This is a genomic window from Chromohalobacter marismortui (assembly GCF_004364315.1).
Lineage (GTDB): Bacteria > Pseudomonadota > Gammaproteobacteria > Pseudomonadales > Halomonadaceae > Chromohalobacter > Chromohalobacter marismortui.
This window is the reverse complement of the sequence record NZ_SOBR01000001.1, coordinates 620,578-678,248: the sequence shown is the minus strand read 5'-3', so window position 1 is coordinate 678,248 and position 57,671 is coordinate 620,578. Positions and strand designations below refer to the sequence as shown.

Genomic DNA, 57,671 nt, shown 5'->3' with positions numbered 1-57,671 from the left:
GAAGCCGGGCACCTTGAGCGGCTCGGCGTACTCGAGCACATCGTTGAGGCTCGACGAGCCTCCTTTGGCCACCGCACCCAACGACTTTTCCAGAATCGTCGACAGCCCACCGGCCTTGTTGCCCGGCGACGGATTGTTGTTGAGCTCGGCGCCGTTGATCTCGGTGTAATGCTTCCACCAGGCGATGCGTGCCAACAGCTTGCGTGCCACCTCGACATCCACCGCACGGTCCAGCAGCAGGTGCTCGGCGCCGTAGATCTCCGGTGTTTCACTGAGGATCGCGCTACCTCCATGACGCACGATCAGATCGGCGGCATGCCCCAGCGCCGGATTGGCGGTGATCCCGGAGTAGCCATCCGACCCGCCGCATTGCAGCGCGACGCTCAAGTGATGAAGCGGCGCGGGACGCCGCTCATCGCGTTCATGGCGACGCGCCATTTCCAGCACCTTGTCGCAGGCCATCTGGATGCTCGCACGCGTACCGCCGACCTGCTGAATGTTGAAGTAAGCCAGGCGCGCGCCATCCTCCAGCCCCGATTTCTCGATGAGTTGCTTGACCTGGTTGGTTTCGCAGCCCAGCCCGATGATCACCACGTGCGCGAAGTTGGGATGCCGCGCATAGCCTGCGATGACCCGCTCGAGAAAGGCAAAACCTTCCGACTCGGTATTCATCGCACACCCCGAGCCATGCGTGATCGCCACCACGCCGTCGAATCCCGATGCCGCGATCTCACCCGCCGCATTGAGCCGTTCGGCGGCGACCTTGGCCACGGTCGCCGAGCAGTTCACGGTCGACAGAATGCCGATGTAGTTGCGCGTACCCACCTGCCCATTGGGGCGATGATAGCCCATGAAGGTACGCCCCGAGTCGCTCACCGGTGTGCGCGGGAAAGGCTCGAATCCCTCCAGCGCGGTATCGCGCTCGAGCATGGCGACATTATGGGTATGCACGTGTTCGCCGACGGCGATAGCGCGGCTCGCCCGGCCGATGACCTGACCATACTTGATGACATTGTCGCCTTCGGCAATCGGCACCAACGCCACCTTGTGCCCGGCATCGATATTGTGACGCGCCACGCCATCGTCGATACCGAGCGGCAAGCCTTCCGCCACGGCACGTGCGGCGACGCCCACGTTATCGGCCGCATGGAGTCTGATGACCGACGGTGTCGTATTGATGAGCTGCATGATGGACCTCGGTAACAAGGATACGCCACGAGGACGCATCGATTTCTGGACATGGGTGTTCAGGGGACTCTCAGGCGTCGCCCAGGGGACGTCGATTAGACCAACGTCCCAGTATTGAATATTGCGCACAATGTTCAATTATGAGTCTAGCGCGCCTGACGCCGCCCCGCGAGTGCTCCCACCAATTGATAACCACAAGAAATCAGCACAACAAAATTGCGATTGGCTTGTTATTGACGGTTGGCCTTAGCCTAGTCGTACTACATCAATGCGCGGTGCAGGCCGCACTCCCCCACAGGTCCAGGACGGTAGGCAATGACGACGATCACTCATCTTCAAGCTCGGGACATACGCTTCCCCACCTCACGCCAGCTCGATGGCTCGGACGCCATGAACGCGGCACCGGATTATTCGGCCACCTACGTCACGCTCACGACCGACGCCGATGATGGGCTTCAGGGGCACGGGCTGACCTTCACCATCGGGCGCGGCAACGATGTCTGCGTCATGGCCGTGGAAGCCCTGGCATCGCGCATCGTAGGACGCGATCTCGACGCCATCACCCACGACATGGGTATCTTCTGGCGCGACCTCACCAGCGGCGACAGCCAACTGCGCTGGCTGGGACCGGAAAAAGGCGTCATGCACCTGGCGGGGGCCGCCATCATCAATGCCGTGTGGGATCTGTGGGCCAAGCGCGAAGGCAAGCCAGTCTGGAAGCTGCTGGCGGACATGACCCCCGAGCAACTGGTTCGCTGCCTGGATTTCCGCTTCGTCAGCGACGCCCTGACCCCGCAGGAAGCCCTCGCCTTGCTCAAACGCAAGGAAGCCGGCAAAGATGAGCGCGAGGCTCACATGCGCGCCGAGGGCTATCCCGCTTACACCACCTCCGCCGGCTGGCTCGGCTACTCCGAGGACAAGATTCGCCGCCTGGCGCGCGAAGCACTGGCCGAAGGCTGGACGCACTTCAAGCAGAAGGTCGGTGGCGACCTCGAGGAGGATCGCCAGCGTGCCCGCATACTGCGCGACGAAATCGGCTGGGACCGCGCATTGATGATGGACGCCAACCAGATGTGGGATGTCGACGAAGCCGTCGCCAACATGCGCAACCTGGCGGAATTCGATCCGCTGTGGATCGAAGAACCCACCAGTCCCGACGACATTCTCGGCCATGCCGAGATTCGTCGCCGGCTCGCCCCCATGGGCGTCGCCACCGGCGAGCACTGCCATAACCGCGTGATGTTCAAGCAGCTATTGCAGGCCGACGCCATCGATTATTGCCAGCTCGACGCCGCGCGGCTGGGGGGGCTCAACGAAGTGATTCTGGTGCTGCTGATGGCCGCCAAGTACGACGTACCGGTCTGCCCGCACGGTGGCGGTGTGGGGCTATGCGAGTACACCCAGCACATTTCGCTGTTCGACTATATCGCTGTCTCCGGCTCGCTGGACGGCCGCATTCTCGAATACGTCGACCACCTTCACGAACATTTCATCGATCCGGTACGCATTCAGGAAGGCCGTTATCGGGTGCCCGACGCCCCCGGCTACAGCATCACCATGCATGAGGCCTCGCTCGAACGTCATCGCTTCCCCCAGGGAGAGGCCTGGCAAGAACACCCTGCCCAGGAAAATTAAGTGCCCATCTACGACTAACGAAGAAGTCTCAACGGGGGGTATCTCGGTGTATATTCAACATTCAGATATTCAAGAGCAGACACGCCCTCTACCGAGCATGTCTCGCCCCATCAGTCGCAGGCTAACTGGTGAAGGTCGGGATGATACCGGTGTCATTCGTGACACATACGCCAGCACCAACCATCCGTTCCAGGAGAACAAGATGACAACAACCACAACGACACGCTTTGTATCCGTCGTCGGCGGCGCGTTTCTAGGCTTGACCGCCTTGAGTGCCTCCGCGGCGACCGAAATGCCCCCACTGCCCGACGTCACAGGCGATACCGTCAAGGCCGACGGCGACTTCGAGATCAAGTTCAGCATCGGTACCACGGAGTCCGGTGCGCAATACCGTGGCCTCGAGTACTTCGAAAAAATCGTCGAACAGCGTAGCGACGGTCATATCCAAGTGGCGCTTTTCCCCGGCGCTCAGTTGGGCGATGACCGCCAGGCCACCAGCGCGCTACAGGCGGGCACGCTGGAAATGACCATGCCCTCGACGTCGCCCTTGGTGAACATGTTCCCGAAGTTCGCCGTCTTCGACTTGCCGTTCTTGTTTCCCAAGCCGGAAATGGCCGATGCCGTCCTCGATGGCGAGATCGGCCAGCAGATGCTCGACGATGCATCTTCTAAGGGGCTGGTCGCCATCGGCTGGGGCGAGAATGGCTATCGCCAGTTGACCAATAGCCAGCATCCCGTCGAAAAGCCGGCCGACCTCGAAGGCCTCAAGATCCGCACCATGGAAAACGAGCTCCACCTGGATATCTGGCGGACACTGGGCGCCAACCCCACTCCAATGTCTTTCGCGGAACTGTTCACGGCGCTTGAGCAAGGGGTCGTCGATGGCCAGGAAAACCCCTGGATCACCATCGAATCTTCCAAGTTCAACGAAGTGCAGGACTACGCCACCGAAACCAATCACGTCTACACGCCGTTCATCACCCTGGTCTCTGCACGCTTCTGGGACCGTCTGCCGGAAGAGTATCAGCAACTGCTGCGCGACGCGGCCACCAAGATGGGCGACTACCAGCGCCACGTGAGCCGTACCCTGAACGATCAAATCAAGCAGGACCTGAAAGATTCAGGCATGCAGATCACCGAGCTGACACCGGAGCAGGTCAAGCTCTTCCAGGACAAGCTCGAGCCGGTCTACCAAGATTGGCGTGATGAGATTGGCGGCGAGCTGATCGACGATATCCGCGCGCAGGTCCAGCAGGCACAAGCGCAGCAATAAGCACCACGCGCTTGCGTACCACACGTCCGCAGGGAAGGTCGGCCACGCCCTTCCCTGCTTTTGGCAACAACACGACCAGCACCCCTCTCTGAAGGCTTCATGAAGTCACGTTCGGGTAACGCCTACTTGAACAAGCTGATAAGCGGATTGGACGTCATCATCGGGCTCCTCGTCATTGGGGTGGTCGTTACCGTCTCGATGAACGTCTTCGGACGCTTCCTCTTCAGCTACTCCTTTGCTTGGGCAGCGGAAATCTCACGCCTGTTCTTCATTTGGATGGTGCTACTCGGCGCAGGCATCGCCAGCTTGACCAACGAGCATGTCGCCGTGACCTTATTCAAGGACAAGGCGTCTCCCGCAGTGCAAAAAATCTTCGCTTTGCTGGCGGCCGCGATCATCTACGCGGTCTGTATCAGCATCTTCATCGGTTTCGACGGCCTCGTGTCGGGCTATGTAGGGACGACCCCCTTCCTGGGCATTTCCAAGACCGTCCTCTACAGCGCGATGGTGGTCATGGCGGTCCTCACCGTCATCGGTAACACCCTCTTTCTCTACAAAGTCTTCAAGCGAGGTGCGGCATGATCCTATGGAGTATTCTCTTGGGGCTATTCGCCTGCATCGTGATCGGCATGCCGATCTCGTTTGGCCTGGCAGCGATCTGCCTGTTCATCTTTTACGTCGCCGATTACGGCCTGACCACGCTGGTCTCGCAAGCCGTCAACGGGCTTGATTCGTTTCCCTTGCTGGCCATTCCGCTGTTCATTCTCGTCGGCGAGGTCATGAGTTCCGGCGGCATTGCCAAGCGCCTGGTACGCCTGGCAAGCGCCATGGTGGGATTCGTCGCCGGCGGGCTGGGCCAGGTGACCGTCCTGACCTCGATGTTCTTCGGTGGCATCAGCGGCTCCGCCGTCGCGGACGCCTCCGCGGTAGGCAGCATGATGATCAATCCGATGAAGCAACACGGCTATTCGGGGCCACGCGCCACCGCCATCGTGGTGGCCGCATCGGTAGTCGGTATCATCATTCCGCCTTCGATCCCGATGATCCTGTTCGGGGTCGTGACCGGCACCTCGATTTCGCAACTGTTCATGGCCGGTATCGTACCGGGCGTTCTGATCACCCTGGGCCTGGCCATGGCGACGTATTTCCAGTCCAAGAAGACCGGCGCCGCGCAGCCCTTCGATTTTCAGGAACTGATCGCCGCCCTCAAGGACTCGGTACTCGCGTTGCTGCTGCCGGTCATCATCGTCGGCGGGATTCTCAGCGGTGTCTTCACCCCTACCGAAAGCGCGGCGATCGCTCTGCTCTACGCCGTGGTGGTCTCGATGTTCGTGTATCGCAGCCTCACCTTGAAGCGCTTCTTCGCCTTGTGCGTGTCCACCGGCCGCCTGACCGGTGTCGTGCTGCTGCTGCTGGCATTCGCCAGCGTCCTGGCGTGGCTCTTGACCGCCAACCTGATTCCTCAGCAGATCGTCGTCATGCTCTCGGAGCTGTCCCAGAACAAGTACGTCATCCTGGGCATCCTGACGCTGTTTCTGCTGGTCGTGGGCTTCTTCATGGACCTGACGCCGGCCATGGTCATTCTGGCGCCGTTGATGACGCCTGTGGTGGTCAAGCTCGGTATCGACCCGGTCTACTTCGGCGTTCTGATGTCGTTCGTACTCGGTATCGGCCTGATCACACCGCCAGTGGGCACCGTGCTCTATGTCGGCTGCGGGGTCGGCAAGGTCAAGCTCGAAGAACTGGTCAAGAGCCTGCTGCCCTACTACTTCACGCTGGTCGCGCTGCTCATCGCGTTCCTGGCCTTCCCTGGCCTGGTGCTCTGGTACAAGTGACATGCAAGGACAACGAGACGCTACGATGCCAATCGATACCGCCGCGCTACACCGCTTTCTGACCGAACTGCTGGGCACCGGCGGGGTCATCGATGACCCCGCGGCGTTTGCTCGCTATACCACCGACTGGGCCGGCGACAAAGGCGGCGATCCCTGGATGATCGCCCGTCCCGCCACCCCCGAACAGGTCGCCGACATCGTCGCGTTCTGTCATCGCCACCAGATCCCCATGGTGGCCCAGGGGGGCCATTCCGGCCTCGTCGGCGGCGCGCAACCCGACCCCGAACGCGGCGAGCTGATGATCAGCCTCGAGCGGCTGAACCGGATTCGGCATCTCGACCCCGTCAATTTCAGCATGAGCGTGGACAGCGGCTGCATCCTGCAGACCGTCAAGGAGGCCGCCGAAGAGGCGGATTGCTACTTCCCGCTCGCCCTCGGCGCACAGGGAAGCTGTCAGATAGGCGGCAACGTTTCCACCAACGCCGGCGGGCTCAACGTCTTGCGCTACGGCATGATGCGCCAGCTGGTGCTGGGGCTGGAAGTCGTATTGCCCGACGGCCGTCTGTGGAACGGCATGCATGCCCTGCACAAGGACAATCGCGGTTACGACCTCAAGCAGTTGTTCATCGGGGCCGAAGGCACGCTGGGGATCGTCACCGGCGCCGTGCTCAAACTCGCCCCGCGTCCGCAGACCAGCCGCACCGCGTTGATCGCCGTTCCCGACATTGCCGCCGCCTTGGCACTATACGGTCAGGCACGGCGTAGCTGCTGCGACTTGCTGTCGGCCTTCGAACTGATTCCCCGCGTATGCATGGAACTGGCATTCGAAGCGGCGCCGGATCTCCCCGATCCGTTCGACGACGCACACCCGGTCTATGTCTTGATGGAAGTCTCGGCCAGCGGCCCGGCGGATCTCGACACCATGATCGAGCACCTTTTCGAAACCGGCGCCGAGCAGGAACACGTGCTGGACGGGGTGCTCGCCAGCAGTGAAACCCAGGCCGCCCAGCTATGGCAGATCCGCGAGAGCATGCTGGAAGGTCAGCAAATGCGCGGCGAACATCTGCGCACCGACGTCTCGCTGCCCATCTCGGGGCTGACCGCGTTCTTCGAGGACGCTAGCCACGCCGTGACGCAGCGCTCCCCGGACACGCAGATCATCGCCTATGGCCACATCGGCGACGGCAACCTCCACTTCAATCTCCTGCCGCCTGCAAGGCTCGACCTCGAGGCCAAGAAGGCCCTGTTGCATGAGCTGGAAGACGCCCTGTTCGATATTGTCGATGCGCATCACGGCAGCATCAGCGCCGAGCACGGCATCGGACGCGTCAAGCAAGCGGCATTCCTGGCCGATTTGAGCGACACCGAATACACGCTCCTGAAAGGACTCAAGCAGCTCTTCGACCCGCAAGGACTGATGGCCGCCGGCCGCATCCTGCCGCGTTGATAGGCGGTTAGCCCGATGGCTACTCCGCGAAAAACACCCGCAGCACATGATCGAGATGCACTTCCATGGCCTGTCGCGCCGCCGCCGGGTCACGTGCCTCGATCGCCGCCACCAGGCGCTCGTGATCCTCCTGCGAGCGCTGCGGCATACCGGTCTCCATGAACAGCTCTTGCAGGCGCCGGAACATGACCCCGTACTGGTGGCCCAGCAGGTGCTTGATCAGCAGCGCATAGGCCGCGTTGCCCGAGGCTTCGGCGATGCGGATATGCAACAGCCGGTCGCCGGCCAGGTTGCCGCCGCCATGGTTGTTGTCGTAGATGTTGCGCTCCAGCGCCGCGCGTATGGCGCTGAGATCCTCGTCCGTGGCGTTCATCGCCGCCAGGGCCGCGTTCTCCGGCTCCAGGTAACGCCGCGCCTGCAGCAGCGAAAACGGCGGTATCTCCTCGTCGAGATTGAGTTCGATCTCGCTGGCGAACTCGGGGTCGAGCGCCCACGGCTCCTTGCGAGCCGCGGCCTGCATCACCGAGCCCGGCGGCATGGCGTCGACTTCCTTGACCAGCACCCCGTGTCCCACGCGCACCTCGACGATGCCCACGACTTCCAGGGCGATCAGCGCCTCGCGCACCGACGCGCGGCTGACGCCCAGTTGCTGCGCCAGATCCCGCTCGGGCGGCAACAAGGAGCCCGGGGGAAACTCGCCGTCGCGAATCAGTTGCTGCAACTGATCGGCGATCTGCCGGTACAGGCGCTGTGAGCGAATGGTTTGAATCGGCATCGCGTCGTCTCTCCGCACCGCGTTGCGACTAAAGTTGATGGCAATTGACTTGCCGCCGAGACCTAGCCCAGTAGATGATGGCTCGACCATTGGTCAGGCCTCTGGATCTTCGAATGGCTGGCCGCGCTATGTTCCCACGTTCAGCAGGGATTCGCCACACCATGAGACTTCAACACAAGACCGCACTGGTCACCGCCGCGGGACAGGGCATCGGCCGCGCCACGGTGGAGCGCTTTCTCGCCGAGGGCGCCAGCGTCATCGCCACCGACATCGACCCCGGCCTGCTCGACGACCTCGACGACCTCGACGACCTCGACGACGTCCGGGCACACCGGCTGGACGTCACCCGGCACGCCGACATCGAGACGCTGGCCGACGAGATCGGCGGTATCGATATCCTCTTCAACTGTGCCGGCATGGTGCCGGGCGGCACGATACTGGAATGCGACGATGCCGCCTGGGAGCGCAGCTTCGCCCTCAACGTGACCGCCATGTTCCACATGATCCAGGCGTTTCTCCCCGGCATGCTCGCGCGAGGCGGCGGCAGCATCGTCAACATGGCCTCGCTGGCATCGAGCATCAAGGGCGTGCCCAACCGCTTCGCCTACGGCACCACCAAGGCCGCCGTCATCGGCTTGACCAAGTCGGTGGCCGCCGATTACATGACCCAGGGCATTCGCTGCAACGCCATCTGCCCCGGCACCGTCGAGTCGCCCTCGCTGCATCAACGCATCGAGGACCAGGCTCGGCAACAGGGACGCGACAAGGCCGCGGTATTCCAGGAATTCATCGACCGCCAGCCGATGGGTCGCCTGGGGCGCCCCGAGGAAGTCGCCGCGCTGGCGACCTTCCTGGCTTCCGACGAGGCGGCGTTCATCACCGGTACCGCACAGCTGATCGACGGCGGCTGGTCGAATTAAGACGGAAGACGGAAGACGGAAGATCAAACCACCAGCGCGAGACAGAGCAACTTTTCTCGATCTGGTTTTTGCTCGAAGCTGGTGTTCATTCTTCCAGCTGTTTCCTTTCAGGCACGAAGTGCCTTTCTTCCTTCTTCTGGCTTCCAGGCGCGTAGCGCCGTACTTCAACTGATGACTTTCAACTCCGGGCGCAGCCCGGGCTGTCAACGAGGAGATTGCATGAAACTACTACGCTTCGGACCTCCGGGCCACGAAAAGCCCGGCCTGCTGGATGCCAACGGCAAGATTCGCGACCTCTCGTCGCTGATCCAGGATGTCGCCGGCGAGTCGCTCGACGACGCCGCCCTGGCGCGCATCGCCCAAGCCGATCACGAGAGCCTGCCGGAGGTGCCCGAGGGCACACGTCTGGGGCCCTGCGTGGGTCGGGTCGGCAAGTTCATCTGCATCGGTCTCAACTACTCCGACCATGCGGCGGAAACCGGCGCCGAGGTGCCGCCGGAACCGGTGGTCTTCAACAAGTGGACCAGCGCCATCTGCGGCCCCAACGATGACGTGGAGATCCCCCGCGACTCGCACAAGACCGACTGGGAAGTCGAGCTGGGGGTCGTCATCGGCAAGGGCGGACGCTACATCGACGAAGCCAATGCCATGCACCACGTCGCCGGCTACTGCGTGGTCAACGACGTCTCCGAGCGGGAATTCCAGCTCGAGCGCAGCGGCAGCTGGGACAAGGGCAAGGGCTGCGACACCTTCGGCCCGCTCGGCCCCTGGCTGGTCACGCGAGACGAGATCGCCGATCCCCAGTCGCTCGACATGTGGCTGGAAGTCGATGGCAAGCGCTATCAGGACGGCAACAGCCGCACCATGGTCTACCAGATCCCCTACCTGGTCGCCTACCTGAGCCGCTTCATGAGCCTGCAACCCGGCGATGTGATTTCCACCGGCACGCCGCCGGGCGTCGGTGCGGGCCAGAAACCGCAGGTCTTCCTCAAGCCCGGGCAGACCATGCGCCTGGGGATCGCAGGCCTCGGCGAGCAGTGCCAGCGCACCAAACAGGCGTGATCGCGCCGGAGACCGTCCTCGTGGCGGTCTCGCTTCTTCTTCCAGGGGAATGACCACGACTTATGTCTACCCCCCTCGACCGTTAAAAAGCTTGAAGTCGGGACCCTCGCTTGGGCATCTTGTTAGCCAATTGGCCTGACCTCTAGATCAAAAGACCGCTAGGTAACTGGCCTGACCATCTAACCTGGCGATGTGCGAAGGAACTTTTATGCAAACGCTTGTCTGTACCCAACCCCGACACATGGAACTGCGCGACGTGCCCGAACCGCAATGCGCGCCCGGCGAGGCCATGCTCAGGATTCGTCGCGTGGGTATTTGCGGTACCGACATCCATGCCTACGGCGGCAATCAGCCCTACTTCACCTATCCCCGCGTGCTGGGTCACGAGCTGTCCGGCGATATCGTCGGCGTCGGGGAAGGCGTTGACGAGGCGCTCGTCGGTCACAGCGCCTACGTGATCCCCTATCTGCATTGCGGTGAATGCCGCGCCTGCCGTCAGGGCAAGACCAATTGCTGCCAGCACATGCAGGTCATCGGCGTGCATCGCGATGGCGGCATGGCGGAATACCTCAGCGTGCCCGTGGATCACCTGGTCACCTCGAGCACCCTCGACGCCGAACAGCTGGCGCTGGTGGAGTGCCTTTCCATTGGCGCGCACGCCGTGCGCCGCAGCGGCATCGAAGCCGACGAGCTGGCCGTGGTGGTCGGCGCCGGACCGATCGGCATCGGCATCGTGCAGATCGCCCAGAGCCGTGGCGCACGGGTACTGGTAGTGGACACCAACCGCGAACGCCTGGCCTTCTGCCGCGACACCTTGGGCGTTGAAGACGTGCTGCATGCACTGGACGACGACGTGGAGGCCGCCATCGCACGCCATCACGACGGCGCCCTGGCCGACGTGGTGTTCGATGCCACCGGCAATCCTGCCGCCATGAATCGCGGTTTCGATTTCGCCGGCCATGGCGGGCGCTACGTGCTGGTAAGCGTGGTCAAGGCCGACATCACCTTCAACGACCCCGACTTCCACAAGCGCGAGCTCAGCCTGCTGGGCAGTCGCAATGCCACGCGGGAAGACTTCGAGACGGTGGCCCGCCTGATGGCGGAAGGCCGCCTGCAGTCGACGGCGATGATCACCCATCGCGGCCCGCACCACGAGCTGCCGACGCTGATGCCGCAGTGGTGCGACCCGGCCACCGGCGTCATCAAGGCAATGGTGACATTCGACGACGCCAGCGCCCAGGGAGGTCGTCCGGCATGACCCAGACCATCGCCTCCGATCAGCTTCAGCAACCCAGCCTGCGTGTCCATGCCCACGATAACGTGCGTGTTGCACTGCGCGACCTGCCCGAAGGCATGGAGATCGACGACAACGGCCACCGCCTGCGGCTCTCCGAAGCCGTACAGCACAAGCACAAGTTCACGCTGCACGCCATGCAACCCGGCGATCTCGTCGTGATGTACGGCGTGACCGTGGGACGCGTCGTGGCGCCCATCGCCGTGGGCGCCGCCATTACCACCGCCAACGTCGAACACGCCACCGCCGACGCCGAGCCCCAGGGTCGCCGCGCACAGTGGGACGCCCCGGACGTCAGCGCCTTCACCGGGCAGACCTTCAACGGCTACCACCGCCCCGACGGCCGCGTGGGCACCGCCAACCACTGGTTGGTCGTGCCCCTGGTGTTCTGCGAGAACCGCAACATCGAGGTACTGCGCCAGTGCGTCGAGGATGCCATCGGCGACGACCCCTACCGAGATTACAAGCACATGGCCCGCCGCATGCTTCACGGCGACGCGCAGGCGGCACCGGCCACGACGCCCGACGCATCCCCGTTTCCGAATGTCGACGGCGTGCGCTTTCTGACCCACACGCTGGGCTGCGGCGGCACCGACGACGACGCCCAGGCGCTGTGCCAGCTTCTGGCGGGCTACATCTGCCATCCCAACGTGGCCGGCGCCACGGTGCTCAGCCTGGGATGTCAGAAGGCCCAGATCGAGATGCTCAAGGCGGCGGTGGCCGAGCGCGATCCCGACGGCCTGCGCCCCGTTCACTACTTCGAGCAGCAGGCCACCGACACGGAGCCCGAGCTGATTCGCCAGGCACTGGGCAGCATCTTCGACGGCCTCAAGGTCGCCAACGCCGTCGAACGGCGTCCCGCCGCGTTGTCCGAGCTCACCATCGGCGTGGAATGCGGCGGCTCCGACGGCTTCTCCGGGCTTTCCGCCAACCCGCTGGTGGGTGCCGTCATCGACCGCCTGGCGGCGCTCGGCGGCAGCGGCATCCTGAGCGAGTTCCCCGAGTTGTGCGGTGTCGAGCACGAACTGGTGGCGCGCTGCCGCGATGACGCCACGGCCTCGCGCTTTCGGCAGCTCATGGAGGCCTACCAGCGTCACGCTGCCTCGGTGGGTGCGCATTTCTCGATGAACCCTTCGCCCGGCAACATTCGCGACGGCCTGATCACCGACGCCATGAAGTCCGCCGGCGCGGCCAAGAAAGGCGGCGACAGCCCCATCGTCGACGTGCTGGACTACACCGAGCCCCAGGTACGCAAGGGCCTCAACCTGCTCTGCTCGCCGGGCAACGATGTCGAGTCCACCACCGCCCTGGTCGGTTCCGGCGCCAACCTGGTGATGTTCACTACCGGCCTCGGCACGCCCACCGGCAACCCCATCGCGCCGGTCCTGAAGCTCGCCAGCAACAGCGAGCTGGCGCGGCGCATGCACGATGTCATCGACTTCGATGCCGGGCCCATCATTCGCGGCGAGGCGGACATCGCCGAGCTCGCCGACGAACTACTGCGCCTGTGCATCGACACCGCCTCGGGGCGTTACCGCACCAAGGCCATGCGCCTCTCGCAACTCGATTTCATTCCCTGGAAACGCGGAGTCTCCCTGTGACAGCGCCAACGCTCGCCGAGGCCGGCATCGTGCAGTTCGGCACCAGCCGCTTCCTGCTGGGCCACGTGGCCGCGTTCGTGCACGCCTCGCGAGAGGCCGGCCACACGCGCGACGGCATCCTCGTGGTCCAGACCTCGCCGCGCGAGGCCGGCAAGCAAAAGGCCCGCGACCTGAACACGCACCGGCAGTATCCGCTGGCGATTCGCGGGCGTCGCGACGGCCGCGACATCGACACCCGCGAGACCGTCACCAGCATCGCCGGCTGCTGGATCGCCGACGAGCAGTGGGACGCGCTGGAACGACACATCGTCGAGCACGCCCGTTTCATGGTGTCCAACACCGGCGACAGCGGCTACCGCGTCGATGACGACAGCGCCCTGGCAGCGGTGCCGACAAGCTTTCCTGGCAAGCTCACCAAGCTGCTGTACGCGCGCTACCGCGCGGGACGCGAGGGCCTCACCGTGCTGCCTTGCGAGCTGGTCAGCCGCAATGGCGAGCAGCTCCTGGCCCTGGTGCGGGAACTGGCGCAGCGCGACTACGCCGATGCCGACTTCGACACCTGGCTGACGACCCGCTGCCTATGGGCCAACACCCTCGTCGACCGCATCGTCTCGACGGCCCTGGAGCCGGTGGGTGCCGTCGCCGAGCCGTATGCGCTCTGGGCCATCGAGGACCAGCCCGGTCTCGAACTGCCCTGCCGGCATCCCGATGTGCAGCGCGTGACCTCCCTGGCCCCGTACGAGATGCGCAAGCTGCACATCCTCAATCTGGCGCACACCTATCTCGTCCATCTTTGGCAGCGCGAGCCGCAATCGCAGATCCGCTTCGTGCGCGAGGCCATGGACGACCCGGCATGGGCAACGGAACTGCGCCAGGTGCTCGACGACGAAGTACTGCCCAGCCTGGCGGAACACCTCGAGCGACCCTCGCTCGAGGCCTATCGCGACACCACGCTCGAGCGTTTCGCCAACCCTTACCTCGACCACGCCCTGCAGGACATCGCCCAGCACCACGCCACGAAGTGCCAGCGACGCCTGCAACCCGTGGTCGAATCGGCGCGCCGACGAGGCATCGCCACGCCGCGACTCGATGACGCCATATCGAGCGCACAATCCACGACGCATTCCCGGTAACCCGACCGCACGATCGACAACAACCAAGGAGCACGACAATGCGTTTCAAGAAACTCACGCTCATCGCCACCAGCCTCTCCATCGCCGGCCTCGGCAGCTTGAATCTCGCCCAGGCCGCCACCGAGATCCGTGTCGCCTACGGCAACCAGCCGGGCGAGCCGGTCGATGTCGCCGTCAAGGAATGGGCGAAAGACGTCGCAAAGGCCAGTGACGGCGAGTTGACGCTCAAGGCATTCCCCGCCAGTCAGCTAGGCGGCGAGACGGAGGTCATGGAGCAGGCACGCTTCGGATCACCGCTGATCACCATCACCGCCTACTCGAACTTCGTGAGTTCTGTGCCGGATCTCGCCGTACTCGATGCGCCCTACCTGGCCGACGATTTCGATAGCAAGCTCAAGGTGTTCGACTCCGACTGGTTTGCTGAACAGGAAAAGAAGGTCGAGGAAGCCGGTTACCACATCGTGATTCCCAATACCGTCTACGGCGTGCGTCACTTGCTTTCGCGGGAAGCGGTTTCGACACCCGCTGACTTGTCCGGGGTCAAGGTCCGGGTGCAGAACTCGCCCATGTACGTCGCCGCGATCAGGGCGATGGGCGCGGTGCCTACTCCGATGTCTCTCGGCGACGTCTACCCGGCGCTGGCCCAAGGACTGGTGGACGGCGTCGAGAACCCGCTGCCGGTACTGTATGGCGGCAAGTTCTACGAAGTCGTCAAGCATCTCAACCTGACGGCCCATATGCACACGGTCGCGCCGTTCATTACCGGCGAAGCCTTCTGGCAGCAGTTGAGCCCTGAGGAACAGCAGATCCTGACCGAAACGGGTCAGGAGATGGCCGACAACCTGCGAACCTTGGTCGAGAACGAGACCGAAAAATCACTACAGCAGTTGAAGGATGCCGGCGTCCAGGTTCACGAGGTCGACACTGCACCGTTCCGCGAGCGTGCCCAGGAGGAGATTCCGGCGGCATTCCCGCAGTGGAGCGATGGGCTGTACCAGCGGGTCAGCAAGATCATCAATGGCTGATCAAGCGCTTACTTTCGCATGACAGCGCCCCCGCTCCACGCCGAGCGGGGGCGCTATGGAGTTGACCATGCAAACAATTTTCAAGGCGTTCGACCGGCTGATGCGGCTCGATGAGGATATTGCCAGCCTGGCGCTATTCGGGCTATTCGTCGTCGCCATCGCCAATGTCTTCATGCGCTACCTATTTTCTTCGCCGCTCGCCTGGAGCGAGGAGATCCTGCAACTGCTGATGGTCTGGGCGACTTTCCTGGGCGCCAGCGCAATGGTGAGACGTAACGAGCACGTGCTCATCGGCCTGCTCAACGAGCGACTACCGGCCACCATCGCGCGTTGGAACACGCGTGTTTTCAACATCGGCATCATCATGCTCTGCGCGTTGGCCATGCTGTTCTGGGGACTGGAATTGTTGCCTTTCTCGCGTTTCCGCAGCACGCCGATGCTGAGAATTCCCTACTACTGGATTCACGTCGCCGTCCCCATCAGCGCAATCATGATGCTCTACCACAGCCTGGTACGCCTGATCACCGATGATCGCTCGGTGACAGATGATCGGGACGCAGCATCGTCGGACGCGACGCCCGACGTCGTTACCGCCAAGGAGTGATATCGATGGCCGTTGGAATCGCGCTCGCCGCGCTCTTCATCCTGTTCTGTCTGGGTACGCCAGTAGCCTTTGCGCTATTCGCGTCAAGCCTGGCTTATTTTCTGGTCGGCGCCGATCAACCGATGGTGACGCTCATCCAGCGTCTCGCTGGTGGTCTGGAATCGATCTCGCTATTGGCCATTCCGTTCTTCATCATGGCCGGGGTGTTCATGAACCACTCCGGCATCACCGAGCGTCTGCTAAAACTGGCCGAATTGATGACCCGGCGAATGCATGGCGGCTTGGCCCAGGCCAATGTGCTGTTGAGCACCTTCATGGGCGGGCTCTCCGGTTCCAACATCGCCGATGCGGCCATGAACGCCAAGCTGCTGGTCCCCAGCATGACGGCAAGTGGCTACCCCAAGCCGTTTTCCACCGCCGTCACCGCTGCTTCGTCCCTGGTAACGTCGACGATCCCGCCGGGGATCGCGTTGATCGTCTACGGCTACGTCAACAACGTGTCGATCGGCCGGCTGTTTCTCGCCGGCGTCGTGCCCGGTGTACTGATGGCGATATGCATGATGTTGCTGGTATCGCGCCAGTGCCGTCGGCTAGGCTACCAGCCGCCACGCAAGGACCGGGTCTCGCGGCATGAATGGATTAGCGTGACGCGCGCCGGCATCATCGCGCTACTGCTGCCGGTGGTGGTCATTGGTGGCATTCGCATCGGCGTTTTCACCCCCACCGAAGCCGGTGCCATGGCCGTACTCTATGCCTTGATCGTGGGCCTGTTCGTCTATCGACAGATGGGGCTGGGCAGCATCGCCTTGGCGACCCGCGAGTCATTGATGGCCTCGGTCAACGTGCTATTTATCATCGCCGTGGCTTCGGGGTTCGCACGCGTGCTGACCTGGGAGCAGATACCCCAGGACATCGCGCTGATGCTTTCTTCGGGAGTTGGAAGCGCGGTGGCTTTCCTGCTGATCGCCAATGCGCTGCTGCTGATTCTGGGCATGTTCCTGGAAGGTAACGCCATTCTCATCGTGCTGTCGCCTCTGCTGGCGCCGGTGGCAGCCCAGTTCGGCATCGATCCGGTGCATTTCGGCATCATTTTCATCCTCAATGCGTCCATCGGCACGATTACCCCGCCTCTGGGCACGGTGATGTTCACCACCTGCAGCATCACCGGCGTAAAGGTGGCCGACTTCATTCGCGCCATCATGCCCTACTGGCTGTTGCTGGTCGGCCTGCTGCTGGTGGTGACCTTCGTCCCCGCGGTATCGCTGACGCTCCCCAACTGGATCTTCTAGCCAGTATGATCGCCATCCCTGGCGATCACGCCTCCAACGCCGCCTTGGCCATGACCTCGGCGGCGGCACCACGGGCGGCGGTGAAAGTGCTGTCGTGGATCACCTTGACGGGGACGCGCTGCGTGCCCCGCAACAAGTCGTTCTGGTGCGCCTCGAAGTACGATAGCGCCGGTTGAGTCAGCCGCTCCCCGAGCCGCATCAACGACCCGCCGAGCACCAGCGTGGCGGGGTTGAGCGTGTGGTGCAGGTTGAGCATGAGAATGCCCAATGCCTCGCCGGCACGCCGCAGGGTGACATCGACCTCGGTATCCTCGCCGCGCGCCATGATCGCCGCCTCGAGATTCTCGTCATCGGCGATCCCCAGTGCCGCGCGGATCGCCCAGCCGCTGACCAGCGTCTCGGCGCATCCCCGATTGCCGCAATGGCAATACAAGCCACCCGGCTGCACGATGGTATGACCGATCTCACCCACCAGCCCCTGCCCGCCGCGCGGCACCAAAGGAAAATTGTCCCCTGTGACCATCCCGCTGCCGATACCGCTGGCAGCACTGATGTAGACGATGGACTCGGGCGGGATACCGTCGTGGAAAAAGAACTCCCCGAAGGCCGCGGCGTTGGCCTCGTTATCGAGCAGCCAGATACCGTCCAGATCCGTCAGGTGCTCGCGCAGCACGTCGAGAAACGCGACGTCCACCCAGCCCAGATTCGGCGCCAGACGCAGAATGGGATCCACCGGCGAGACCGGCCCCGGCACCGTCACGCCCAGCCCCAGGCAATGGCGCCCGGCGATGGCCGGATCGTCACGCAGGATACGCAGCATGGCAGCCAGACGCACCGCCGTGGCCTCGGGCGTGGTAGGCGGTTCGGTGACGTAACGCTGAAGCAGCACCTCGCCCCCCAGAGTGCACGCCACCAAGCGCAAGCCCCGCACCCCGATGTCCGCCCCCAGCAGCACATGATGCGAGTCGTCGAGATACAGCGCCCGTCCGGGCCGACCGCCGCCACGCGGCTGTAACGCTCCCTCGCGCAGCCAACCGCGTTCCAGCAACGCCTGAACGACACCCCCTACCGTGGCCTTGGTCAGTTGCGTGCGCGACGCGATGTCGGCACGCGTGGCGCCGGGATAGCGACGCACGGTCGCCAGAATGGAGCTGCGGTTGAGCTTCTTGAGGAAGTTGAGATCACCGGCGGCTTGGGGAGCAAAGGTGCTGACCATGACGATTCGGGGTGCCTCGCTATGCATCGTATCGGGTCACCCAATATATCAAATTATCGCGCCCGGCTCTTCCGCCCCTCGTGATGCCACACCCAACCGATCACCCTAAACGATGGCACATGAACTCTGCATGACAACGGGCTGTCCGATTGGCATCATTTCATGTTTTCTCCCTTGCACGAGTTTGGAATTTACGCTTTATATGGCCTCGTTTCCCCGCGCGTTACCCCAGCGACTCAATTGGCTTAGCTGGTTTCTATTCGCCAATGTGCCGCTGGCCTGTCTGCTCGCCACGCGTTTCATCACCTGGATGCCCATCGAAGGGCCCGCTCCCGCGGCTTACATCACGCTGACCTATATTGGGCAATACGCACTGCTGACCTGGCTGGTGGGGTTACCCTTGGTGGTGCTGGGCCTGGTGCTCAAGCAGCGCTGGCTGATGCCGGCGGCCGTCATCGTCGCGACACTGGGACAGCTCCTTCTGGTTGTCGATATCGCCGTTTTCTCGCTTTATCGTTTTCACCTTTCGGGCTTCGTGCTCAATACGATCATCAAGGCCGGTGCCCATACCTTCGACTTTTCATGGCTGGAATGGAGCCTTGCCATTGGCGCGCTCACCATTCTGCTATTGGTGCAGGTCGGGATGGCCTTTTTACTGGCACGCCATCGTCCTCGCGCACGCTGGTTGGGGGTGGGATTCGCGGTGTTATTCGCCGCACAACTCGGCGCCCACAGCTGGCACGCGTGGGCGGACGCCACCTACAACACACGCATTACCTCGCTGACTCGGTATGTGCCGCTTTATTATGCAGCGACCGCTAAACGCTTCTTCAAGAAACATGGCTGGGTGGATGCCAGTGAAAACCGTGCCGATAACGCCGGCAGACGGTTAGAGCATGCCAAAGGGTCCGGCAAGCTCGACTATCCCACTCAGCCACTGAGCTGTCATCCGGTCGAGAAACGCCCCAACATCTTGATGGTTGCCGTGGATGCACTGCGCGCCGATATGCTGGATCCACGCTGGATGCCGAACACGACACGTTTTGCCAAACGTCATGCCAAGGTGTTCACCCAGCACTACAGTGGCGGCAACTCCACCAAGGCCGGTGGCTTCAGCATGTTCTATGGACTTCCCTCGACCTACTGGGACGCGTTCGAAAGCAGTCAGACCGCGCCGGTATGGATCAACCGCCTGCAGGCGCTGAACTATCAGCCCAAGATTCTGTCGGCGGCCACCCTGATCAGCCCGGCATTCGACCGAACCGCTTTCGCCGGCATACCCGATATTCGCCTCAACCCACCGGGCGACGAAGCCTGGCAGCGTGATCGGCTGATTACCAATGACTGGCTCGATTTCATGCAAACCCGCTCGAAAAAGGCCCCGCCTTTTTTCGGTTTCCTGTTCTACAAGTCCGTACACGGTTACGACGTACCGCCGGATTTCCCGCGTATCGAGCCCTATTGGGACACCCTCAATCATCTGGCGCTGGACGATGATTTCGATCCCGAGCCCTACTTCAATCGTTACAAGACTGCGACCCGCTATGTCGATCAATTGATCGGTCGCGTCCTCGACGATCTCAAGCAACGTGGGCTCCTGGAGAACACCATTGTCATGGTCACCTCGGATCATGGCGAAGAATTCAACGACAACGGCAAAGGCTACTGGGGACACGGCAGCAATTACAGCGACGCTCAGCTCAAGGTCCCCATGGTGGTGCATTGGCCCGGCAAGCAAGCAGGGCGCATTACCTATCGCACCTCGCATGACGACATCCCGGCGACCTTCATGCAGGCGCTGGGATGCGGTGCTACGCCACCCAAGACCTATGCCATGAGCAATGGCTTGCTGACGCCAAGCAAACGCGATTGGATGATCGCGGGTAGCTACATGAACTACGCCCTGGTAACCGATGACCGCCTCGTCGTGACCTACCCCACCGGCCGTTTCGAGACCATGACCACAGGGCTCGAACCGGCGCCCGATTATCAACCGCCGCCTACCATGCTCAGCCAGGCTCTCAAGGCCATGTCACGCTTTTATCGCTGAAACGCCATAGCGCTGAAACGCACGTCTACGCCACATGCCCGCCATGTGGCGCTTTCCCCCTTCCTGCAGGCAAGTCGTCGTGGCATGGCGTCCCGTGTCTATGACTATGGTCGCATGGAAATCGCCCGCCTGCTGAACGACCATTCACTTAGTTAAATCTATTAACTAACAAGTTGTCACACTGACAGTCTGCTCCCAATGCCATAGAGGTTCTGCATGAGCACAGCGATTTACCCCAGCCTCAAGGACAAGACGGTCGTCATCACCGGGGGCGGTTCCGGCATCGGCGCCGGCCTGGTCGAGGCTTTTGTCGGTCAGGGCGCGAACGTTCACTTCCTGGACGTCGCTGCGGAGCTCGCGAATGAACTGGTCGAGAAATGCGGCGGTGCCGCGCATTTTCATCACTGCGATCTGACTCAGCCCGACCAACTGCGTGCCACGCTGAACGCCATCGGTCACGTCGACGTACTGATCAACAACGCCGCCAACGACGACCGTCACACGCTCGAGGATGTCACGCCCGAGTACTGGGACGACCGCATGAACGTCAACCTGCGTCATCTGGTGCTCGCCGCGCGTGAAGTGGCGCCGGCCATGCGTCGCCAAGGCCAGGGAGCGATCATCAATCTGGGCTCGATCAGTTGGCATCTGGGACAGACCGACATGTTGCTCTACGAAACCGCCAAGGCGGGTATCGAGGGCCTGACCCGGGCCCTCGCGAGCGACCTGGGCGGCGACGGCATCCGCGTCAACTGCATCATCCCCGGCAACGTCAAGACGCCTCGCCAGTCGCGTTGGTACAGCCCCGAGGACGAGGCGCAAATCGTCGACGAGCAAAAGCTCAAGGTGCGCATCCACCCGCATCACGTGGCGGCGATGGCGCTGTTCTTGGCCTCGGATGACGCCGCTGCCTGTACCGCTCACAACTACTGGGTCGATGCCGGCTGGCTGTAAGTCCGCGACGACGGCGCCCGCCAACCTTTCGTTTCATAAAACGATAACAACGCCAGGAGTATCACCATGCCAACGTACAGCGATTCGCAACGTTCCCTGATCGTTTTTCTCACCTGCTGCGTCGCCGCCATCGGCGGCTTTCTGTTCGGGTTCGATAGCGGTGTCATCAACGGCACGGTCGACGGCCTGCAAAACTCGTTCAACTCCGACAGCGTAGGCACCGGCTTCAATGTCGCGTCCATGCTGCTGGGCTGTGCGGTGGGGGCCTTCTTCGCCGGTGGCCTGGCCGACAAATACGGTCGCCGCACCCTGCTGCTGGTCGCCGCCATCTTCTTCATCGTCAGCGCCTGGGGGTCGGGCGTCGCCGGCGGCTCGCTGGAATTCGTCATCTACCGGATTCTCGGCGGTCTGGCCGTGGGTGCCGCCAGCGTCATGGCCCCGGCCTACATCAGTGAAATCGCCCCGGCGCATCTGCGCGGCCGGCTCGCCACCATCCAGCAGGTGGCGATCATCTCGGGGCTGTTCTTCTCGTTTCTGAACAACTACATCCTGGCCAACATCGCCGGCGGCTCTACTTCCGAGCTGTGGTTCGGCTTTACCGCCTGGCGCTGGATGTTCTGGATGGAACTGATCCCCGCGACGATCTTTTTGATCGCCCTGTTGTTCATTCCGGAAAGCCCGCGTTACCTGGTCAGCGCACGGCGTGACGAGCGCGCCGAACGCGTGCTGCACATGATCTACAACGAAAGCGATGCCAAGGAGCGCCTGGCCCAGATCCGCGATTCTCTCTCGGAGCAACGCAAGCCACGCTTCAGTGATCTGATCAATCCCAAGACCGGCAAGGTCATCAGCTTGGTCTGGATCGGGATCGGCCTCGCCGTCTTCCAGCAATTGGTGGGTATCAACGTCGTCTTCTACTACGGCGCCGTATTGTGGCAAGCGGTCGGTTTCTCGGAAGGCGACGCCCTGCTGATCAATGTCATCAGCGGCGCGGTGAGTATCGCGGCATGTCTCGGCGCTATTGCCCTGATCGACCGCATTGGCCGCAAACCGCTACTGTGGGGCGGATCCGTGGGCATGGCCATCACCCTGAGCATCCTCGTCTATGCATTCTCGACCGCCGAGATGGTGGATGGCAGCCTGAACCTTTCGCCAGGCAATGGCATCCTCGCACTGATCGCCGCCAACGCCTATGTGTTCTTCTTCAACAGCTCCTGGGGGCCGGTGATGTGGGTCATGCTCGGCGAGATGTTCCCCAACCAGGTACGTGGTTCAGGGCTGGCCATCGCCGGGCTGTTCCAGTGGGTCAGCAACTTCGCCATCACCATGACCTTCCCGATCATGCTCGCCTCCATCGGCCTGACCGGCGCCTATAGCTTCTACGCCATCTGCGCGGTCATCTCGATCTTCTTCGTCATCAAGTGCGTTCGCGAAACGAAGGGACGTGAACTCGAAGACATGGCGTACGCATAATTCGAGGATATGATGCACGCATGATGACAACCACCCGGTGTCGGAGGAAATTCCGACACCGGCTTCATGTTGCATGGCGCCATGACATTCTCAGGAGATCACGATGCCGACACTCATACCCTCGCAGGCAACACCGCGCGTCGCCCATCCGGCTCGCAATATTCTAGGCGAAGGTCCGCTCTGGGACGTGGCGGAACAAGCGCTTTACTGGGTGGACATCAAGGGCCACCGCCTGCAGCGTCTCGACGCCGCAGGCGTTCGTGATTGGCAGTTCGACGAAGAAATCACCAGCGTGCACCGCCACGCCGAGGGCGGATTCCTGGTCACACTGCGACACAGCATCGCCCGCCTGCAGCTTCCCGAAGGCACGCTCGAAAAGTGGCTGACGCCTGAACCCGAGCTGACCGGCAATCGCTTCAACGATGCCGTCGTCGATGCCAGTGGCTCTCTATGGTGCGGCACCATGGACGACGCGGAGCGCCACACCAGCGGTTCGCTGTATCGCGTGCGGCCCGACGGCGACTGCCAACGCCAAGACAGCGGCTACATCGTCACCAATGGTCCGGTGCTCTCGCCTCAGGGCGATTGGCTCTATCACACCGACACCTTGGAGCGCCTCATCTATCGGTTCGCCGTGGATGAGCATGGCCATCTCTCGGACCGCGAACCCTTTATTCGCATTCCGCAGGATCAGGGCTTCCCCGATGGCATGACCACCGATCGCGACGGCAACCTCTGGGTCTGCCAATTCGGTGGCTGGCGAATCAGCGTATTCAACAGCCAAGGTCGGCTCGTTGAAGACATTCCCATGCCCGTCGCCAACATCACCAGTTGCACCTTCGGTGGCCCCGATCTTTCCACCCTTTACATCACCACCGCACGCAAGGGGCTCGATGACGATGCCCTGGCCGCGCAGCCCGATGCCGGGGCGCTATTCGTCATCGAGACGCGAGCACAAGGCATGCCTGCCGTGGCATTCGCAGCGCAGCCATAACACTTCCCCCACCCCACAAGCAAAACGGCCCCCACTGTCCTGGCAATGCGCCCGGCAGTGGGGCCGTCGCTTTCATGATACTGGGGCGCGAGCCTCTCGCGCCCCGCAAACCACGTTCAGGTGGCGGGCAACGCGCGGGGCGGTGTCTCGTCTTCGTCGGCGTAGGCTGCATCGCTGACCTTGAAGCGCCCCACCAGCACATGCATGTCGTGGGCACGTTGATCCAATGACGCGCTGGCCGATGAAGCATCCTGTACCAGCGAAGCGTTTTGCTGGGTCACCTGATCGAGCTGGGCAATCGCCTGATTGATCTGGTCGATCCCCGTCGACTGTTCTTGCGTCGCCTCGGCAATCTCGGAAACGAACTGCGACACCTTGTCGATACTCGTGACGATCTCGCCGAGATGACCGCCGGTTTCCTCGACCAGCTCAGCGCCCTCGCCCACCTTGGTGACGCTATCCTTGACCAGATGGCGGATCTGCTCGGCTTCATCGGCACTGCGGCTGGCGAGACGCCGCACCTCGTCGGCGACGACGGCAAAACCACGGCCATGCTCGCCGGCACGCGCCGCTTCGACCGAGGCGTTCAATGCCAGCAGGTTGGTCTGGAAGGCGATCGAGTCGATCGCCTCGACGATCGTTGAAATCTTGGCACTGGAGGCGCGAATCTCCTCCATCGCACGCTGCGTCCGCTCACCGACATCGCCCGCTTCACGGGCACGCTGGCCGACCCCCTGGCTCATATCGCGCGCCTGATGCGCATAATCGGCGGTCTGTTTCACGGTCGCGGTGATTTCCTCGAGGCTCGCCGCCGTCTCGGCCAGCGACGACGACTGCTGGTCGGTACGTTGCGCCAGATCCTGGTTCCCCGAGGCGATCTGACGACTGCTGGAGGCCACCGACTCGGCCCCGTCGCGAACCTGTGCGATGAGCCGCTCGAAGGTCACCATCATCTGGTTGAAGGCCTGAGCGGTATGCCCGATCTCGTCGCCGTGGCGCACTTTCAAGCGCATCGACAGGTCGCCGGTTTGCCCCGCCGCCCCGCTGATGCTTTCCATCTGACGGCGCATTTCCCCGATGGGCTTGAGGACGCGGATCATCACGCGCCAGCCCACGACGGCCAGTACCACGATCACGATCAGCAACACCGCCAGCTGCAATAGTCGCCCGGCCTGTGCCGTCGCGGTGGCTTGTTGAGCGACGTCATCGGCGCGCGTGGCGACGTAGGCTTCGACACGCTCGAGGCTCTCGCCCATGCCATCCATCGCCTGGGACACGCCGGCCAGTGCTTGTTGAGAGCGCTCGCGCAAGCCAAGCTGGCGGTCCCGCAGCGCATACACGGCATTGTCGTCCGTCAGCATCAACGCGTTGAGGTCGGTCACCACATCATCCAGTCGCGCGGCACGTTGCTGCTGGGCCGGGGTCGCGCCCACCGCGCCCTCGATGCTCGCCAGCGCCTGCTGGATACGCGAAATCTGCTGGGCGATCTGGTTATAGCGCAGATCGACCAGGGCATCGTGGCTATCGACCTGCATCAACTGACGCCCTTGATCGGCCAGTTGTGCCACCAGCATCTGCACATCGCCGCTCAGGCTCGCAATGTTGGTGCGCTGCCCCATCGAGGCATCGAGCATCGATATCGGCACCATCGACAGCCCCTGGTCTTGCAGGGCCTGGATGCGCTGCGCCAGCGCGCGTTGCTGACGCACCTCGGCAAGCGTCGCCCGCCCGGCCATGGACTCGGCGTCGGTCAACACCTCGGCGATCTTTTCCTGCATCTCGGCGATGCGATTGCGCATGGACGCCGTCAGCGCTACATCTTCGCGGCGAACCTCTTCCAGGGCCGTATCGGCCTGCTGCAACTGGGCATGATCGCTGTCCAGCGTCTCCAGCAACACCTGCTTATCGGCGCTCATCAGCGACGCCAAGCGGTCGCGGCCCGCCACGAAGCGCTCATCGGCACTGGCCTGGGGGGGCGCGGCCTCCAATGCCGCCTCGCTTTCGGCGGCAAGCAGGTCCATCTGCCGCTCGCGATAGCGGGTCAACGCATCGCTCATGTCACGGCTGGCCGCTTGCTGCGGCAGTATCTCATCGGTGAACAGGCTCTGCGCCTCGATCAACCGCTGATTGGAGAGAAATCCTGCCGCGGCCGGAATCAACGCCCCCAGCACCGCGGCCACGAACAACCCGATCAGCATCGCCCTTAGGCTCAAGCTCTTCTTCATGGCATTACTCCTTGGCCGCATCGTCTTCGAGCAGGGTGAACCAATCGACCGGTACGAACTGGCCATCATCAATGCGCGTGGTCCACACGGCGTCGCTCGCTTGATGGTCCTCGGGCCCCAGCGTCAGCGACCTGCCGATGCCGAGATCGACCTTGCCCAGTCCCTCCAGCGCATCGACGAGCGCCTCACGATCGGCATCGGCGCCCGCCGCCTGGAGCCCTTCGACGAACAGCGACGCCGCCATGTAGCCCTCAAGTGACACGAAATCGCCATCGCTGCCGGCGCCCTTGGCCTCCAGGGCGGCACGATACGCCTCGACACCCGGCAGATCCGAGGTATGCGGCGGCACCACCTGGGTGACGATCACGCCCTCGGCGGCATTTCCCAGCGCGTCGAGCAGCGCCTGGCTGCCCACGAAGGAGACGTTGAGAAACAGCGCGTCGGGCAGGTCCTTGCGTGCCTCGCGGATGAAATCCGCCGCCGGCCCGTAGGTACCCACGATGATCACCGCCTTGGGGGTGACGGGCGCCTGCAGAACGGTGGCCAGTCCCCGATGGATATTGCGTGTGCCCCGGGTATAGCGGCCATGTGCCAGACGCTCGGGGTGGGAATAGCCATGGTTGGCCAGGGCGCGCAGCGCGCCCCGGTAACCGGCATCGCCGTAGCCATCGGCCTGGGTGAAGAAGGCGATTTCGTCGGGTTCGATGCCCGCCAGCAGCAGGCCCTCGATCATCGTCGCGGTTTCCTGGGCATAGCTGGCGCGATAATTGAAGACATACCGATCCGGTGGCGACTGGCGCAGCACGCCGCTGCCGGTGAGCGCCCCGATCAGCGGCATCTCGTGTTCCAGAAGGATCGGCAGGTTGACGATGGCCGTGGGCGTGCCGACATTGCCCAGCATGGCCAGCACCTCATCGTCGTCCAGCAGCTCGCGTGTCGCCTTGGCCGAGCGCAACGGTTCGTAGCCGTCGTCGCGCGTCACCAGGGTCAGCGATTCGCCATGCACGCCCCCTGCCTCGTTGACCTCGGCGAAACGCGCCTCGATGCCCCGCTTCATGCCGTCGCCCAATGACGATGCAGCCCCACTGAACGGCGCCACCATGCCGACCTTGATCTCCGCCCAGACCGGCATGGCGACCAGGGCGAGCGCCAATGCGCCCGCCAGCCATCTGTATTGAACCTTCATGTATCCCTGCCCTTTATAGTGATGCACGCTGACGCGGGGCTTATCGGCTCGCCCGCAACGCTTACCGCAGTCACTATCGGCAGTGGATCAGAAAAGTTGAATCGAGCAACCCGGCGGGCCGGTCACCGGGGGCCACGTCATCTCACAGGAAACGTTCGGCACGGAACGGCACCATCTCGATGGCCGGCACCTCACCCTCCATCATCGATGCAAGAAGCTGTCCAGTCGCCGGTCCCAGCGTGAACCCCTGATGGGCGTGGCCGAGGGCGAACCACAATCCCGCGTGACGCGGCGCCGGGCCGATGATGGGCTTCATGTCCGGGGTGCACGGGCGCGCGCCCTTCCAGGGGCGCGGCTGCAGACGCTCGCCGAGCGGGAACAGGCCACGTGCTGCGGTTTCCGCCGCCTCGAGCTGAGCATGACCGGCAGGCGCGTCGCGCGGCGCCAGCTCAGCGCCGGTGGTCAGGCGAATGCCCGCGCGCATCGGCGACAGCAGATAGCCGGTGTCGGCATCCAGCAACCAATGGCGCAGCGTCGCGTCGCCTCGCGCCGCGTAATGCATGTGATAGCCGCGCTTGACGAACAGCGGCAGACGATACCCCAGCGTCGCCAGCCAGTCATCCGCCCAGGGGCCCAACGCAAGCACGATATCGCGCGCCTCGAAGGCGCCGGCGTCGGTGGCCACACGCCAGCCTTCGCCATGGCGCGCAATGGACTGAATATCGCCGCGCAGGCATTCTCCACCTTCGGCCTCAAAGGCTCGCGCATAGGCCGCCACCAACGCGCCGGGGTCGGCCGCACTCCAGGGATCGCGCCAATGCACGGCACCGCTGGCCTGGGCATCGAGATCGGGCTCCCGCGCACGCAAGGCGCGTGCATCCAGGGCCTCATACGCCAGCCCGAAACGCTCGCTAAGGGCCTGAACCTCGCCGAGGCGGGCCTCCAGGGTGTTCGCACTGCGAAAGACCTCCATCCAGCCGTCGCGACGGATCAAGCCCTCGGCGCCCGCCGCCTCGATCATCTCGGCATGCGCGTCGACCGATAACGCAATCAGCGAGGCATACTCGGGCACGATGCGGGCATAGGCCTCGGGCGCACTGTGCTGCCAGAACTGCCACAAGGCACGCCCTGCCTGCATCACGCCACGCGGCGTGTAGCGGACATCCACGCCGCGGTTGCTCGCCATGCGCCACATCGAGTGCATATCCCGCGGGAAGGCATGGGGGGCCACCGCTTCACGCTGGATGATGCCGGCATTACCGTAAGAGGTCTCACTCCCCGGCGCGCGACGGTCCAGCAGTGCCACCCGGCGACCGCGACGCGCCAAGTGATAGGCCACGCCAACGCCCACCATGCCCGCCCCCAGTACCAGGGTATCGTGTTTCATCGCGCTTCCTCATGGTCTCGGTGGACGCTATCGCCTCGACGAGCGCTGACATCATTCGCAGCGCGCATCGGCCACCATTCGATTCTTGCCCTGAGCCTTGGCCTCGTAGCTGGCCGCGTCGGCACGCTTGACCACGGCTTGGGCCTCGTCGTCATCGGCCCTCAGGCACGACACGCCCAGGCTCGCCGTGACCCGGTAACGCGTGTCGGCATGCACCACGGAAAGCTGACTCACCGCCTGGCGTACCTGATCGGCGATACGCACGGCCTGCGCGTGGCCACAGCCAGGGAGCAGAATCGCGAATTCGTCGCCACCCAGTCGGGCCAGGTGGTCGTCGCGACGCACGCACCCTTCTAGACAGCGTGCGATCGCACGCAGCATTTCATCGCCCAGGGCGTGGCCGCCTTCGTCGTTGATCGGCTTGAAACTGTCCAAATCGAAAAGAATCAACGACGCCGTGTCACCGTGTTCACTGAAGCGCTGAAAGGTCTCACTCAGGCGCCGGTCGAAGCCGCGCCGATTGAGCAGCCCCGTCAGCGGGTCATGCTCGGCTTCCCAGAGCTGGCGCTTCTGCTGCGCACGCAGGTGAGTGATGTCCTTGATGAAGCCCACCACGCCTTGCGGCTGGTCGCCGTTCATCACCTGGCTGGTGTAAAGCTCCAACCACATCATGCCTCTATCGCCACACTGGAAGCGCAACTGACGATGCAGACCATGGCCCTGGTTCAGCGCATCGCGCCACAGCGCGAACAACACCGAACGGTCTTCGGGATGCAGACGACGCAGCCAGGCGCGATGCTGAAAGGCCGCTGCCGAGAGTCTTGTCAGGCTCTCCAGTGCCGGATTGACATAGGTGATGCGGCCATTCAAGTCGGCCAGAAACATCGGCAGCGGCGAGGAACGCAACACCGCATCGAGATAGGCCTGACGGCTACGTCGCGCCATGCGCTCACGGCTGCGTGCATGTTCCACGCTGTTGAAGGTCTGAGCGATGCGCCGCAACTCCTCCAGCGACGTATCCAGTGTAATGCGCGTGATATCCCCTTGTCCGACTTGCGCGATCTGCCGCGCCAGTCGCCGCAACGGTGAAAGTCCCAGACGCAACAGCCACCACAACAGCGGCAGCATCGATAGCACCACGACCACGGCGACCCACCACTGGCGCCGCACGAAGTCGACGATGGGTTGATGGATTTGGCTCTGCGGCAGGAAAACGCCCACGATCCACCCTGGACGCCAGACTTGATGGAAGCTCATCAGCGCCGGCTGGCCATCGACTAAGCGTCCGGTCCCCGTGCCCTGCCAGCCGTCCAGCGCTTTCTCGAGCAACGGGCCCTCCCACGCCGCCGGCGTATCCTGCATGACCCGGTTCGGATCGGGATGACTGAGCACCGTAGCGTCGCTGGTCATCAGGACCGCATACCCCTCTTGACCGATGCGCAGGCTGCGCAGGTCGAGAAAGAAGCGGCCATCACGCAGATTGACGACACCCCCCAACATGCCCGCGAAACGCCCCTGGGCGTCGGTGAGCGGTACCCCCATCACGATCAAGGGGCGCTTGTCGTAAAGCTTGCTGATGATAGGACGTCCCACGAAAGGGCGCCCCACCTCTTGAATGAAGCGAAAGTATTCACGGTCGGCGACGTTCAAGCCCACGGCCCCCGGCAACTTCGGTGAAAACGCCAGGACATCGCCCTGGGCATCGGTGACGAAGGCCGAGTCGAACAATGTCATCAGTGCCGAGTGTGCATTCAAGCGTGCCTGTACGTCGTCTGGACGTCCCTGATCCAGGGGCTTGCCGACTTGCAATGCGCTCACTGGCGAGTCGGCAATCCTGCCAAGCGTCTCGAGCCGTAACGAGATGGACTGTTGAATGTTGCGCGCAATCAGCTCCGACTCGTAATTCAAGTGCGCGCGATTGATCTCATCCGCCAGATCGCTGCCGCCCCGCAGCGAGACCCATAAAATGGCGACCACCAACACGCACCACCCCACACTCAGGCCCAGCACCAGGCGGCCTAGAAGGGTACCGGGGAGCACTGTCGTGGGCAGTCGCCTGGAAAATCGTCTCGCGTGATGAAGCCATCTTCGCATTATGCGTCGCCGGGCTCGGGTCATGAATGTACACGGGCAACAAGCCTATCCCAGCGGCTCCGATGAGCAAACCCCGCGCGCCTCACATCCCTGCTCGCGGCGATGTCTGCCTCCTCCTCTCGTGAGCACGCAGCATGAATGAAAACGCCGGTGCACGAAGCACCGGCGTCAGGAACATGCAGCAGCATTCTTGCGCTTATCGGGGGGTCACGAGGCGACTCGATTGGCACGCGCGGTATCGATGAGGTAGATCCGCGGCAAGGCATTGGCCATGCTGCCGGGCTTGCCGCCCCCATCGCGCCGCATCAGGCGTTTACTCGTGTAGCCTTCGGGATTGCGCGACTGCCAGCGCCAGGTATCGGCGATCATCTCGGTCAAGCCGCGCTGGGCTTTCCAGCCGAGCTCCTCCGCCGCCAGCGACGCATCGGCCCAGCATTCAGCGATGTCGCCATCGCGACGCGGCACGATGCGATACGCCACATCGCGCTGCGCGACGATCTCGAAGGCACGCACCATTTCGAGCACTGAGTACCCCTGCCCGGTGCCCAGATTCCAGACATTCACCCCCGGACGATCCGTCAGCACGCGCATCGCCGCCAGATGCCCCTCGACCAGATCCATCACGTGGATATAGTCACGCACGCCGGTGCCATCCGGCGTCGGATAGTCATCGCCGAAAACCGAAAGTGCCGGTAGACGGCCGATCGCTACCTGGGAGATGAACGGCAGCAGATTATTGGGCGTACCGGCGGGGTCTTCGCCGATGAGGCCGCTGGGATGCGCACCGACAGGATTGAAGTAGCGCAGCAAGGCGATCGACCAGCGCGGATCGGACCGCGCCAGCTTGCGCAGCACCTCTTCGACCATCAACTTGGAATGCCCGTAGGCATTGGTCGGCTGTCCGGTGGGCGCACGCTCGCTCAACGGCATGTGCGTGGCATCGCCGTATACCGTCGCCGAGGAACTGAAGACCAGGCGGAAAACCCCCGCCGCCATCATGGCCTGGCACAGCGTGATGGTCCCCGCTACATTGTTCTCGAAATACGCCAACGGCTCGTTGACGCTCTCGCCGACCGATTTGAGCCCGGCGAAGTGCAGCACATCACTGATCGCGAAGTCCGCAAAGACGTAATCCAGCAGCGAACGCTCGCGAATGTCGCCCTCGACGAAGGTCACCTCCTTGCCGGTCAACTGCGAAACACGCTCCAGCGACTCGCGCGACGCATTGCAGAGATTGTCGATCACGACCACGTCGTGGCCGGCCTCAATGAGCCGCAGCACCATATGCGAGCCGATGTACCCGGCGCCGCCCGTCACTAATATCGTCATCATGCCTCCATTTTCACGCGTTGGTGATTCATCAAGCCGGCCTCCAGGCAGGCCAGATATCCCGCCACGACGATGTCCTGCGAGAATTCCCTTTCGGCACGTCGGCGCGCCGCCACGCCCACACGAGAGAGCGCCCACGGCGTCATCACCAGACACGCACGCATGCGCGCCGCCAGCGACTCGACATCCTTGACGCGACACAACCAGCCGGTTTCACCATCGGCCACGGCATGCCGGCACCCCGGCACATCCGTGGCGATGGTCGGCCGCCCCATCGCCCCCGCCTCCAGCACGGTGGTCGGCAACCCCTCGCGATAGGACGGCAGCACCAGCACATGGGACTGCGCGAGCCAGGGACGCACGTCGTCCTGGGCCCCGACGTATTCAACGACGCCCCGTGCCTGCCAGGCGTCGAGCTCGTCATCCTCGATTGCCGTGCGATTGCTCACGCCCTTGGGGCCGACGATCAAAAAGCGCGTTCCGGGATTGTCGGAAACCACCTGCTCGGCCGCCGCGACGTACTCCCGCACGCCTTTGTCGCCCAACAGTCGTGCGATCAGTACAAAGGTGAAGGGCCCTTCCTGAGGCAGTGGCGTGAAGGCAAAACGCGTCACATCGACGCCGGCGCCGGGGAGCATGTCCCAGGCGACTTTTTGCAACATGCCTTGGCGCGCGAAGACCTCGCGGTCATCGGGGTTGAGAAAAAACACCCGCTTCGCCCCGGCATTGGCGACGCCATAGAGACGCCGCACCTGGCGGAACAAATGGCTGTCATGCAGGAACGCCGTGCCCAGGCCGGTGACGGTATTGGCATACGGAATCCTCAGCGCACGGCATGCCAGGCCCGCATAGATATTGGCCTTGACCGTGAAATTGAAGACGAAGGCGGGACGCAGCCCACGCAACTGCCCGTACAGCCAGAACAGGCACTTCCCCTCCCGCGTGGGCGCGGTGCTCTTGCCATCCATGGGCATGGTGCGCAGGATCACATCGAACTCTTCGCGCAAGCGCTGCGAATGGTCGTCATGGGGGACCAGGCACACCACACGAAAACCGCGTTGCTTGAGCGCCCCCAAAAACCCCCGGCAGAAGTTGTAGAGAGACCAGGACGTGTTGGAGACCAGCACAATCGTTTTATCGTTCATGAAAACAACTCCTCTACAGTGGAGATCGCTAGGCGCGTGGCACTTGTTGGCGACATGCGTCGATGAAAGGGTTTCAAGGGCACGTCATTGGAGACGCGTTTTTGGGGACACACAGGTTCCGTCCCCCGCGCGCAAGCGCGTTGGCAGCACTGATCGATGTCATAAAGGCAAAGGGGCGTGGGCGGTGAACGCCTGAACAGCTAGGTCGATGGAGATGTGGTCATGGCCTGCTCATGACGCGCCAGCACATCGCTCATCGTCATCGAACGCATGCCGTATTCGATGGAAAGCACCTGGAAATAGCCGATGATCGCGGCGAGATCACGCAGGTGGGCATCGGTAGACTGACCGAGGTTGTGCGGATGCCACCACAGGTGGAAGATCTCGCCACGCTTGGCGGCACGCCGCATGGCGTTCTTCACGCGCCGTAGACGCAAGGCATCCAATCGCGGTATCCCACGCCGCGGGCGCAGAAACATGCTGGCGGGAATATTCAGTGGATCGCCCTTGAGATCGCGCCACTTGATGCCGTGATGGCCGGTCAAGTCGATGTAGCTATCCAGCAGCCGCAGTGCACGAGTTGGCGCAGCATCGTGATACTTGCGCTGGAACCCCGCACGCTGGGGATTGCCGCGATAAGAACGGAAGCCCGTCTCGCGCATCGGCGTCAGATAGGCATCGTCCACCTGGTTACGCGGCAAGACCAATGCGCTGGGGTGATGCCCGGCATGCTCGGCGATGGCCATCGCCGCCGCGAGATCGGCCTTGAAGTCATCCGGCGTCTGCCCCTCTTCATGGCAGTAATAATGCGAGAAGGTATGCGACGCGATCTCCTGGCCGGGCGTTTGCGCAATCAGATCGATCAGCGAGCGCGCGTAATGCAGAGGGTCGCTTGCCTCATCGTCACCAATCTCCTGCCGATAGTTATCACGCGCCGGATTGGCGTACTGTGGACGCCGCACGGGCGAGAAACGCGTCAAGGTTGCGCGGTCCTCGGCGAATAGATAGCCCACCGTGGCCCAGGTCGCGCGGATATGGCGTTCGCGAAAGAGATCCAGCATCGCCGGTACCGCACGCCGCGCACCGAGCAATTGGCGCATATATGGATGTTCGGGCGTGGTCACGATATCCGACATGCCCCAGTGCAATTCGAAGTCCAGCGAAATGACGAAGGCAGGCGGACGCAGCGGCTCGCCCTCGGCACGGGCCAAATAAGTCATCCAGTCAGCCTTCATACGTGACACGCCTGATGCCAGGAAGCACTGTAACCGTCGATCATGCGTTGGACGCTGAAGGCATCGACGACTCGTTGATGGGCGCGCTGCTTGCGCGCCTGCCACGCCGGCGCATCCGCATGCTCCTCAAGCGCCAGGGCGAGGTGATCCGCCAATGCGCCAGGATCGCCGGGAGGCACGATCCAGCCGGTATCGCCGACGATGAAGGCCGCGTCGCCGACATCGGTGGAAACGCACGGCGTGCCGCAGGCCATGGCCTCGGAGAGCACATTGGGAAACGCTTCGCCGAAACGCGACGACAGCACATGCACATCGAGCGCGTTCATCACCGCGGGAATATCGCCACGTCGCCCGACCAACAAAACCCGGTCACGCACCCCGTGATCATCCAGCAACTGGAGCAATTCGTGGTTGTCGACATCCAATCCCGCGCCGATCAGCGCACAACGGAAATCCCAGCCCAGCCCCTTGAGCTGCGTCAGGGCCGCGATCAAATTGGCATGATCCTTTTGCGGGTCGAAACGCGCCACCATCCCGAAAAGCGGCATGTCGGCATCGAGCCCCCAGCCGGTACGCACGCGGTCCCGCGCCTCGGCATCAGGGGTCAAGAGTGCCAAGTTGTAACCATTCGGCACGACCACGAACTTCAGGGCGGCATAACGCAACTGGCGATGCACTTCCACCGCATGTTGCGAACAGCTCACGATGCGACTCGGTACCACCCGCGACAAGGTCCCGCAGGCCTTGGCCACCCAAATCGTGCTGCGCTTGGTGACGCCCGGCATCAGGTTGCTGTTATGGATGCCCCAACAGATGGCTTTGATACCCGCCAGCCTCGCCATGACGCCTCCCACCAGGTTGGCGTGGTACATCCACGTCTGCACCACATCCGGTCGGCGCGTTCGCATGGTCCGCCACAGGCGCCACAAGCCGGCGAAGGTCACGCGGCCAGGCGACATATTCAGATAAACGACCTCGATGCCCGCCGCAGCGAAACGTGGTCCGTATTGCCCGGCGTCCATCAAGCACACCACGCGATGCACGTTGTGCCGGTCGTTATTGCACAGCTGGTAGAGCGAGTCCTCGGCGCCGCCATCGGTCAAGCCGGTGATGACATGCAGGACATTCAGCGGTTGGGCTAGCATAAGATCATGCATCCTCTCGATTGGCCGCCCCCTGCAACGACGGGACGCGGCGGATATGATTCTGAACGAGCTTCGGCGATCCGGTGATTTCTCCCTCACCCTCCGAAGGCAAACCCCAAACGCTTGCGGCTACCTTTCAGCAACGTCACGGCCAGCAGGGACGACGCCAGTGCCAATAACGCCAGCGTGTTGCCCGGCCGATACGAAAGCGCCTCGAAAAGCGAGATAAAAAGTGGATGGATGAAGTACAGCGCGGTGGCGTAATACGCCAGGGATGTGCTGTCGCCCGGCACTTGCATCGAATACACCCAAAGGAAAAGCCCCGGACAAAAAATCAGAAGACTCCAATACATATCGAACGCGGGTTGGCCTTCGAGACCGATATAATTGAGATACGACTCGCCCAGCAGCAACAATGAGCCGCCCAGGCTCCAGAGCATGAAATAGCGCCGATCCCACTGGCGCAGCCTGTCACAGCGGCGCAGCAAATAGCCCGTACAAAAGAAAGGAAACCCGAAGAAAAGAAAATTTCGGTAGAACCATATTTTATTAAAAACCACGTCCAGTGGCGTGCCGTCAAACAGGTGATAGTGACCGGCATAAATGGAGAACATGCCTATTCCATAAAGCGTTAACGCCAGCACCAGCAATACCTTCAAGGAAAGGTTGCGCAGCATATACAGCATAATGGCAGCGCCGATCAGCGCGGATAAAAACCACAGATGGTGATACCCCATGACCGCCACACGTAACAGCTTCACTATTTCATACGGCGTTACCGCCGGAACATCCAACCAAAAATATAAATAAACCAGCATCCAGAAGACATACATCGCCACGACCCTCTTGAGCCAGGCAACGAGCGACCGTGAGCGAATGACGCTGATAAAGAAATACCCACTCACAATCATGAAAATCGGCACTACGATACGAAACAGCCCCTGCACGGTTAGTTGATAGCCCAAGTCGCTATAGCCCATCAACACCTGAGCATGTGAGATCACCACGATAACGGCCAATACCAATTTCAGAACGTCCAACGACACATTACGCTGCATTTCCATCTCCCCTCGTTCCCTCTCGGCGTGGATAAAGACGCCGACGCGTCATCATCTTTCATGAAGCACTTTTACATGGTTCCGTTGGACGCCCAGCCATATCCCGGCAGTCCCAGCACGGGGTACCACTGCATGCAGAAATAGAAGACATATAACCCATAGACGGCGTAACGTCGCCAATCACTCAATCCCAAGGAGGCCAACAAGACCAACAGCATACCGCTTTCGAAAACACGCGCCGTCACGGGTAACAGAAAATAGGTCGACAAATAAAAGAACAGGATGGTCGCCGCAAAAAAATTATTTTTCAGAAACTCCTTGCCCTCCATGCAGAAAATAACGGTAAACAAGGTCCAGAATAAAAATGCCAGCCCCGATCCATCGGACCCCATGGCACTATACTCGGCGCTCTCCCCTTGCCGCGCCCCGAGTGCACCGGCCAGCCACATTCCCAATGCGCCCAGCACGACGCCCATACCCACGGTGTACACCACCCGCCAGATGGTCGAAATCCTGTATGTCGAAAAGAACACATTGAGAAGAAACAAGGCATCGATGAAGAAAAAGGAGGCATGTACCAGCGGCGCCAGCCCGATGAAGAAGATACGCAGTGGCAAGTAACGACACCACCAGCCGATGAAGAATAACGAGATCCCCAGCCCCTGGCGCAAATGAATGATATGGTTTTTCAGAATCTGTGGCATCAAAATGAAAAGGATCAACAAGAACGCGTATTTCGGATAGCTTCTCAACACCAAAAACGAGACCCAAAATGACGAAAAGAAGATGATCAGCCGTAACGTATCTTCCGCCGTAAAATGTCGCGCCGCCCAGATATTCAGCAAAAGCCATATTGGCTCGTTGGTAATGATCGTCTTGAAGCTGCTGGCCGCGTACATCACGAATATTTCATCGGAGTGCTTGGCGTAAATCAGATAATTGGCGCGATCGATATAGCCATCGATATCCAGCCCCATCAAAAACCAGGCATAAAAACCGGCCAAGGCCAAGCACATGACCTTGTAGCCGAACGAGCCATTGGTGGGTATCAGTAGTTTCATCATGGGTCTCGACGTACGGGGCGCTTGCGCGCCTGAACTCAAATGGACTGACGCTGCACGACGCGTATATAGGCCTGCACGGCCTGACCGAGATCGAACGCCTGCGCGCGCCGTTCGACCTCGGGGTGGCAATCACCGCTGAGGCTCGCCGCCATCGACTCGCACAACGCCACCGGATCCCCCATCGGCACGAGCCGCCCCCAGGCGCCGTGTTCGAGAATCTCCGCGGGGCCACTGGGGCAATCGGTGCTGATCACCGGGGTACCGCAAGCCATGGCCTCGGCCAGCACGTTGCCGAACCCCTCCCAGCGTGAAGACAGAACGAACAACGACGCCTGGCGCATCCACGCATAGGGGTTGTCGACGAAGCCTAAAAAGGCGACGTCATCACTCAATTGCAGGTCCGTCGCCATCGCTTCCAGGGCGCCACGCAACTCGCCTTCACCCAGGATGACCAGGCGCGCTTCTCGCTGGGCGCGCAAAGCCGCAAAGGCCTTGAGCAGGGTCGGATAATCCTTTTGCGCGGTGAGTCGCCCAACCGCCAGGATCACCGGAGGCTCGCCGGGTGCCAGCCAGGGATGCGTCACCGTCACCCTGCTCAGTTCGCGTAGACGCTCGGTGACCGCCGGGTTGTAGATCACATCGATACGCTCGCGCGGCAGAGACAAGGCCTTGGATAGTGCATCCGCCACCCCGCCGGAAACCGCCACGATGCCGTTCGCCCTGGGATAGCTCTGGCGCATCAGCAAGGGAATGAGCCAGGAGCGCCCCACGGGCTCGGAGCCCATGTCACGCGTGACGTCGTTGTGCTCGGAAATCACCACACGGGTGCCAACGCTCGCCAATCGGCTGGCCCATAACGCCACGACGTTGGCGTAATTGAGCGCCGACAACAGCACCGGCGGTCGCTCTCGGCGCAAATAACGCACCAGCGCCGGGATGCTGTAGAGCACCCGAGCCGCCCGCAAGTCGATCAAGCGCACCGCCGTCGAGACGTTTTTGACGTAGGCCCCGATGGCATGCGCAACGACGAGGTCCACCTGCCAGCCTTGCGCGGCGAGGCCATTGGCCAGGGTCACCATCACCATTTCGGCGCCGCCGCCTTCCAACGAAGGCAAGAACAGCGCAATGCCCACGCCATTCGTCTTGCTCAGTGGCGACTCGGCGGTCGACATACGTTGCAGGCTATCCAAAATGGCGCTCCTTCGGCATGGTCACGCGCAGCGCATGGAGATAGCCATGCAGCGCCTGATGCAGATCGAAGCTTCGCGCACGGTGACGCACGTCGGGATGCGTCTCGTCGTCGAGCGTGGCGGCGATGGCACGTGCCAAGGCCGGCGCATCCCCCACCGGCACCAGCCGCCCCCACTTGCCGTCTTCGAGGATCTCCGCCGAGCCGCTGGGACAATCGGTGCTCACGACCGGCGTACCGCAGGCCATGGCTTCGGCCAGCACGTTGCAAAAGCCTTCCCACGCCGACGACAACACGAACAACGACGCCTGACGCATCCACGGGTAGGGGTTGTCGACGAACCCCGGTAGCGCCACATCATCGCTGATGCCCAACGCATCGATACGCGCCTCCAGATCAGCGCGCAATTCCCCCTCGCCGAGGATCACCAAGCGTGCACGATGGGTCCGACGCACCTCGGCGAAAGCATCGATCAAGGTGGCGAAATCCTTCTGCACCGTCAGGCGCCCCGCCGCGACGATCACCGGCGGCTGACCAGCTTTCAGCCAGGGGTGCCTCAGCGGTGCCTGGCACAACGCTGCAAGCCTGGTATTGATGGGGTTGTAAACGACATCGATGCGCTCACGAGGCAGGCACACCGTCTGCGCCAGATCATCCGCCACGCCGCTGGAGACCGCGACGATGGCATCCGCGGCGGGATAGCTCAGGCGCATCAGCCACGGCACCACCCGCTCGAAGCGGTCGCTCGAGAGATCGTGCGACAAGGTATTGCGCTCCGAGACCACCAACCGAATCTTGGTGCCTGACAACTTGCGTGCCCAAAGCGCGATGATGTTGGCGTGGTTGAGTGCCGACAACAAGGCGTGCGGGCGTTCACGACGCAGGTAGCGCACCAGTGCCGGCAAGCTGAACAACACGCGCGTGGCGCCGAGTTCCACCAGACGCACACGTGACGAAACATCCGCCAGATATTCCCCCTTGGCCGCCACGACCACGAGATCGACCGGCACACCGCGCGCGGCGAATCCATTGGCAAGCGTCACCATTACCCGTTCCGCGCCCCCACCCACCAGCGAGGGCAAAAACACCGCTATCCGCTTGTCACCGTCATCTTTCATTTGGCCGTCCGTCGTTTGGCGAAGAAGCGATCACGCACGTTCGCCACATTCATCGAAAATGCGCTAACGGTATAAACGGTGGCGCCCCACAGGACCTGCTCCAGCAATTCCAGGGCACCGCTGGACGTGCGTAGCGGCCACAGGCAGGCCACCATGAGGGCACCACTCAGCAGCACCTTGAGGTTGTCGCGCGTGATCAGGGAGATCGCGAACAGGCGACGCCCCAGCAACACGCTCAACGCCAGTGCCACGCCATAGGCGATCACCGTGGCGTAGGCCGCGCCTACCAGGCCGAACGCCGGAATCAACACCAGGTTGAGCGCCACATTGACCAACGCCGCCCCCCCGTTGATCCACACCTGATAGAAGGTCTTCTCGCTCAACTGGAACGCCAGATCGAAATGGAAGGCGCGAATGCAGCACATGAAGATGGCCAGGGCGACCCATGGCACCAACTGCGTGGCCCCGGCATGGAACGCCTCGCCCAGCATCAGGGCGACGATCTGGGGGGCCAGCACGATGAAGCCCAGCGTCACCGGGATCGCGATCAACAACAGCAGGCTGCCGTTGCGATCGAGCTGTTGGCGGGCCGCGTCGCGTCCGTGATGCTCGAATGCGCGCACCACCAGCGGATACGCCGCCAGATTCACCGTCACCAGCAGAAGGTTGATGACATGCGCGACCAGATCGTAGCCCGCCGTGTAGATACCCACCGCGTCGTTGCCCAGCAGCCCCGCCAGCAGAAAGCGGTCGGAACTCGACACCACGAACTCCAGCGCAAAGGTCGCGGTCAGCGGCAGTCCATAGATCAGCAGCGGCTTGAGTTCCGGCATCAGCGCCAACGACGGGCGCGCCCCCCGCCACAGCGACGCCCCCAGCGTCACCACGGCAACGAGCATGCCCACCAGCATCGCCAGCAGAGGCCCGAAGGCCCCGAAGCCCCAAGTGATCAGCAACACCCCCAGCCCCAGCGCGATGATCGCCCGTACACCTGCCATCATCCCGTAGCGCAACGGATTGAGCTGGCTGCGCATCAGCTCGAGACTCAGCTCGAACCCGGCCTGCACCCAGATCAACGGCACCGCGATCAGCACCAGGGTTCTCAGCGACTCGTCCGTCAACGTGAGCCACACGGCCACGCCCGTCACCCCGGTCAACGACGCCACGCTGGTATACGCCAGCAACAGCATGCTCAACAAACGCCGCGGGTCGTCCATGTTGGCCGGGAAGAACCGCAGCAATGACAAGCGAATCCATTGAAAGCACACCACATTGACCAATCCCACCCAGACCACGACCAGGGCATAGATCCCGTAGTCGCTGGGCGACAGCAGCCGGGTGTAGATCGCGATGGCCAGGAAATTCAGCAGCCCCGGCACACCGCGTGCCAAGCCGTAATAAGCGGTATAGCGAATCAGCAAGGTTCACTCCTCGAACGCGTCTAGCACGCGCGATGGCAACGTAAGGCCGGTTGACGAGACGCATGGTGAGGTTAGTGATAGGAATAGTTGTAATAGCCATAGGTGTAGGCGGTGGCCGCCTTGCGCTCCAGACCATTGAGGATCGCTCCTTTGACGCGCACCCCGCCGGTATCCAGACGACGCATGGCCAGCTCGACTTCCTTGGGCGGATTGACCTGGAAGCGTGCCACCATCAGCGTCGTGCCCACCCGCTTGCCGATCACCGTGGCATCGGTCACAGCCAGCACCGGCGGCGAGTCGACGATCACCAGGTCATAGCGCTCGCTGGCCGTGGCCAGCAATTCGGTGAAACGCGATGAGGCCAGCAGTTCCGAGGCATTGGGGGGCACCACGCCGCGGGCCAAGTACTCGAGACCATCGACACTCTCCACCACACGCACCATCTCGGCCAGGCTATGGCGGCCGGCAAGCACCTCACTCAAGCCATCCTCGGAGGCGCCCTTGAAGACCTTGTGCATCTGCCCCTTGCGCATGTCGCCGTCGATCACCAACACGCGCTGGCCGTTCTGGGCGCACACCGCCGCCAGGTTGGCTGCGATGAAGCTCTTGCCCACGCCCGGACTCGGCCCGGTGATCATCAAGCGATTGTCGGTGCTGTCGAGCATCGCGAAATGCAGGCTGGTACGCAGGCTGCGCAGTGCCTCGATCGACACATCCAAGGGGCGATGCCAAGCCAGCAACCCCGCCGGTACGCTCTGCGTGCGGCTACCACGACGAATACGCCGATTGAGTTTGTTCTGATCGTCCGACTTGGGCACGATGGCATAGACGGGCAAGCCCAGTTGTTCGAGCTGGTCGGGGCTTTCCAGGCCGCGATTGAACATCGCCCGCAGCATCACCACGGCCACCGCGAACACCGCACCCACCACCGTCGCCAGCGCGATGATCATGAACTTGTTGGGCGCCACCGGGCGCGGAAACGCAGCCGCCTCATCGAGTACCCGCACGTTGCCGACGGTGCTCGCCTCGGCGATCTGCATTTCCTGGACCTTGTTGCGCAACTGGACGTAGATCGCCTGGTTGACGGAGACATCACGCTGCATGCGCAAGACCTGCTGCTGGGTCTCCGGCATGCCGTTGATCCGCTCTTCCAGCGTGTTCAATTCCTTCTTGAGCTGCGCCTTCTTCTCCAGCAAAGCGGCATACGTCGGGTGACTGGGCGTGAAGCGTCGGGAAATCTCGGCTTCCGCGAATTCCAACTCATTGAGCTGGCTTTCCAGGTTGACCACACGATCGAGCACCGACTTGGTTTCCATGGAAATATCCACGCTATCGTGCTCGGAGCGATAGGCATTGAGCTGCTGCTCGGCACCGGCCAGTTCGCCGCGAACTTCGGGCACCTGCTGGCTCAAGAACTCCAGGCTCTTGCGCGCCTCCTCGGACTGACGCTGGATGTTCTGCGTGACGTAGATGTCACCGATGGTGGCCAACACCCGCTCAGCCAGGGCCGGCGACGGGTCGGTCAAGCTCCAGGCAATGATCCCCGTGCCATTGCCTTGTTCAGCCACACCGAAGTTATCGCGCAGCGTATCGACAGCCACCACGCGCTGGGCATGCGTCAGCGTGAAAGTCGCGCCTGGCGACGCCGCGATCGTCTCGACGTCCAGGCCCACCGCACCGCCGAGAAAGCTCGCTTCCTCACCGACGCGCCCCTCGCCCAGGCGTTCCCCCCGGTAATGCAGGGCATAGCGGGTCTCGTCGAGCACTTCGAGAGTGAAGGTCTTGCCCAGGTAGTCATCGGCCACCGGCATGCCGGCAAGCGCGATATGATCATTGCCCCAGGCGTAGCCCCAGTCCTGGGCGAACGCGGGCGCAACGATCTGGTGGCGTTGCAGAAACCCACCGATGATCGGCACGCGTACCGGTTCGACGCGAATGTCGAGGTTGAGTATATCCACGGCATGACCGAGCACCATGCGCGATTTCATGATTTCCATTTCCGCGCGCGAGGGCGGCAATTGCGGCATCATGGCGGCCGCCGTGGCATCCGCGAGCGGATTCTTGGGGGTCTTGGTTTCCACCTGAACCAACGAGTCGGCTCGGAAGATGGGCGTTGCGAAGAAGGCATACGCCGTCCCCACGAGCGCAAACAGCACGATCAGACAGATCACTAGTCCCTTGGCATCGAACAACAAGCCCAGGATGCGCCCTAGCTCCATGTCATTGTCGGTCTTGCTGGTTTGTGGGGCAGGTACATTGAGATTCATAGAATTCCCACTCCATGAGAATGTGGGTCCAAGACCCGGCACCGTGCCATGGGCGGCGATGGCGGGTCTCGAGACACAGACGGCTTACAAGTTGTCGTCGATGTCTTGGATGTCACGCGTGGCCTGCGTTATCTGATAGATCGCCGTCACACTCGGCAGGATCTGGCTGATGACGCGATTCCAGCGCGCGATCGGCGCGGCGGTGACATACACCACATCGGTGGGCTGCAGGATGAATTCGGCTCCCAGCGCGAAGGAGATGGCGTTCTTGGCGTTGAGCTGATAGACGGTGGCGAAGATATCGCTGTCGACATCATGATTGCGGCGAATCACGAAGATCCCCGAGGCATCGGCGCTGTTCTCGTTGATGCCACCGGCCTGGGACAAGGCATTGGTCAGCGAGAAGCGCGTGTTGGGCATCGGCACCGCCGTCGGGGTGTTGACTTCCCCCATCACATAGACCTGCTGATTGCCGACCACCGGTACATGCAGTACGTCGCCATCCTGAAGCAACAGGTTTTGCCCCATATGGCCATTGACCAGCATGTCGTACACAGAGAGGTGTATCTCTTCACCGTTACGCGTCAGCACGACATTGTGCCAATCCCCGCCCTGGGTGAGACCGCCCACGCTGCTGAGCGCATCCAGCACCCGCAGCGGGATATTGGTGATCGGCTGCGCACCGGCCTGCTCGACCTGGCCCGTGACATAGGCCTTTTGAGCATTGAAGGCAGCGACTTTCACATCCACCTGGGGCTGGGCGATGTAGCCTTCGAGACGGCGCTGAATTTCGCTACGGACATCGCGCACGGTACGTCCCGCGACATCCACCGTGCCGATGTAGGGATAGAAGATGGTGCCGTCCGAATGCACCACATTGCCCGACTCTTCCGCGCTGCGTTCGCTACCGGCGGGAATCGTCAGTTCAGGATGGTCATATACCACCACACTGAGAATATCGCCGCGGCCTATCAGATAGTCATAATCGAGATCGCTTTCGGGCACCGCATTTTCGCTGTACTCGAACAACGAATCGCGCAAGTCATCTTCTGTCGCGGCCAGCGTCTTGACCAGACTCGGCGTGATCGGCTTGATCTCGATATTATCGGAAAGATTTTCCCCCTGCGTGTCATACCCCATATGGCTACCGGGAGCGAACGCACAACCCGACAGCACCACCAGCAAAGAAAGTCCCAACAGCGGCTTTCTCCATCCCGAACGATATTCCATGCGGCTTGCAATCATGCCGATTCCCTCACTCGTCATTTTGTTAGGGCTTAACGTTCTTTTACCCACGCTACCGCCCTGGAGCGACACCCTATCTCCCGGGCAATAACCATTAACTGCAAATAGTTTTCTTGCTTGTACCCTGCGGCACGCCCATCTCGCATCACGCCATATATTGGCTGCGAACATCTTGATTGACGTGCGACTTTTTCGTTTACATTAAAACGGTGTTGCGCACTTCATTCTATTCGCTGTGTAACGTTTCATAGGCTGAATTCACACACTGTTTACATTGGATTTTACTCGTCACCGAACCGCGCCTTTTAACGAGAAAATTCATCCGTTCAACACGAAAATCCAGCCACAAAAAAGTATGAGAAACGCAACGTTCAAATCAAAACGCATAGAATGAAACGCCCCCGTACAAAAGACGGGGGCGTCATGGGGCATGCCTCAATTCAGGCTCGACGCAGCACGCCTCAGCGCGCCCCGAACCCGGTACCGATCGTTTTCAACGTGCGCAGTAAAATCAGCACATCGAGCCACAGTGAGAAATGCTTGATGTAATAGAGGTCGTACTGCAACTTGATGGCCATGTCATCGACCTCCGCGGCATAGCCCTGCTCGACCTGGGCCCAGCCCGAAATACCCGGCCTGACGACACGTCGATAGCTGAAAAGCGGTATGTCCTTCTCGTACCACTGCGAGAGATCCACCGGCTCGGGACGCGGGCCAATGAAACTCATGTCCCCCTTGAGTACGTTGAGCAGTTGCGGCAATTCATCCAGACGGTACTTGCGAATGACCTTGCCCACGGGGGTAATGCGCGGATCGTCCTCGCCGGAGGCGAACTCTTTCCCCTTCATGTCGCAGTACATGCTGCGGAACTTGTAGATACGAAATGGACGGCCGCGGTGCCCCATGCGCCATTGCAGGAAAAACACCGATCCCGGGCTGTCACGACGAATGGCCCACGCCGTGGCCAGCATGATGGGCGCCAGCAGCGGCAACAGCAGCAAGGCACCGCACAGATCCAGGCCGCGCTTGCATGTGCTGTAAAGTGGCGACGGCAGCAACGAAGTCAGCTCCGTATCCGCCAAGTGCTCGAGCCTGACGCGTCCGGTACGCGACTCGTCGAGCTGCTTGAGTTGGTAGACCGGAATCCCATGCAACAGGCACTTGGTCAAGAAGCGTATCCACTCGTGATTGAGCGCATCGCTGCGCAGATCCGCGACGATCCCGTCGATACGCTGCGCGCCCAGGCGCGGGGCCTCGAGCCGAGACAACTCGCCGCCTTCGATCTCGTTCAGATGACGCGCGTCACCCAACGGCACCACTGCGAAACGCGGGCGCCGCAGCCGCTGAACTGCCATGTAACCGATAAAAAACCACACCAGACTGGCGGCGTAGCCGCCCCACAACACACTCGCATCCAAACGTTCGGCCCCGAACAGTAGCGCCCAGGCCGCCGCAAATACCATGCTGACCAGCGGCACGGCGAATATGGAGGCCTGAGTGCCGGGGAAGCGCGTCATGCGGCGCAAGAAGAAAAGCGTGACCAAAAATGCCGCCCCCACCGCCCATAGCGTCGTGGCAAGTTCCGGGGCCATGCCGCGCCAGAAGTTCCCTCCATGTACCATCCAGGGCGGCACCAGCACCACCAGCGGCAACCCCACGACGAAGTGGAAAGGCGTGCCCATCACGCACTGCTCATACCAGCGCGAATGGCGCCGCTCGTAGCGCGTATCGAATGTCTCGCCCCCCGACAGTAACGACTCACCTCCCCCCCACGCCGAACTATCCAGCTTCTCGAACACTTTATGCTTATTGAACATGATTGACGCCACCTTTTCAGTGTCCCGTGCCGCCCATTGAAGAGGGCTAAAATTACCGGGTTTTCGCCAAACAAGTTACAAAGCGTCCACATTCATAGCCAGACGGTTTTAATGGTAAACGCGCCCTATATTAATAATACCCAAAGCCGCCAAAAGCATAGATCATTCCCAGTCGCACCTTATGCTTAAAGCCCACTCATCAATCCATACCAAACGACCTCATTAAATATGAAAAGAAACTTCATCTGCCACCAGCCTACTGAATAACGACAAATACGCAACGCAATGCCAATGAGAAAAATACGTCGCCACGCAGCAAGCATTTCACCTGACTCCCCAACAAAACCTCACCTACGCTAGGCGATTATGTCAGGGAGACGATATGAACACTTCAAGAAGACGGCTCTTGGTTCGCCTATTACACGGCAGCGTCGTACTGACCGCCTCCGGTCTGGTACCGGGGCACGCCCTGGGGATGGAAAAAGGCGAAAGGAAGGGAAACACGCCCCATGGCGAGACTGGAGCGATACAGGTCGACTCCATCGCCGACATGCAAACACTCGACGCTGGTCAGCTTCGAGATGGACAACGCATCGAGGTCGCCGGTTTCCACCCAGGGGACCCCCTCGGCGGGGGACGGTTCATCTGGTACGCCAATGAACAGCGCACCGAAGATGGCGGCACGTCTTTTAGTGCCCATGGCCAGGCCGGCGGACGCTTTCTAAGGCGCCTCGACGATACGCTCACACCGGCCATGTTCGGCGCGCGCGGCGACGGCAGCGATCAGTATCCGGCCTTGAAGCAACTGGCCCGGGCCGCCAGTGTCCAGCGGCGCGATGTCATCTTTGCCGCGGGCGACTATGCCTCATCGGGCACCGGATTGCGCTTCACGGGCATTCGCGTGACCGGCGCAGGAGTCACGCGGACCACCATTCGTTATACCGGTGACACGCGAGGGTCGCTGGTCGAGATCGAGGATGGCGCCACTCTCTCCGGCATGACTCTGGATGGCAATGTCAGCGACGACCCCATCCGGTGGAGCACCGCCAATCACGATGCCTTTACCGGCTGCCTGCCATTGGATCTCATGGGCCACGACGTCACCGCCCACGACCTCGTCTGCCGCCGCTCGCCTCTGGCCTGCCTGCGCGTGGGCGCGCACCACTTCGTACTCCGCGACATCGTCGCTGAGCATGCGCGCGGCAACTACGGCGACGGGTTCTTCATCGTCGACGCCAGCGATGGCCTCGTCGAACGCTGCCAGGCAAGAGACTTCACCCGCATCGGCTTCGTCTCCGACACTTACGGCGAGAGTCCAGAGCACATCCTCAGCGAGCGCATCGACTTCGTCGACTGTGTTGCCGAAAATGGCCATCATGCCAGCATCGATTACGGCGATGACGAGTACAACGCTGGCTTCTGGGCTGAAAACAGCAATAACGTGCGTTTTATCGATTGCCGCTCACGCAATACGACGCACCATGGTTTCGTCGCCACCACCGGTCGCACGCCGGCGCTGGGCGTCGGGTCCTTTTCCCTGCGCGGGTGCATCGCCGAAACCACCGGCGACGGATATTTACTCAGCGACTTGCACGGCATTCCCGTGCGCCATAGCGTCGATGACTGCCTGGCACGCGATGTCGCCAGGGGCTTTTGCATCGAGATGGACCTCCCCGCCAGCCGCCTCACCGGGCAGCGCTTGACCACCTTGCTGCATGGCCGCCGACGCAGTGGCAACACCTTATCGCTCATGGGCGACGGGCATATCGACATCCGCCATATCGACGAAACCTGGCAACGGTTCCATCCTCGCCGTCATGAGAGCATTCGCGCCAGCTATGCCTCCGTCGTGGCCGCCGATGGCTTCAAAGGCACGCTGCATCTCGCCCACTTCCAGAGCCGACACGGCGACACCGATGCGCCCGCCGCCGTGGGTTTCAAGCTCATCGGCCCGTCGCACCTGCGCGCTTGCACCTTGAGCGACATTCACGCGCGGCTGTTCCATATCCCCGCCGAGCGCATCAGCCTGCATGACTGCGAGATCTCCGCCGGCTGGGTCAAAGCCTTCGAGACGCTCGATGTAGACGCCTGCCGACTCGGCGACGGCGTGACGCGCTTCGACATCTTCGATACCACGCAACAGCATCGTTACCGCCGCTGTCGATTCGACTTCTCCCCCGGCGGCGGGCACCTTTACCTGCACAACAGCGACAAGCGCAATCCGCGGCATGTCGCGAGTTTCGATACCTGTCGCTTCAGGAAGAACCTCGCGGAGCACGGGCCGATGATCATCCTCGATGCCGCCCCAGGCGTCTTCCTGGCCAAGCAAAGCAACATCCTCACCTTCCGCGACTGCACCTTCGAAAACACCGGCCGCACCACCGACATTCCCGCGATCCGGACTCACCAGCGCCCGCCGCAAACCGCACTAATCGGGCACGGCAACCGCAAGAACGCCACCCTTGGCAATCTGACCGCCTTCGAACTCGACGACGGGCTCATGGCCGACGGCTAACGCCGCAACGCATCCCCCTGGAAACGCAAACGGCCCCAAAAAGGGGCCGCTTCGCATGATCTATTAATTAGAACGCTTTTCTCCTTTTATTCGAACACCACCCCCTTCGATACTCGGGGTGACGGAAATGAACAGCCACGACCGGTGACCGTTCATCGTTTCCGCCATGACAACGCCTTCTATTACAACAACAGGACGACACCATGAAGCTTTCCCTGCTCCTCGACTGGCGCCTGCACGTCCTGGTGGCGGTGGCCTCCCTGATCTCGGAAGCCATCGGCATCATCAAGATCCCCCTCGGCCCCGGCAGCCTACTGCTGTTGCCGCTGTTCTACGCCTTCATCATCGGCCTGCTGGTCAACCCTCACCTCTTTTCGGCGACCTCAAAGGTGGTGCCGGTGAAGCTGAGCGAGGCGGCGGCGCCGATCATCCTGCTCTCGATCATGCCGTTCATCGCCCGGTTCGGCTCCACCATCGGCCCGGCCATCGAACAGATCATCAGCGCGGGGCCCGCCCTGATCCTGCAGGAGCTGGGCAACCTGGGCACCATGCTGATCGCCATGCCGTTTGCGGTGCTCGTCCTGAAGATGGGGCGCGAAGCCATCGGCGCGACGTATTCCATCGCACGCGAGCCCAACATCGCCATCATCTCCGACAAATACGGGCTCAAGGGTCCCGAGGGCATCGGAGTCATGGGCGTCTATGTCGTGGGCACCATGTTCGGCACCCTGTGGTTCGCCCTCATGGCGGGCTACCTGGCGACGCTCGATATCTTCGATCCGCGCGCCCTGGCCATGGCCTGCGGCGTGGGCAGCGGCAGCATGGTGGCGGCGTGCTCGGGCGCCATCGCCGGGGCCTTGCCGGCCATGCGCGATGAACTGCTGGCCTTCGCCGGTGCCAGCAACCTGCTGACCTACGCCACCGGCCTGTATATCTCGTTGTTCATCGCCCTGCCACTGGCGGAGCGCATCTTCAAATGGTGTTCCGGCCGGCGCGTGGCGACATCCGCGGGTGCCAAGGCGACGGTGGCGCCGGACCTTGCCACGCCGCCCAGCGCGGAAGAGCGCCCCGAGCGCCACCTCGGTCAGACCGCCATCGTGATGGCCGTGGTGTGCGTGGTGGCCTGGGTCAGCAACACCATCAATGGCGGCTCTCTCCTGGCGGCCTTGCCGGGCATGGTGATCCTCTACGCCATGACCATGCTGGGGCTGCTCATCACCCGCTTCGCGCCCTTCTACCTGCCCGGCGTGGCCTGGGTGTCGCTGGTCAGCATCGCCGTGACCCTGCCCTGGTTCCCGGGCAGCGCCTGGATCGTGGCGCAGCTTCAGGCGGTGAGCTTCCTGGCCATCGTGACGCCGGTACTCGCCTATGCCGGCCTGGCGCTCTCGTCTCGCGAGTTCACCATGTTCCGCCAGGTGGGCTGGAAGCTGATCATCGTGTCGCTGCTGGTGTTCACGGGCACCTTCATCGGCTCGGCCGTCGTCGCCCAGGCGCTTTTGTAACGGCATGCAGGAAGACAAGGAGGCCCTTATGACGACCGTCACCCCCACATTGCTGCGCGAATGGCGCCACGCGTTTCATCGCCGGCCGGAAACCGCGTTCGAGGAACATCGCACCAGCGCGCGCATCGTCGAGATTCTCGAGGACGCCGGTATCGAGATGGTCACCGGCCTCGGCGGCGGCACCGGTGTCGTCGCCTGGGTGGACGGTCGCCATGGCGGCGAGCGCGCCATCGGGCTGCGCGCCGATATCGACGCCCTGGACGTGCTCGAAGCCAACGACGTCGACCATGCCTCGGCGGCGCCCGGCAAGATGCACGCCTGCGGCCACGACGGCCATACCACCATGCTGCTGGGCGCGGCCTGTGCCCTCGCCGAGGCGCCCGACTTTGCCGGCCGGGTGTACTTCATCTTCCAGCCGGCGGAAGAAAACGAAGGCGGTGGACGCGTCATGGTCGAGGAAGGCCTGTTCACGCGTTTCCCGATGGAAGCCGTCTACGGCGTGCACAACTGGCCGGGCCTGGCGGTCGGCGAAGCCGCCGTCCACGACACGGCGGTCATGGCGGCCTTCGATGTCTTTCGGGTGAAGCTCACGGGGCACGGCTGCCATGCCGCCATGCCGCACCTGGGCAAGGACGTGGTACTGGCGGCCTGCCAACTGGTCAATCAGCTGCAGGGTATCGTCAGCCGGGAAACCCCGGCGCACCAGACCGCCGTGATGAGCGTGACCCAGTTCCATGCCGGGGATGCCTACAACGTCATGCCCGAAACCGTGGAACTGTGCGGCACCGTGCGCTGTTTCGACCCCGAGCTGCGCGACCACCTCGAAACGCGTTTTCGGCAGGCGATCGCGGCCATGGCCACCTTCCATGGCCTGGAGGCCGACATCGACTACCAATCGCGCTACCCGGCCACCTTCAACACCCCCGCGCACGCCGCGCGCTGTGCCGAGGTGCTGGAGACGCTGCCGGACATTCGCCGGGTGCATCGCGACCTGCCGCCCTCCATGGCATCGGAGGACTTCGCCTTCATGCTCCAGCAGCGCCCCGGCGCCTATATCTGGCTGGGCAACGGCGAGGACAGCGCGTCGCTGCACAACCCGCATTACGACTTCAACGATGCCCTGGCGCCCATCGGGGTGGCGTATTGGGCGGCGCTGGCGAGAACACTGCTCGGCAACAGCGAACGAGACGCGCCCTGACGAGGCGTCCATACCCAGCGAACACCACGTTTTTCCATGCCATTTGCCATGCCTTGAGAGGCATGGCCCGGCGCCCCGATGCCGGTTTTCGGCGCCGTCGGCGCGGACGAGCACGATACGAACGACCACTATGCAATCAACAACGACGCGAGCAATCCATTCGCCACAACGACAACCCTGGAGCTGGCATGAACAAAGTTGGCAGGAACACAGATGACATGAACATCGTCGTGATCGGTTTAGGACAAATGGGCGGCAACATGGCGATGACCCTGCATGCCGCCGGTTTCACCGTGACGGGGACGGACGTCGCCGACGCGGCGCGGGACAATCTGGCAGCCCGTGGGCTTTCCGTCACGCCCCTGGACGCCCTGCCCGAGGCGGACGTCTACCTGCTCTCGCTGCCCACCTCGGCGCATGTCCGCGAGGTCATCGAAACCTCGCCCGGACTCCTGCAGCGGGCCCCTCGGGGCAGCGTCATCGTCGACACTTCGACCAGCGACCCGGCCGTCACCCGCGCGCTGGCCGGCAAGGTGGTCGAGGCCGGCCTGGAATGGCTCGACGCACCGGTGAGCGGTGGCCCGGCGGGCGCGGCGTCCGGCGCCCTCGGCATGCTGCTGGGCGGCGAGTCGGCCTCCATCGCACGGCTCGCCCCCATGCTCGAGGCGATGTCGGCACGCCATACCCACGTCGGCCCGGCGGGCAGCGGCCATGTGGTCAAGCTGGCCAACAACTATCTCTGCGCGGCTCACCTGATCACCACCGCCGAGGCCGTGACCCTGGCGGCCCGCGCCGGCGTCGACCCGGCGGCCTGCCTGGCCGGGCTGAACAGTAGCTCCGGGCGCAGTGCCGTCAGCGAGGTCAACTTCCCCAAGTGGATTCTCTCCGACGCCTTCGACTCGGGGTTCACCACCGGCCTGATGCGCAAGGACCTGCGCCTGGCACGCGACGCCGCCAATGACATGGGCCTGCCGCTGGAGCTGCTGGAACGGGTCGTGGCGCGCTGGCATGACGACGCCGCCGGCCTGCCCGACGCGGCCGACTTCAACCGCATCACCGACACCATCCTGGCCCAGGCACGGACGGATGCCCCCTTCGCGAATCAGGAGGAAACGCGATGAACGCTCTCAATACCACGGCCGTCGAACGCCTCACCGAGCTGCTGGCCACGCTGGGCATGCAGGCCGGCATGAATGTTGATACTCCCCTGAGCAACTGGATCGCGGGGGCAGTCGCACCCGGCCAGGGCGAGCCCATCGAACTGCTCGACCCCGTGACCGGGCTGCCGCTGATCGAGTATCGCGATGCCGGCGCCGAGCGGGTGGCCCATGCCGTGGAAGCGGCCACCCTCGCCCAGCAGGAATGGATGTCGCTGACGGCCAGCGAGCGCGGCCGCCGCATGACCACGGCGGCCTGGGCGCTGCGCGACCACGAAGAGACCCTCGCCCAGCTGGAAAGCGTGGTCGCGGGCAAGCCCATCCGCGACTGCCGGGGCGAGGTAAACAAGGTCCGCGAGATGTTCGAATACTATGCCGGCTGGTGCGACAAGCAGCACGGCGACGTGATTCCGGTCCCCACTTCGCACCTCAACTATGTGCGTCATGTGCCCTATGGCGTGGTCGGTCAGATCACCCCATGGAACGCCCCCATGTTCACCTGCGCCTGGCAACTGGCCCCGGCGATCGCCGCCGGCAACGGGGTCGTGCTCAAGCCCTCGGAAATGACACCCTTCTCGTCGGTGGCCATCGCCATGCTGATGGAGCGCAGCGGCCTGCCCAAGGGGCTGATCAACATCGTCAACGGCGTCGGCCCCACCACGGGCGCGGCACTCACCGGGCATGACGGCATCAGCAAGCTGGTGTTCGTCGGCTCCCCCGAGAGCGGCCGCCGCATCGCCCAGGCCGGCGCCGAGCGTCTGGTGCCCAGCGTGCTGGAGCTGGGCGGCAAGTCGGCCAACATCGTGTTCGACGACGCCCGGCTCGACGAGGCCGTGGCCGGCGCGCAGGCCGCCATCTTCGCCGCCGCGGGGCAGAGTTGCGTCGCGGGATCGCGCCTGCTGGTGCAGCGCGAGGTGTTCGAGGTGGTCTGCGAGCGGCTGGCACGCGCCGCGGGTGAGATCCGCGTGGGGCTGCCCAGCGACGAGGCGACCCAGATGGGGCCGTTACAGAACGCCAAGCAGTACCGGCACGTCACCGCGATGATCGACGCGGCCCGCCAGCACGGCGCGAATCTCTTGTGTGGCGGGCAGCGCCCGGCGGATTTGCCGGCGGATGCCGAGGGCTATTTCCTGGCGCCCACGGTGCTGGCGGATGTCACGGAAGAAATGGCGATCGCCCGGGAGGAAGTGTTCGGCCCGGTACTGGTGATCATGCCGTTCGACAGCGAAGAGGACGCCGTGCGGCTGGCCAATGCCACGCGCTTCGGCCTGGCCGGCGCCGTCTGGACCCAGGACCCGGCACGCGCCCATCGCGTCGCCGCGCGCTTGCGGGCAGGCACGGTATGGATCAACAGCTACAAGGCGATCAATGTCATGTCGCCGTTCGGCGGCTTCGGCGACAGCGGCTTCGGGCGCTCCAGCGGCCTGGAAGGACTCAAGGAGTACACCGTGGCCCAGAGCGTCTGGGTGGAAACCGCCCCCACCGCCAGCGTCGCCATGGGCTATGGCAACGGCGTGGGCTGACGCCGACGAACCGGCCGCTGCCCATTCGCCTGGGCGGCGGCCGGCCTCACGAGCTGGTGCCGTGCCGTGAATTGAACGCCCGCATCCAGCGCTCCAGGTGGCGCAACAACTGCAGGCCCGCCTTCGGCATGCGCCGCCCCACCCGGGTGATGATGTGCGCGTGCGCCTGGCGAAAGCGTTCACAATCGACGGCGCGCGCCACCAGCGCCCCGTCTTGAAGCTCCCGAGCGGCCGCAAAGGCAGGTAGCAGCGTGAGTGTGAGTTCCGACCTGGCCGCATGCAGCAGCACCGAAAGCGAGTTGGTCTGCATCGTGACGTGCTGCCCCAGGCCCGCCTCACGAAAGCCCTCATCGACCAGCTGTCGCACCCCGTGGCCGGTGCGCCACAACGCCATCGGGTGTTCGCTGAGCGTGGCGAGAGGCAGCTCGTTCTCGACAGCCGCCAGGGGATGCGAGGGCGACATCAAGGCCACCAGCGGCTGACGGCTGGAATGCCAGAAACGCAGTTGCGGGTGCAGCCGCTCGTGGTACATCAAGCCGATATGGGCCTCGTCCTCGACCACCGCCTCGATGATGTCGCTGGTACTGCCCGTATTCACATCCAGACGCACCCCGCGATAGCGCTCGGTAAAGGTGCGCAACGGCGTATCGAGCAGATCCCCGACGAAACCCTCCCCGACCGTCAGCGAGAGATGACCGGTTTCCAGCCGCTGGTAGGCATCCAACGCTTCACTGAAGGTATCATCGAGTGCCGCGCGCTTGCGGCAGTAATCCAGCAGCATCTCCCCCACCGGAGACGGCACCACGCCTTGCCGCGAACGCTCCAGCAGCGGCGCGCCCAGCGCCTCCTCGATCAAGGACAGCTGGCGACTGACCGCCGAGGGCGCAATGTCCAGCCGCGCCGCCGCCTGACGCACCGACCCCGCCTCGATCGTGACCTGGAAATACACTAGTCGCTGGTGGGGAATATCCATTGCTCACAGCCCGATCGGTTGCCTGGCGGAACACTTTAAAAGGAAGCCAAACGTACTTTCTCTTTCTTCCATTTCTTCAAAACCGACTCAATGAACCAAGTAGGGTTAACCTCATCAAAACGGCTTCCAAAAATATCCAGGAACCCATCAGGTGTCACCTCGGCGAAATGGCTATAGGACCGGCTGGAATTATCAAAAAAGTAGGCTCGCGACATTTCATCACCATATCGTAGAGCAAGGAAAGACTATTATGGTAGCGGCTTACTATTTTATCCGATGGCACGTCATGACCACCTGAGTCGACACGCTGCCTGACACGCTCTTGATTAATCCTCGGATCAGACGTACAGATATAATAAAGATAGGGTTGAAAACCAGCATCTGCCGCCGTCTCGACGAAATCAAGATGACTCGGGTGACTCATCACGGATTCATAAGTCAAAGAGAGGTTCGCGTCAATCCAGTCATGTCTGAGACCAATGGCAATTTTTTGAGCCATTAACGCCTCGATATACTGGAAAACCTCGTCACTAATCTCATACGACTGCGGTAGTTTCGTCGTATTCTCAGGCAGTTGCGCTTTTACAAGGTCGACTGACTCCCCAAAGGATATATGCTTAGCTATATCATCTGGGTTGACGTATTGCCCCAAGGGGACAGAGTTATTTATCAGCGCACGAGTCAAAGTCGTTTTACCGGACCCATTCGGTCCGGCTATCAACCTCAGTCTCTGCACAAGTATTCCCTTAAGTCGAAGTTTGGCTTTTCCAAAACATCAACCACTTCAGGATTATGCCCTGGCGCATGGCGCAATAGCCGGCCGTTGTGTTCATAAAAGACAGTTTCACCTCGCTCTTGATGTCGCTTAAGAGCCAGGCGGCCAGCTTTCTCGGCAAAGTCCATCAAAAAACGGTTGTCCTCAAGACGGTCACGTCGTTTATGCTTACGCACCGTTGCAATACGATTGGTCATGATCACGTCCCTCCGATTCTGATACCAGTCTATCGCATAGCGGAAAGAAATGCTTCAAGCTACGTTAAACTTCGTGCTTTATCCTTTATATTCAAAGCCTTACCTCTATTCAAGACTTATAGACATACACCCAGTCCCGAGAGCAACCTACAACTTCCCCGCCCACGCTTCGGCTGCGTTGACCAATTGCCGATGCACATGCGTGAACGCCTCGTCGCTCTTGCCATAGGGGTCGGAAATTTCCGGATTGGCCAACCAACGCCCGAACAGCATGGTCTTGCCGAACGCTGAGGGCAGCAGCTCGCCCACCGCGCGACGTTGGCGTTCCGTCATCACCAGGATCAAGTCCGCCTCGCGCAGCATCGTTTCATCGATCTGGCGTGCCGTATGCGCCTTGAGCGCCTGGGCGAGCTCCGGCTTTTCGGCCTCCGCCAATGCGCGGGAATGCGTCTCGACGCCCTCTCCCACCCGCGCGCCAAGGCCCGCCGTAGCGATCATACGGTCGGGATACTGCCGCTGTAACAGCGCCGCCGCCACTGGGCTACGACAGATATTGCCCGTACACACCACCAGAATACGCTTGAACATCAATGCCGAGCCCCTTGTCGCGTTGCACAACGCCCTATCGTGACGCCAAAGCGTACCAACCGGAAGATGAAAAACCTCGCCAACCCAGCATGGGCGCGCTCATCCCCCGGCCACAAACAACAACGGCCCCAAAAGGAGCCGTCTAAAACGTAGGCTTTGTCTGAAAAGTCGACGAGCGAAGGCCAGACAAGGCAAAAATTGGCGAAAGGGCGGAGTTTACGGGGTGTAAATGAGCATCTTGATGCCGATTTTTAACGCCGTATGGGCGAGCGCAGTACTTTTCAGACATTGCCTAGTTCATGATCCATTCGCTGCAGGATCACTGCGTGTCTTCTTCGCGCAGCCCTTCCACATCGGCCACCGTCAGCCCCGTGGCCTCGGCGATCTGTTCATCACTGAGTACACCCAGCGTGATCAGGTTGCGGGCGGTCTTCTCGATACCCCGTTGCTCGCCTTCTTGACGACCTTCCTGGCGGCCTTTTTCTTCCCACCGTTCAGGCCATTGCTTGATGCGTTCTGCCAGCATGTCGTGTACCTCGTGTAGATCCTG

Annotated in this window: 45 protein-coding genes and 1 pseudogene (1 of these 46 running past the window's edge); 22 read left to right on the top strand and 24 right to left on the bottom strand. The window is 62.3% G+C overall.

All coding sequences use genetic code 11. From position 1 onward, the window contains the following. Window positions 1-1,188 carry the 5' portion of a UxaA family hydrolase gene (locus C8E00_RS02980; RefSeq protein WP_133694286.1) on the bottom strand. It extends 342 nt beyond the left edge of the window, so 1,188 of the gene's 1,530 nt are visible here — the first part of the coding sequence; it begins with the start codon at window positions 1,186-1,188; its stop codon lies off the left edge, out of view. Between the two features lie 315 nt (window positions 1,189-1,503). On the opposite strand from C8E00_RS02980, the gene C8E00_RS02975 reads away from it, so the two are divergent. The 5 genes from C8E00_RS02975 (at window position 1,504) to C8E00_RS02955 (ending at window position 7,378) form a co-directional block, all read left to right on the top strand. Next, complete coding sequence (locus tag C8E00_RS02975; protein ID WP_133694283.1) at window positions 1,504-2,823, top strand: L-fuconate dehydratase; 1,320 nt, start codon at window positions 1,504-1,506, stop codon at window positions 2,821-2,823. 202 nt (window positions 2,824-3,025) lie between these two features. Beyond that, on the top strand, window positions 3,026-4,096 hold the full coding sequence (locus C8E00_RS02970) for a TRAP transporter substrate-binding protein (protein WP_133694281.1): 1,071 nt from the start codon (window positions 3,026-3,028) through the stop codon (window positions 4,094-4,096). Between the two features lie 99 nt (window positions 4,097-4,195). Next, window positions 4,196-4,678, top strand: coding sequence for a TRAP transporter small permease (locus tag C8E00_RS02965; RefSeq protein ID WP_133694278.1), 483 nt, complete (start codon window positions 4,196-4,198; stop codon window positions 4,676-4,678). Beyond that, complete coding sequence (locus C8E00_RS02960) at window positions 4,675-5,931, top strand: TRAP transporter large permease (RefSeq protein ID WP_133694276.1); 1,257 nt, start codon at window positions 4,675-4,677, stop codon at window positions 5,929-5,931. Before C8E00_RS02965 ends, C8E00_RS02960 begins: the two co-directional genes overlap by 4 nt. A 25-nt stretch (window positions 5,932-5,956) precedes the next feature. After that, window positions 5,957-7,378: an FAD-binding oxidoreductase gene (locus C8E00_RS02955; RefSeq protein ID WP_133694273.1), complete on the top strand. Its 1,422-nt coding sequence runs from the start codon at window positions 5,957-5,959 to the stop codon at window positions 7,376-7,378. Window positions 7,379-7,397: 19 nt separating this feature from the next. Here C8E00_RS02955 and C8E00_RS02950 read toward each other — a convergent pair whose 3' ends face one another. Beyond that, a complete protein-coding gene (locus tag C8E00_RS02950) occupies window positions 7,398-8,153 on the bottom strand; it encodes a FadR/GntR family transcriptional regulator (protein ID WP_011507037.1) in 756 nt (251 codons plus the stop codon). A 161-nt stretch (window positions 8,154-8,314) separates the two neighbouring features. On the opposite strand from C8E00_RS02950, the gene C8E00_RS02945 reads away from it, so the two are divergent. The 8 genes from C8E00_RS02945 (at window position 8,315) to C8E00_RS02910 (ending at window position 17,081) form a co-directional block, all read left to right on the top strand. After that, window positions 8,315-9,073 carry an SDR family oxidoreductase gene (locus tag C8E00_RS02945; RefSeq protein ID WP_133694271.1) on the top strand — a complete coding sequence of 253 codons (759 nt, stop codon included), beginning with the start codon at window positions 8,315-8,317 and terminating at the stop codon, window positions 9,071-9,073. A gap of 219 nt (window positions 9,074-9,292) precedes the next feature. Next, the gene (locus tag C8E00_RS02940; protein WP_133694268.1) at window positions 9,293-10,135 is read left to right on the top strand and encodes a fumarylacetoacetate hydrolase family protein; all 843 of its coding nucleotides are present in this window, start codon (window positions 9,293-9,295) and stop codon (window positions 10,133-10,135) included. Between the two features lie 208 nt (window positions 10,136-10,343). Continuing rightward, window positions 10,344-11,393, top strand: coding sequence for a zinc-binding alcohol dehydrogenase family protein (locus C8E00_RS02935; protein ID WP_133694266.1), 1,050 nt, complete (start codon window positions 10,344-10,346; stop codon window positions 11,391-11,393). Further along, window positions 11,390-13,030 (top strand): UxaA family hydrolase, encoded by a 1,641-nt coding sequence (locus C8E00_RS02930; RefSeq protein ID WP_133694264.1) that lies wholly within the window; start codon window positions 11,390-11,392, stop codon window positions 13,028-13,030. The genes C8E00_RS02935 and C8E00_RS02930 overlap by 4 nt, the downstream gene beginning before the upstream one ends. Beyond that, window positions 13,027-14,163, top strand: a complete 1,137-nt coding sequence (locus tag C8E00_RS02925) for a mannitol dehydrogenase family protein (protein WP_133694262.1) — start codon at window positions 13,027-13,029, stop codon at window positions 14,161-14,163. The genes C8E00_RS02930 and C8E00_RS02925 overlap by 4 nt, the downstream gene beginning before the upstream one ends. Before the next feature lie 38 nt (window positions 14,164-14,201). Further along, window positions 14,202-15,188: a C4-dicarboxylate TRAP transporter substrate-binding protein gene (locus C8E00_RS02920; protein WP_133694259.1), complete on the top strand. Its 987-nt coding sequence runs from the start codon at window positions 14,202-14,204 to the stop codon at window positions 15,186-15,188. Window positions 15,189-15,255: 67 nt separating this feature from the next. Next, a complete protein-coding gene (locus C8E00_RS02915; RefSeq protein ID WP_133694257.1) occupies window positions 15,256-15,792 on the top strand; it encodes a TRAP transporter small permease in 537 nt (178 codons plus the stop codon). A gap of 5 nt (window positions 15,793-15,797) precedes the next feature. Then, window positions 15,798-17,081: a TRAP transporter large permease gene (locus C8E00_RS02910; protein WP_133694255.1), complete on the top strand. Its 1,284-nt coding sequence runs from the start codon at window positions 15,798-15,800 to the stop codon at window positions 17,079-17,081. Window positions 17,082-17,106: 25 nt separating this feature from the next. Here C8E00_RS02910 and C8E00_RS02905 read toward each other — a convergent pair whose 3' ends face one another. After that, window positions 17,107-18,324 (bottom strand): ROK family transcriptional regulator, encoded by a 1,218-nt coding sequence (locus C8E00_RS02905; protein WP_243833091.1) that lies wholly within the window; start codon window positions 18,322-18,324, stop codon window positions 17,107-17,109. 175 nt (window positions 18,325-18,499) lie between these two features. Here C8E00_RS02905 and C8E00_RS02900 point away from each other — a divergent pair, with 175 nt between their 5' ends. From C8E00_RS02900 to C8E00_RS02885, 4 genes are all read left to right on the top strand, one after another. Continuing rightward, complete coding sequence (locus tag C8E00_RS02900; protein ID WP_166638226.1) at window positions 18,500-20,347, top strand: DUF3413 domain-containing protein; 1,848 nt, start codon at window positions 18,500-18,502, stop codon at window positions 20,345-20,347. Window positions 20,348-20,563: 216 nt separating this feature from the next. Next, a complete protein-coding gene (xylB, locus tag C8E00_RS02895; protein WP_133694250.1) occupies window positions 20,564-21,301 on the top strand; it encodes a D-xylose 1-dehydrogenase in 738 nt (245 codons plus the stop codon). 66 nt (window positions 21,302-21,367) lie between these two features. Further along, window positions 21,368-22,774, top strand: coding sequence for a sugar porter family MFS transporter (locus C8E00_RS02890; protein WP_133694248.1), 1,407 nt, complete (start codon window positions 21,368-21,370; stop codon window positions 22,772-22,774). 103 nt (window positions 22,775-22,877) lie between these two features. Next, window positions 22,878-23,768 (top strand): SMP-30/gluconolactonase/LRE family protein, encoded by an 891-nt coding sequence (locus C8E00_RS02885; protein WP_133694246.1) that lies wholly within the window; start codon window positions 22,878-22,880, stop codon window positions 23,766-23,768. A gap of 116 nt (window positions 23,769-23,884) precedes the next feature. Here the strand turns inward: C8E00_RS02885 and C8E00_RS02880 are convergent, their stop codons facing one another. The 16 genes from C8E00_RS02880 to C8E00_RS02805 form a co-directional block, all read right to left on the bottom strand. Continuing rightward, window positions 23,885-25,993, bottom strand: coding sequence for a methyl-accepting chemotaxis protein (locus C8E00_RS02880; protein ID WP_133694243.1), 2,109 nt, complete (start codon window positions 25,991-25,993; stop codon window positions 23,885-23,887). A gap of 4 nt (window positions 25,994-25,997) precedes the next feature. Next, entirely contained in the window at window positions 25,998-27,179 is a 1,182-nt protein-coding gene (locus C8E00_RS02875) for an ABC transporter substrate-binding protein (protein WP_133694241.1), read from the bottom strand. A 142-nt stretch (window positions 27,180-27,321) separates the two neighbouring features. Then, window positions 27,322-28,566 (bottom strand): NAD(P)/FAD-dependent oxidoreductase, encoded by a 1,245-nt coding sequence (locus C8E00_RS02870; protein ID WP_133694238.1) that lies wholly within the window; start codon window positions 28,564-28,566, stop codon window positions 27,322-27,324. A 51-nt stretch (window positions 28,567-28,617) separates the two neighbouring features. Further along, window positions 28,618-30,606, bottom strand: coding sequence for a sensor domain-containing diguanylate cyclase (locus C8E00_RS02865; protein ID WP_166638225.1), 1,989 nt, complete (start codon window positions 30,604-30,606; stop codon window positions 28,618-28,620). Window positions 30,607-30,867: 261 nt separating this feature from the next. Further along, complete coding sequence (galE, locus tag C8E00_RS02860; RefSeq protein WP_133694543.1) at window positions 30,868-31,989, bottom strand: UDP-glucose 4-epimerase GalE; 1,122 nt, start codon at window positions 31,987-31,989, stop codon at window positions 30,868-30,870. Beyond that, on the bottom strand, window positions 31,989-33,134 hold the full coding sequence (locus C8E00_RS02855) for a glycosyltransferase family 4 protein (protein ID WP_133694234.1): 1,146 nt from the start codon (window positions 33,132-33,134) through the stop codon (window positions 31,989-31,991). The genes galE and C8E00_RS02855 overlap by 1 nt, the downstream gene beginning before the upstream one ends. A gap of 200 nt (window positions 33,135-33,334) precedes the next feature. Beyond that, window positions 33,335-34,354 (bottom strand): polysaccharide deacetylase family protein, encoded by a 1,020-nt coding sequence (locus C8E00_RS02850; RefSeq protein WP_166638224.1) that lies wholly within the window; start codon window positions 34,352-34,354, stop codon window positions 33,335-33,337. A gap of 11 nt (window positions 34,355-34,365) precedes the next feature. Then, complete coding sequence (locus C8E00_RS02845; RefSeq protein WP_133694229.1) at window positions 34,366-35,514, bottom strand: glycosyltransferase family 4 protein; 1,149 nt, start codon at window positions 35,512-35,514, stop codon at window positions 34,366-34,368. 95 nt (window positions 35,515-35,609) lie between these two features. Then, the gene (locus C8E00_RS02840) at window positions 35,610-36,578 is read right to left on the bottom strand and encodes an acyltransferase family protein (RefSeq protein ID WP_133694226.1); all 969 of its coding nucleotides are present in this window, start codon (window positions 36,576-36,578) and stop codon (window positions 35,610-35,612) included. Between the two features lie 65 nt (window positions 36,579-36,643). Further along, window positions 36,644-37,633, bottom strand: a complete 990-nt coding sequence (locus C8E00_RS02835; RefSeq protein WP_166638223.1) for an EpsG family protein — start codon at window positions 37,631-37,633, stop codon at window positions 36,644-36,646. A 38-nt stretch (window positions 37,634-37,671) separates the two neighbouring features. Continuing rightward, window positions 37,672-38,826 (bottom strand): glycosyltransferase, encoded by a 1,155-nt coding sequence (locus C8E00_RS02830; protein ID WP_243833090.1) that lies wholly within the window; start codon window positions 38,824-38,826, stop codon window positions 37,672-37,674. After that, window positions 38,819-39,943: a glycosyltransferase gene (locus C8E00_RS02825; protein WP_133694222.1), complete on the bottom strand. Its 1,125-nt coding sequence runs from the start codon at window positions 39,941-39,943 to the stop codon at window positions 38,819-38,821. Before C8E00_RS02825 ends, C8E00_RS02830 begins: the two co-directional genes overlap by 8 nt. Next, window positions 39,940-41,364 carry an oligosaccharide flippase family protein gene (locus C8E00_RS02820; RefSeq protein WP_133694219.1) on the bottom strand — a complete coding sequence of 475 codons (1,425 nt, stop codon included), beginning with the start codon at window positions 41,362-41,364 and terminating at the stop codon, window positions 39,940-39,942. Before C8E00_RS02820 ends, C8E00_RS02825 begins: the two co-directional genes overlap by 4 nt. Window positions 41,365-41,435: 71 nt before the next feature. Continuing rightward, window positions 41,436-43,631 (bottom strand): polysaccharide biosynthesis tyrosine autokinase, encoded by a 2,196-nt coding sequence (locus tag C8E00_RS02815; protein ID WP_133694217.1) that lies wholly within the window; start codon window positions 43,629-43,631, stop codon window positions 41,436-41,438. A gap of 84 nt (window positions 43,632-43,715) precedes the next feature. Continuing rightward, entirely contained in the window at window positions 43,716-44,876 is a 1,161-nt protein-coding gene (locus C8E00_RS02810; RefSeq protein ID WP_243833089.1) for a polysaccharide export protein, read from the bottom strand. A gap of 461 nt (window positions 44,877-45,337) precedes the next feature. Continuing rightward, complete coding sequence (locus C8E00_RS02805) at window positions 45,338-46,693, bottom strand: exopolysaccharide biosynthesis polyprenyl glycosylphosphotransferase (RefSeq protein WP_133694214.1); 1,356 nt, start codon at window positions 46,691-46,693, stop codon at window positions 45,338-45,340. Between the two features lie 382 nt (window positions 46,694-47,075). Between C8E00_RS02805 and C8E00_RS02800 the strand changes: the two genes are divergently transcribed. The 5 genes from C8E00_RS02800 to C8E00_RS02780 all read left to right on the top strand — a co-directional run bounded on the left by C8E00_RS02800 (window position 47,076) and on the right by C8E00_RS02780 (window position 54,588). Next, the gene (locus tag C8E00_RS02800) at window positions 47,076-49,208 is read left to right on the top strand and encodes a right-handed parallel beta-helix repeat-containing protein (RefSeq protein WP_133694212.1); all 2,133 of its coding nucleotides are present in this window, start codon (window positions 47,076-47,078) and stop codon (window positions 49,206-49,208) included. Window positions 49,209-49,411: 203 nt separating this feature from the next. Continuing rightward, complete coding sequence (locus tag C8E00_RS16700; protein ID WP_133694209.1) at window positions 49,412-50,710, top strand: DUF3100 domain-containing protein; 1,299 nt, start codon at window positions 49,412-49,414, stop codon at window positions 50,708-50,710. Window positions 50,711-50,738: 28 nt separating this feature from the next. Then, window positions 50,739-51,908, top strand: a complete 1,170-nt coding sequence (locus tag C8E00_RS02790) for a M20 aminoacylase family protein (RefSeq protein ID WP_133694207.1) — start codon at window positions 50,739-50,741, stop codon at window positions 51,906-51,908. 188 nt (window positions 51,909-52,096) lie between these two features. Next, window positions 52,097-53,029, top strand: coding sequence for an NAD(P)-dependent oxidoreductase (locus C8E00_RS02785; RefSeq protein ID WP_133694205.1), 933 nt, complete (start codon window positions 52,097-52,099; stop codon window positions 53,027-53,029). Continuing rightward, window positions 53,026-54,588, top strand: coding sequence for an aldehyde dehydrogenase family protein (locus tag C8E00_RS02780; RefSeq protein WP_133694202.1), 1,563 nt, complete (start codon window positions 53,026-53,028; stop codon window positions 54,586-54,588). The genes C8E00_RS02785 and C8E00_RS02780 overlap by 4 nt, the downstream gene beginning before the upstream one ends. A gap of 46 nt (window positions 54,589-54,634) precedes the next feature. Here the strand turns inward: C8E00_RS02780 and C8E00_RS02775 are convergent, their stop codons facing one another. From C8E00_RS02775 to C8E00_RS02755, 5 genes and pseudogenes are all read right to left on the bottom strand, one after another. After that, the gene (locus C8E00_RS02775) at window positions 54,635-55,561 is read right to left on the bottom strand and encodes a LysR family transcriptional regulator (protein WP_133694200.1); all 927 of its coding nucleotides are present in this window, start codon (window positions 55,559-55,561) and stop codon (window positions 54,635-54,637) included. A gap of 154 nt (window positions 55,562-55,715) precedes the next feature. After that, the gene (locus tag C8E00_RS02770; RefSeq protein ID WP_279586099.1) at window positions 55,716-56,297 is read right to left on the bottom strand and encodes an ATPase; all 582 of its coding nucleotides are present in this window, start codon (window positions 56,295-56,297) and stop codon (window positions 55,716-55,718) included. Continuing rightward, on the bottom strand, window positions 56,285-56,533 hold the full coding sequence (locus tag C8E00_RS02765; RefSeq protein WP_133694196.1) for a hypothetical protein: 249 nt from the start codon (window positions 56,531-56,533) through the stop codon (window positions 56,285-56,287). The genes C8E00_RS02770 and C8E00_RS02765 overlap by 13 nt, the downstream gene beginning before the upstream one ends. Window positions 56,534-56,680: 147 nt before the next feature. Next, window positions 56,681-57,121, bottom strand: coding sequence for a low molecular weight protein-tyrosine-phosphatase (locus C8E00_RS02760; RefSeq protein WP_133694193.1), 441 nt, complete (start codon window positions 57,119-57,121; stop codon window positions 56,681-56,683). A 319-nt stretch (window positions 57,122-57,440) separates the two neighbouring features. After that, window positions 57,441-57,671 (bottom strand): annotated as a pseudogene (locus tag C8E00_RS02755) (Rpn family recombination-promoting nuclease/putative transposase); the annotation flags it as partial.

Bases quoted from the DNA above. Each gene is read 5' to 3' on its own strand.
- C8E00_RS02975 (WP_133694283.1), top strand. From the start codon at position 1,504: ATGACGACGATCACTCATCTTCAAGCTCGGGACATACGCTTCCCCACC.
- C8E00_RS02970 (WP_133694281.1), top strand. From the start codon at position 3,026: ATGACAACAACCACAACGACACGCTTTGTATCCGTCGTCGGCGGCGCG.
- C8E00_RS02965 (WP_133694278.1), top strand. From the start codon at position 4,196: ATGAAGTCACGTTCGGGTAACGCCTACTTGAACAAGCTGATAAGCGGA.
- C8E00_RS02960 (WP_133694276.1), top strand. From the start codon at position 4,675: ATGATCCTATGGAGTATTCTCTTGGGGCTATTCGCCTGCATCGTGATC.
- C8E00_RS02955 (WP_133694273.1), top strand. From the start codon at position 5,957: ATGCCAATCGATACCGCCGCGCTACACCGCTTTCTGACCGAACTGCTG.
- C8E00_RS02950 (WP_011507037.1), bottom strand. From the start codon at position 8,153: ATGCCGATTCAAACCATTCGCTCACAGCGCCTGTACCGGCAGATCGCC.
- C8E00_RS02945 (WP_133694271.1), top strand. From the start codon at position 8,315: ATGAGACTTCAACACAAGACCGCACTGGTCACCGCCGCGGGACAGGGC.
- C8E00_RS02940 (WP_133694268.1), top strand. From the start codon at position 9,293: ATGAAACTACTACGCTTCGGACCTCCGGGCCACGAAAAGCCCGGCCTG.
- C8E00_RS02935 (WP_133694266.1), top strand. From the start codon at position 10,344: ATGCAAACGCTTGTCTGTACCCAACCCCGACACATGGAACTGCGCGAC.
- C8E00_RS02930 (WP_133694264.1), top strand. From the start codon at position 11,390: ATGACCCAGACCATCGCCTCCGATCAGCTTCAGCAACCCAGCCTGCGT.
- C8E00_RS02920 (WP_133694259.1), top strand. From the start codon at position 14,202: ATGCGTTTCAAGAAACTCACGCTCATCGCCACCAGCCTCTCCATCGCC.
- C8E00_RS02915 (WP_133694257.1), top strand. From the start codon at position 15,256: ATGCAAACAATTTTCAAGGCGTTCGACCGGCTGATGCGGCTCGATGAG.
- C8E00_RS02910 (WP_133694255.1), top strand. From the start codon at position 15,798: ATGGCCGTTGGAATCGCGCTCGCCGCGCTCTTCATCCTGTTCTGTCTG.
- C8E00_RS02905 (WP_243833091.1), bottom strand. From the start codon at position 18,324: ATGCATAGCGAGGCACCCCGAATCGTCATGGTCAGCACCTTTGCTCCC.
- C8E00_RS02900 (WP_166638226.1), top strand. From the start codon at position 18,500: ATGGCCTCGTTTCCCCGCGCGTTACCCCAGCGACTCAATTGGCTTAGC.
- xylB (WP_133694250.1), top strand. From the start codon at position 20,564: ATGAGCACAGCGATTTACCCCAGCCTCAAGGACAAGACGGTCGTCATC.
- C8E00_RS02890 (WP_133694248.1), top strand. From the start codon at position 21,368: ATGCCAACGTACAGCGATTCGCAACGTTCCCTGATCGTTTTTCTCACC.
- C8E00_RS02885 (WP_133694246.1), top strand. From the start codon at position 22,878: ATGCCGACACTCATACCCTCGCAGGCAACACCGCGCGTCGCCCATCCG.
- C8E00_RS02880 (WP_133694243.1), bottom strand. From the start codon at position 25,993: ATGAAGAAGAGCTTGAGCCTAAGGGCGATGCTGATCGGGTTGTTCGTG.
- C8E00_RS02875 (WP_133694241.1), bottom strand. From the start codon at position 27,179: ATGAAGGTTCAATACAGATGGCTGGCGGGCGCATTGGCGCTCGCCCTG.
- C8E00_RS02870 (WP_133694238.1), bottom strand. From the start codon at position 28,566: ATGAAACACGATACCCTGGTACTGGGGGCGGGCATGGTGGGCGTTGGC.
- galE (WP_133694543.1), bottom strand. From the start codon at position 31,989: ATGACGATATTAGTGACGGGCGGCGCCGGGTACATCGGCTCGCATATG.
- C8E00_RS02855 (WP_133694234.1), bottom strand. From the start codon at position 33,134: ATGAACGATAAAACGATTGTGCTGGTCTCCAACACGTCCTGGTCTCTC.
- C8E00_RS02850 (WP_166638224.1), bottom strand. From the start codon at position 34,354: ATGACTTATTTGGCCCGTGCCGAGGGCGAGCCGCTGCGTCCGCCTGCC.
- C8E00_RS02845 (WP_133694229.1), bottom strand. From the start codon at position 35,514: ATGCTAGCCCAACCGCTGAATGTCCTGCATGTCATCACCGGCTTGACC.
- C8E00_RS02840 (WP_133694226.1), bottom strand. From the start codon at position 36,578: ATGGAAATGCAGCGTAATGTGTCGTTGGACGTTCTGAAATTGGTATTG.
- C8E00_RS02835 (WP_166638223.1), bottom strand. From the start codon at position 37,633: ATGAAACTACTGATACCCACCAATGGCTCGTTCGGCTACAAGGTCATG.
- C8E00_RS02825 (WP_133694222.1), bottom strand. From the start codon at position 39,943: ATGAAAGATGACGGTGACAAGCGGATAGCGGTGTTTTTGCCCTCGCTG.
- C8E00_RS02815 (WP_133694217.1), bottom strand. From the start codon at position 43,631: ATGAATCTCAATGTACCTGCCCCACAAACCAGCAAGACCGACAATGAC.
- C8E00_RS02810 (WP_243833089.1), bottom strand. From the start codon at position 44,876: ATGATTGCAAGCCGCATGGAATATCGTTCGGGATGGAGAAAGCCGCTG.
- C8E00_RS02805 (WP_133694214.1), bottom strand. From the start codon at position 46,693: ATGTTCAATAAGCATAAAGTGTTCGAGAAGCTGGATAGTTCGGCGTGG.
- C8E00_RS02800 (WP_133694212.1), top strand. From the start codon at position 47,076: ATGAACACTTCAAGAAGACGGCTCTTGGTTCGCCTATTACACGGCAGC.
- C8E00_RS16700 (WP_133694209.1), top strand. From the start codon at position 49,412: ATGAAGCTTTCCCTGCTCCTCGACTGGCGCCTGCACGTCCTGGTGGCG.
- C8E00_RS02790 (WP_133694207.1), top strand. From the start codon at position 50,739: ATGACGACCGTCACCCCCACATTGCTGCGCGAATGGCGCCACGCGTTT.
- C8E00_RS02785 (WP_133694205.1), top strand. From the start codon at position 52,097: ATGAACAAAGTTGGCAGGAACACAGATGACATGAACATCGTCGTGATC.
- C8E00_RS02780 (WP_133694202.1), top strand. From the start codon at position 53,026: ATGAACGCTCTCAATACCACGGCCGTCGAACGCCTCACCGAGCTGCTG.
- C8E00_RS02775 (WP_133694200.1), bottom strand. From the start codon at position 55,561: ATGGATATTCCCCACCAGCGACTAGTGTATTTCCAGGTCACGATCGAG.
- C8E00_RS02765 (WP_133694196.1), bottom strand. From the start codon at position 56,533: ATGACCAATCGTATTGCAACGGTGCGTAAGCATAAACGACGTGACCGT.
- C8E00_RS02760 (WP_133694193.1), bottom strand. From the start codon at position 57,121: ATGTTCAAGCGTATTCTGGTGGTGTGTACGGGCAATATCTGTCGTAGC.